Below are 56714 nucleotides of genomic sequence, written 5' to 3'. Positions count from 1 at the left end.
GCCCCTTTCTCAAGCCCGTCAAAACGAAGGTGGTTTGTCATGAACACAACAGATCTGACGTCGACGCGCAGCCTGATCGTCATCCCCTGCCTCAATGAGGCCGAACATATCGAAGCTCTGGTGGACAAGCTTCGTCCGTCACTGGCGCCACTTAATGCTGTCATCCTGATTGCCGACGGCGGCAGTACCGATGGCACCCGCGAAATCGCAGCGCGGCTGGCCCAAGGCGATCCGTCCGTCCTGGCGCTCGATAATCCCAAGCGCATCCAGAGCGCCGCAATCAATCTTGCGGTGGCCGAGTATGGCTCATCCTTCGACTTTCTGATCCGCATCGATGCGCATGGCACCTATCCTGATGATTATTGCCAGAAGCTCGTCGACGAAGTGATCGCAACCGGCGCCGACTCCGTCGTCGTTGCCATGGAGACAGTCGGCTTCACGCCGTTTCAGAAGGCGACGGCCTATGCCCAGAATTCCAAGCTCGGAAATGGCGGCGCCAAACACCGGCTCGGGGCCACAAGCCATTGGGCCGACCACGGCCATCATGCGCTGATGCGCATTGCAGCCTTCAAGGCGATCGGCGGTTACGACGAGAGCTTCAGTCACAACGAAGATGCCGAGTTCGACTATCGGTTCCGCAAGGCCGGCTATCGCATCTGGATGACCGACAGAACGAGCATGGTCTATTACCCCCGGGCAAAGATCGGGCCGCTGTTTCGGCAGTATTTCAGCTACGGCCGCGGGCGAGCCCGCAACGTGCTGAAGCATCGCGTCGCGCCAAGCCTGCGTCAATTGTTGCCGCTCGCCGTGGCACCGATCGCAATCGGCGCCCTGCTCGCCGTCATCAACTGGGTCGCCGCCGTGCCGGTCGTACTTTGGGCTGCAGCTTGCATCGGCTACGGGGCCTGGATGGCGCTCGGCCAGAAAAACCCCTACGGCCCGCTGGCAGCGGTTTCGGCCATGGTGATGCATTTCGCCTGGTCCGCCGGTTTCTGGCGCGAGCTGCTCGACCTTCGCAACAGGCGGGTCGCACCATGATCGAGGCAACGAAGAAAATGGCCGCCGGCCTTCGGGTCGACATCGCGGTCTGCACGTTTCGCCGGCGAGAGCTTGCCGAAACCCTGCGTTCGCTGGCTGCCATTACCGTGCCGGATGGGACGGCAATTCGGATCATCGTCGCCGACAACGATCTACAGCCAAGTGCCGAAGGTCTTGTCGACGCATTGAGGTCGGAAATTCCCTTCGGGATCGACTATGTGCATTGCCCGGCGAGCAACATCTCGATCGCCCGTAACGCCTGCCTTGATAACGCATCGGGCGACTACCTCGCCTTCGTCGATGACGACGAAACGGTTGCTCGCGAATGGCTGGTGCGTCTGCTGGAGACGGCCTCAGCCACCGGGGTCGAGGCGGTTCTCGGCCCGGTCCGAGCCGAATATGACCTTTCGGCGCCGTCCTGGATGCGCCGCGGTGACTTCCACTCGACGCGACCCGTCTGGGTCGGCGGCGAGATCATAACGGGCTACACCTGCAACGTCTTGCTCGATCGAAAAACGCCGGCACTTGCCGGCCGGCGTTTCAACCTCGCGCTCGGCCGAACCGGCGGTGAAGATACGGAATTCTTCACCCATATGCACAAGGCCGGCGGCCGTCTGGCCTATGCGTCGGATGCCCTGGTCTACGAAATAGTGCCGGAAAAGCGCGCCAGCTTCCAATGGTTGGCAAAACGACGCTTTCGCTCGGGTCAGACTCATGGACGCCTGCTCGCACAGGCCTCGGCAGGCAGCGGAAAAGCCGTCGAGATCGTTCGTGCCGCCGCCAAGTCCGGGTATTGCGCTGCCGCAAGCCTCATCCTGCTCGCCTCGGCAGTTGCGCGTTCTCGCTATGCCCTGCGTGCCGTCATGCATGCCGGCGTCGTCAGCGGCCTTTTCGGCGTTCGCGAGCTCGAGCAATACGGCACATCGGAAGTGGCGGCGCCATGACGACAACCAATCCAGATGTCAGCTTCGTCATCGCGGCCTTCAAGGCGGCTGATACGATCACGCGCGCAATCGACAGTGCGCTCGCCCAGGAAGATGTCTCGGTCGAAGTCATCGTCGTCGACGATGCGTCGCAGGACAATACGGCGGCTGTCGTCGAGGCTATCGCCGATCCGCGTATCCGGTTGATCCGACTTCCGGCCAACCGGGGGCCTGGCGGCGCGCGCAACGCCGGTCTCGACGCAGCCCGCGGCGAATGGGTCGCCATCCTCGATGCCGACGACACGGTTCGCCCCGGAAGACTTGCACGAATGATCGCACGGGCACGCCGCGAAAGCGCTGATATCGCCGTCGACAATCTGGAAGTCCTGAACCTTGATGGCCGGCGCGAACGGATGTTTGACGACACGACGCTTGAGAATACACCTGTTCTCACCCTTGCCGCCTTCATCGAATCCAACGTGCTTTTCCGGTCGACCTATAATTTCGGCTACATGAAGCCGATCTTCGAGCGCCGCTTTCTCGAAGAGATCCGCCTGCGCTTCAAGGAAGAGATCCGCATCGGCGAAGACTATATCCTGCTGGCCTCGGCCCTTGCCGAAGGCGGACGCTGTGTCGTCGATCCGTCCTCCGGCTATCGTTATCACATCCGCGAAGGCTCCATCTCGCGCGTGCTGGAACTGCGCCACATCGATGCGATGATCGCCGCTGACACAGATTTCCTCGGCACCCACGCCATCGACGCGAGCGCGATGGCCATGCAGCGCAAGCGCAGCCGCAGCCTTTACGAGGCGCGCGCCTTCTTGGCACTCGTTGAACACATCAAATCCAGATCGCTGGGCGGCGCCATCAGAGCCGCGCTCTCCAGCCCTCGCGCGCTCCGGCATCTCAGGATGCCGATCGCCGTGCGACTGCGCCGCCTGGTTGCGCCGCTGTCGCGCTTGAAGCCCGCCACAATGACGGTGGCGGCTGAACGATCCACCTCGGGCAAAAGCCCTCACACGAGAAAAGGATAATGCCATGGACCGTATCAGAACTGTCAGAAAAGCAGTTATTCCGGTTGCCGGCAACGGCACGCGTTTCCTTCCCGCGACCAAAGCTGTGCCGAAAGAGATGCTGACGATCGTCGATCGTCCGGTCGTGCAATATGCCGTCGATGAAGCCCGCGAGGCCGGCATCGAGCATATCGTCTTCGTCACCAGCCGTAACAAGCAGGCGATCGAAGACCACTTCGACGATACGCCCGAGCTGATTTCGTCGCTGACGCGCTCAGGCAAAAACGCCCAGATTTCCGAGCTCGAGGCCATGTTGCCCAAGGCCGGCTCCGTGAGCTTCACCCGGCAACAGGCGCCGCTCGGCCTCGGACATGCCGTGTGGTGCGCGCGCGACCTGATCGGCGACGAGCCTTTTGCACTGCTTCTGCCCGACATGCTCTCCTATGGCGCGCGCGGCTGCATGGCCGGCCTGATGGATCTCTATCGTCAAACCGGAGGCAATGTCGTCGGCGTCGAACAATGCGCGCCGGAGGATGCCTCCAAATACGGCATCGTCGGCAAGGGAACGTCCGTTTCGCATGGTTTCGCGGTCACCGAAATGGTCGAAAAGCCGAAAGCGGGAGAGGCGCCCTCGAATTTCTACCTCAACGGTCGCTACGTTCTCCAGCCTGAGATTTTCGGCATTCTCGCTCGACAGCAGCGCGGCGCCGGCAACGAAATTCAGCTGACAGACGGCATGCTGAAACTGTCCAAGGATCAGGCGTTCCACGCCCACCCCTATGATGGCAGAACCTTCGATTGCGGCTCCAAGCATGGGTTCATCGAGGCGAACGTCGCCTTTGCTCTTGCTCGTTCGGATATCGGCGATCTGGTCTACGAATCCGTCAGGGACATGGTTTTGTCTCACGAAGGCCGCATCCGCGCGGCATAAACCCGGTTTCCGGCGCCCCGAGATGTGGGGGCGCCGGCCGATAGCTATATGGAAACGGACAGAGCGACCCAATGAAACAAAGAAGTCTACCGTTCAGTAGCGTATTGCCCCGCGAAGCCGAGGAAACCGATGGCTTCATCGACCTTGACCGGCTTTTTTCGGTGGTGGTTCGTCGCGGCAAGACAGTCGGGCTGTTCGTTGCCCTGTTCGTCGTTCTCGGCGGTGTCTACCTGCTTTTCGCCACGCCGAACTATACCTCGATGACGCAGATCCTGCTCGACGAGAACCTCTCGAAATTCGCGGAAGAAGAGGCTTCGCCACAAAACAGCCAGCTGCTCGACACCCAACTTGCCAGCGCCGTCGAGATCCTCAAATCAGGCGAATTGGCTCTGCGCGTCGTCGACAAGATCAACCTTGCCGACAACGACACGATCGTCAATCCGCCACGCTCGGCTTTCGCTGTGGTCAAGGATTGGATGAAGTCGATCACCGGTGTGTTTACGGGCGGTTCTGCGGTTTCGGAAGAGGCCGCACGCAGCGGCCGGCGACAGAAGGCAGCCGCGCTTATCCAGCAGGGCCTCGCCGTCGAACGCGTCTCGCGAAGCTCGGTCGTTGCCCTTGCCTACCGTTCGAGCGATCCGCAGCTGGCAGCGCAGGTGGTACGCGCCTATGCCGATTCCTACCTGACCGACCAGTTGAACGCCAATTTCGAGGCGACCGAACGGGCATCCGTGTGGTTGCAGGAGCGCCTTGCCGACCTGAGGCAGCGATCCCAGGTCGCTTCGCTTGAGGTCGAGCAATACCGCACCGACAACGGGCTGACCTCGGCGCGGGGAGAACTGATGTCCGAGCAACAGCTCGCCGATCTCAACAGCCAGCTGATCATCGCCCAGGCCGACACGGCCTCCGCTTCGGCCCGCTACAAGCAGTTTCAGGCGATCGTCGAACAGGGCCCTGAAAAGGCCGTCGACAATGCGACGATCTCGTCGAAGGACGGCGACAATTCGGTGATCCGCGACCTCAGGACCCGCTATCTGACCGTCAGCAAACGCGAGCAGGAGGTGACCCAAAGCTTTAGCGCCGATCATCCCCAGGCGGTATCGCTGCGGGCGGAGAAGAACGATATCGGCCGCCAGATCTATCAGGAACTGCAGCAGCTGACCTCGAGCTATCGCAATGAATACGAGGTCGCGCGGTCGCGCGAAGCCTCGTTGCGCGAAAACATCGAGGGAACCACCGGCCGGAACTCCGACGCAAACCGCTCGCTCGTCCATCTGCGCGAACTCGAGCAGAAGGCCGCAGCTCTGAAGACGCTCTATGAATCCTATCTCGGCCGCTATGAGCAAGCCGCACAGCAGCGCTCCTTCCCGATTGCCAAGGCGCGGGTGATTTCCGCAGCCGGCGTACCCGTTTCGCCGTCAAGCCCGAAGAAGACGATGATCCTCGCCCTCTCCGCCGTGCTCGGCATGATGGCAGGTGGGGCGTTTGCGGCGTTTCAGGAATTCCGGGAGCGCACGTTCCGTCTCGAAGGCGACGTCCGTTCGATCCTCGGGCATCGGTCGCTCGGTTATGTCCCGCTGATCGGCCCGCGCCCGACGACAGCCACAGACCATATGCGTGCCCGGTTTGTGAAGGACAAGGGACCGCCCCAACCGGCACCGGAGCCGGTGCCCTTCGAACGCGTCAGCCGCATCGTGCTCGACGCGCCGCGCTCCTCCTTTACCGAGACGTTCCGCAACGCCAAGCTCGCCTGTGACCAGATGCTGCATGGAAATGCCTGCCGTGTGGTCGGCATCGTGTCGGCGGTTCCCGATGAAGGGAAATCGATCGTCGCTGCCAATTTTGCCGCCCTTCTCGCCGCCAGCGGCAAGCGGACGCTGCTGATCGATGCGGATATCCGCAGGCCCGGCCTCAGCAAGATGATCACGCCGGCGCCCAAGACCGGTCTTGTCGAGGCGCTAACCGGCGAGACATCCTGGCCGGCCGGCATCAAGATCGACCACAAGACGAAGCTTGCGATATTCCCGGTCGGTGGCGAAGCCACCAACCACTACCCGCATGACAGCCACGAGCTGCTCGCCTCGCCGGCCATGGAGGAATTGATCGCGAACGCGCGCAAGTCCTTCGACTATGTGATCGTCGACCTCGCAGCACTCGCCCCTGTCGTTGATGGCAAGGCGTTTTCGCCGCTTGCCGACGGTTTCCTCTTCGTGGCCGAATGGGGCCGCACACCGTCGCGGCTCGTGCGCGACCTGCTCCACGCCGAACCGCAGATCAACTCGAAGATCCTCGGCGTCATCCTCAACAAGACGGATATGCGGGAATTGGCGAAATACAGCGACTTCGGCGCCGCCGAACACTATCGCCACCGCTTCGAAAAATACTACGTCGACAACTCAGCGACCCGGCGCGAAGCGGAGCCGGTCTGAACCGTATAGGAGCCCAACTCGCTTGGGCTCCTGGAGCATTTCCAGGGCAAGTGCGTAGCGGTTTCCTGTCAAAAAAACAAAGAGATACAGCCGTTTGTGAAATTCCGGTTAAACCGGAAACGCTCGTGCCTTAATCCTTCCAGAACAGCGGCGTCAGGATGACCAGAACGGTCAGGATTTCCAGACGCCCGAGCAGCATCATGACCGACAGCAGATAAAGCGCCGGATCGGACAAGGTAGAGAAGTTTCCAGCCGGCCCGATGATCGGGCCGAGCCCGGCACCGACATTTGAAAGCGCCGTGGCGATCGCCGACGCCGACGTCAAAAGGTCATAGCCAAAGGCGCCCATGGCCATGCTGCCGAAGGCCCAGATCATCATATAGGCCGTGAAGAACAAAAAGACGGTCCGCTGCACGTCGATATCGACCAGTGCCTTGCCGTAGCGCACCGTGTGGATCGCGTTCGGGTAGATGAGCCTAAAGAGCCCTGCCCGAATGGAATTGAAGATGATGATGAAGCGATAGGCTTTCATGCCGCCAGCGGTCGAGCCCGAACACCCGCCCATGAAGGTCGCCGCAAAGGCGAGTGCGACGATGAAGTCGCCCCATAGCATGTAGTCATCGCTGGCAAAGCCTGTCGTTGACAGGATCGACGACACCGTGAAGAACGAATGCGCCAGCGCCTCGTGAAAATCGACGCCGTTTTCCAACCGCTGAAACAAGCTGGCTGCGATCGCGAGCACGGTGAGGTAAGACAGGAACACGATGATCTGCGGATCCTTCAGCGTGTCCAGCCGGCCGCGCACGATAAAGATGATCAGCACGGAAAACGGTAGGCTGCTGACCGTCATGAAGAAGGTAGCCACCCACAGGATCGGCAGGCTGTTAAAATAGCCGAGCGACGCGTCATGGGTCGAAAAGCCCCCGGTCGCAATCGTCGACATCGCGTTATTGATCGCATCGAAGCGATTCATTCCGAGATAGCCGTAGATGATCGCGCAGGTGACCGTCAGGACGATATAGATCAGGATAAAGGCACGCGTGAAGGTGACGATGCGCGCAAACGGCTTCTCGGTGGTATCGGACGATTCCATCTTGAAGAACGACAGTCCGCCGACGCGCAGATACGGCATGACGAACAGCCCGAGCGCGACGATGCCGATGCCGCCGAGCCAATGGAGCAGCGAACGCCAAACAAGAATACCGGGTGGCGCATTGTCCAGACCGGCAATGACAGTTGAGCCGGTGGTGGTGATGCCTGAGACAGACTCAAACAGCGCCTCGGCAAAATCGAGATTGACCGAGGATAGCCAGAATGGAATGGCACCGACAAACGAGACGACGAGCCACAACAGGTTGACGAGCAGAAAGCCCATTTTCCGGTTGAAGGCCGGTGGTCCGCCCTGCGTAGCCGCCACTGTGACCAGCGAAATGCTACCCATCAGACACGCCGAAACAGCGAAAACCTTCCAGTCCCGATGGCCGAAATAGAGATCGACCAGCGCGGGAATGAACATCGCGAGCGAAAGATAGAGGCCGACCTTTGCGGCAATGTTGATGGCAGACTGGTAAATGGTCGCGTTCAACGGTCAATGCCCCGGTCTTGGCGGTCCTGGTCCACTCGCCCGCGCGAGTCGCTGTTACCTGCCATCAACATCGGGATTAGCGGCCAGCGTCGACGAACGCAAGTTGGACATCCCTCTTAACGATCACAGCAGTTTTTCCTAGTGTCGACGATTGCTGTGGACCAGAACGCGATCACATCATCGTGCCGCGACAAGTCATCACCTTGACTTATTTCTGCGTGTATAGCCTCATCGAACCGACGCACCCGCAAACTTGAGCACTAAAATGACCCCCGCGCGTTTTACCCAATGCCTACTTGCCCTTCGCTGGACGCCTATCAATCTCGCGAGCGCGCTCCATTGCAATCTAGCGTGGATCGAGGCGATGGAGACCGGCGATGAGAAGGTACCCACCGAACTGGCAACTTGGCTCGAAACTCTGGCAACGACCCACGAGACACTGGGCATCCCCGTGGCCTATCGCGGCAAGGGGCTGGAGCCTGCGAGCAGCCGCGCAGCGCGGCGCTAGCAATCACTGGCACCGAGTTGGCTGCGGCGCAGAATTTCCGCGAGGGGATTGCGCGCGTTCTGTTTCAAGGAGCTTCGCGGCAGCAACATCGCCCGACGTTGTTCACAGCTCGAGCGGCTGGAACGTGGCGCATCGTCGGGGGCACGGTGCCAGCTTGGTAAGAGCGCTTCTGTCAATGCCGCAACACCTGCGTGATTTGATACGCTAGAAATGGTCGCGGCGTTGATACGCCGGATCATAGTCATGTGCCGCTCTCCGGCTCCCTTCGGCCCGATCTGGCAAGGGCGCACGCCTGCGGGCAACCTACGCCTTCGGTGTCGAAGACCGTCACTTGATCGGAGGATGCGCTTCTACTGTAGATCCGAATTTCGGCATCAATCCACTCTCATGTTCGCCTTTTCAAGTCGCAGGCATAGAAATTCTCCCGCCCGATGTTCTCGGACGTCGTGTTTCGTATGAGTGCGTCCTGGGGAAAGCAGGAGGCACGGTCAATGAACGACGGTTGATCATGCTCTGATGCGCGGGTTGGTTACCGCCGGACCTGATGCGTCGCGGAGCGTCCTCAGTCTAGTTGGCAGCGTCGGAATTAAACCGGCTGATAGTGGAAACGAGGGTTCTCCTGCCGTGACCGTGCCCCCAGCCTTGCCCAGGTGCACATGGCTTTCTGATCGGCTCTTCTCCTCCTCGCTGATCTAGACTTTGGCGGTGTTCAACGGGCGCGCGACCTGACATGCAATCGACCAGACGAAGCCCGACAGTTCGCGCGCAATCGCTGTGGTCACGGTCGTGGCTGGCTTTCCGGCCTTCGTGAGCTTGCGATAGCGGCCGCACAGCCGCACCTGCGCTTTCCACGCCGTATCGCGGATCGTTTTTGGAAGCTGCTCCTGGCGCAGCAATTGATCGCGGCTCACCCTTGCTGGAAACCGGTAGCTCCAGGCCGCCTCGATCAACATGCGGCGTGCGGTTCCGTTCCCCGCTTTCGTAATGCCGCCCTGGCGTCGGGTTGCGCCGCTCGAATGCTCCGATGGCACCAGTCCAAGATACGCCATCAATTGGCGTGGGTTTGTGAAGCGGCTGAGATCGCCCAATTCGGCAATCATCGTTGCTGCGGTCACCAGAGCCATGCCACGCAGCGATTGCAATGCATGGACGACCGGGGCCAATGACCAATCGCCCAACATGATCTCGATTTGCTTCGTCAGCCGATCCCGCCGGTCCGTAGCAGCCTCGATCGTCGCGATATGATCCTCAAGCACAATGTAGTGGGCCGGTTGCGCGAAGCGGAGGCCTGCCAGCCAACGGCGGTGCATCTGCGTCCAGGCTGGACGGCCATAATGGCAGCCATGGCGCAGGAGGAATCCACTGAGCTGCTGGCGCGCCTGTCGCAGGCTGCGCACGGCAGCCAGGCGTGCCCGCACCAGATCGCGCATCGCCTCATGGGCGGGATCGGGGATCCAGACGGCGCTCAGTTCACCAGCGCGATGAAGCCTTGCCAGATTGTTGGCATCTCGACGGTCTGTCTTGATGCGATCGCCCGGCTTTCGCGGGATCAAAGAGGGGGCGACAACCACGCAGTCATGACCTGCGGCAGACAGTTGGCGCTGAATGCCATAGCCGCAGGGTCCTGCTTCGTAGCAAAACTTCAGCGTCCGCCCTGGCTGTGAAAGCTTCGCCAGCATACGGGCCAAGGCCGTTGGCGTGTTTACGATCTGGCCAAACGCGCGCACGTCCCCACGTTTGCCGCCATCAGCGAGCGCGACCGAAATCGTTTCTTTGTGAACGTCCAATCCGACATATGTGATAGTGTCTGCCACGGCCCGTCTCCTATGCATGAGGCTCTGTGCGAGGATAACTCACGCAACCCTCGATACCTGCATATTGTGAGACGGGTCACCCGGTCCCAAGGCGAACATTTAGTCTATGTTACGGCTTCGTGCCTGGTTGATCGCGCGGCGCTGGCTCTCGACGCTTGCCTCCTCTGCTTCGTAGGCGCCGGTGGCGGGCAGAAGCCCGCGGATACGATGGCGCATCGCCTCAAACGCCGCCCATTGCGACTTCGGCACCATTTTAATCGCATGTCTGTCGCCGCGGGTGAGTGCTCCCGGTCCGAAACGTGCATCGAGCGCCTTGCGGACAGTCGCGAACTCCGCACGGATCTCCGGATTAAGCGCCCGAACCTTCCCCGCGAGATGCTTCGCATTCTTCGCCGTCTGTTCCGTTAAACGGCGGAGCTCACTCTCAGCTTCTTTGGTCAACCCTGGTATAGCGACACTCATGCGGTTTCGTTCATTCTTGACCGCCAACAGCTCCGCCTCGTAGGCGGCGGCGTAGGAGCATCCCATGGCGCGAATGGAGGCGGCAGCGATATTGACATACTGTATTGCTTCCCGACGCTCTCGTCCTGCTGCCAGGAGCCTCTCCAACACCCTGTCCGAGCCACGCAAGGCGCCATAGGCGGCGGGATCAGCGACAATGGCATGCACAATGCGTTCGGGGTCGATCTTCATTGTTACAAGGCTCTCGATCGTCGCAACCGCGGTGGCCGGATCGCGCCAGATCCGAACTGCGTCTCGCCCGAGTGCCGCTCTCTCCTGCCTGTAATGCTGGGCCTCCACCGCCCTGAGCCGCGCCTCATCCTCCACACTGACCTTGAATTCGGTTACAGCTGGCAACATTGGCAAGCGCGCGACCGAATACTGCGGAGCAAATGCTGCCGGTGCGATGAGTTGAGCGGGCTCGTGTTTTTCTATCATGCGCTGCTCCGCCGCAAACCGTCTAACGACCGAAAACAGCACAGTCAGTTCGGCCTGCCTTTCCTCCACCATGCTTTCCGGAAAACGCATCGCCGTATCGCGCTTAGCGAAGCCATCTGCCTTGTCGGAAAACGCAAGCCATCCGAACCGACGGGTCAGGGCATCGTCGATGGCCTTGACCTCCTGCACTACTGAGCGATCCTCCGTGGCGATCCGGAAAGCGGATCGATAAGCCTCATCTCCCCCTTTCTCCCAGGCCGTTTCGATCTCCAAAAGCCGCGCTCTTGCATTTTTGGAAAGTGCCGGAACAACGAAGCTCATATGCGATCTGCGCATTCGCTCGCGGTTGAGGAAGCGCTCTTCTTGGCTACGAAACTCCGTCGCCAGAGCTCGCGCCAAAAGCGCGAGCTCTGGCACAGCTGACAAGGTCGCCGCCCTCTCCTTCCTGGCCGCTTGACCGTCGACAAGGTTAGCGCCGCCACGCAGTTTCCCGAGTGCTTTCGGGAATCGAATAAGCCGGTCTGCGATCAGCTGCGGATCCTTGGCGGTATTCGAGGATTGTTCGTTCAACCCCGCAAGCGCGGCCGCCGGATCGCGGTAAATCCGCTTGAGCAAAGGCATGATGATCGCTTCCTGCTCCGCCCAGGCAGGTGATGCGAGGTGCGCAAGTCGAGCATCTTCCTCGAGTGTCCGCGAGAACGAAATCGTTGCCGGGAGTAATTCTGGATTCTCATCCGCACTGACCTTAGGAACCTGCCGCCTGGCTGCACTGCTGCTTGCCTCAATGCCTTCGGCATGCTCAGCCGCAATATCAAGCGCGGAGTTGGCGCGTTGCCATAGTCTAACCACTCGACCACGCTGATCGGAAAGCCAGCTCAGCGTACGATCCGCCTTCTCAACAAGACTCCAGCCAGACACTACCTCAATTCCGCGACGCTTCGCGAAGTCCTCTGCCAGTGATCGGTATGCATCCTCCGTCACGTAATCGAGCGTGGTCGTTTTTCCGCCCGAACGCGAGAGCCGTTTAACCAGCTGCGGAAATAAGTCCGGCAAACGGTTTTCCTTGGCAATCCGTCGTTGTCGGTCCTCTGCTTTTTCGATCAGACCCGCTCTCCAGATGTTGCGCTCGACAACACGCTCTTCGATGCGTCTTTTGCCAGTGTCTTCATCGTTGACTGGAACCTTGACCGTGACCTTCTCTGTTCCATCCTTTCGAAGCATTACGGTGTCGCCAACCTGCACCCCGCCATTCTTCAGCGCCTTCGGCAGACTGACGCCCCACAGACGATGGGTCATTCCATCTTCAATACGAAGATCGGCATAGGGACTTGGACCAACATCGTCGCGCGGTCGAAACGTCGCAATTCCTGTTTCGACAAGCTCGCCGCTAACCCCGTCGGTGTAGTCGGCACGCGGCGCTCTGTCGCGTTCCCGCCTCCGCTGGAAATCCTCCGCAGCGACATAAAGATCGACGCGATCGCGGTGGCGGGTCATCGCGACATACGTCAGATGCTGGTCCATCATGCCGGTCGCCAGCACGAAGGCGCGATGAAAAGTCGAACCCTGACTTTTGTGGATGGTCGCGGCGTACCCATGATCGACATTGCGATAGGTATCCTCGGCAAAAACGACATCGCGTCCATTGTCGAGCCGCACCGTGAGCAGCGCCGTCCCGCTTCCGGCTGCCGTCGAGCAAACCGTCCCGAGCATGCCGTTCTTCACGTGCTGAACAGTAAGGTTCTTGGCATGCGGCGCGACGAACCGGGCATTTTCGAGAAAGATGATCCGATCACCAACCGCGAACTCCCGCATACCGCGCTCGGTCAGGAACGGCCGGCTGTCCGACAACAATCCATCCGTCGAAAGCACATTGCGAATAGAACGGTTCAACACCTTCACGTCGTCATTGGTATGCGCAAGTACAGTCAGTTCGTCGCCACGAAGTTTGCGACCTTCCGCCCTGGCGTTCACTACCAATTCGCGATGTGCAGCTGTCCAGTCTACGACGATGCGCTCGATGGCAGCCTGACGGGTCTCGGCGCTAACGATATGCCCGCGTTCGCCATAAGCGGCAAGCGCCGCTTTCACATCGCCGCGGGCAAATTGCTTGGAGGCCGTACGCGCCCATTCCTCTTTCTGCCGCCGGACACCGGCCAGCTCTGCAAAGTTGATGCGCTCGACAATCGCTCGGAAAGCCGCACCGGCCTGAATCGGCTGAAGCTGCATCGGATCACCAATGAGCACCGCCTTTGCGCCCGCGACCTCGATACGCTTCAACAAACGCCCCATTTGTTGTGACGACACCATTCCGGCCTCGTCTACGACCAGCACATCCCCTTTTCCGAGAAGATCGTTACCTCGCTCCCAGGCACGTTCCCAGGAGGCGATGGTGCGGGCGAGAATACCGGAACTTTCCTCCAATCCCTCAGCAGCCTTGCCGGCCAGTGCCGCACCGACGACACGCCGCCCCTCATTTTCCCAAACAGTACGGGCGGCACTCAACAATGTCGATTTACCGGCGCCGGCCACACCGACGACCGCGGCAATTGCGCCACCGGCGGTAACATGCCGGACGGCATCGATTTGCTCTGTTGCGAGCCGAACACCACCGGCAGACATTTCAGATTCAATTGATGTAACGGCAGCGTCAACGCGGGACTTAGAGACACCGAAGCCTTTCATCTTCGACAACTTAATTGCCAAGCGTGCCATTTCATATTCGGTTCGGACCAGAGCGCGCGTCGTGAACACCGCCGGACACTCTACTTTGCAGGTTTCACTGTTTAGCCGTTGCGGCTGCAGCATCACCAGATCGTCCGATGCCATCAGTCTGGCGCGTATATTGGCAAAGACGATCGGATCGTCGATATAACGATGCAGCGCGCGGGCGATATCCCTCTCGTTAAAGGTCGATCGCTCGATGGCGAGTTGCTTGAGCAACAAGGTCGGATCATCCGTGAGCCGGTCGGCAATCTCATAGCGCTTGGCCAATGCAGTCGGTGAAAAATAGGATTCGATGCCTTTACGAACAAGCGCAGCACGATCCGGACCGAAATGCCGTTGCTCCAGTCCGCGAAGTCCTTGTTCATCGTAGGAACGACCATCAAGGCGGAAGTCATGACCGGCAAGCGCCAGATGGCGGCTTGCCGTTTCCGCCCAGGCAACCTTCCACTCCTTCATCGCTTCCTTGTCGCCTGCCCACAGCCGATAAACGATTTTCCCCTCAGGTCGGTCGGGCGTTTTGACGCGTACCGGTTGGCCGTCTTCACCGACGATCGCGACTTTCTTCGGCCCGAACCCCTCCTCGGTCAAAGGGCGCAGCGTTGCCATAATATGAACATGCGGATTGCCGTCCTTGTCGTGATAAACCCAATCGGCGACCATTCCCCGCGACGTGAGGTTTTCCCGCACGAAGTCGCGCACAAGTTCGATGTTCTCCTTGCGGTTTAATTCCACCGGAAGCGCGAGAATGATCTCGCGGGCAAGCTGCGCATCGCAGCGCGTCTCGAAACGGTCGACCGCGTTCCAAAGCACTTTACTGGCACCAGCGACCGTCCGCCCATCTATGGCCGCCTTCAGCCATGCGGGTGTTTCGGCGGGCAAAGCAAGTTCTTCATGCGCCAGTTCCGCAGCATCGCCATAGTAGCGGAATTCCTTGCCGATCTGTTCGTCCATCATCTTGGTGCGATGACGATAGGCAGCTGCAGAGATGATACTGCGTCCGGCACTCCGGCTGATCACCTGAGCCCTCACAAACATGATAGCCAATTCAGGTCAATCTCCCCTCCCAAGCGCGTCGCAACTGCGACGTATATTGCGCCATCCGCCTACTTAGTAGGACTTCATGATTCATCTTTGGCTCGGAGTTTCATTTTCCAATACCTCATTTCCGACGATTTGACTAGGACATTTAAGATAGTATAATCGAATCTCGCTGGAGACAGAGGAAGGACGAAAAGTGCGCTCAAAAACAACCATTTCGGAAATCGATGCTCAAATCGAAGCACTGCGGGCGAAACGCAAGAACCTGCTGTTTAAAGCCAACGAGCGTTTCGCCCGGATGGCGCAGAAAGCCGGTCTCGCCGAACTCGATATTCCCGATAGCGAGCTCGACGCCATTTTCGCAGAGATCGTCACACGATTTCGCGAAAGGGTCCGGGGCGCCGCTGGTCCATCCGCTTAGGCGGCTTGACCAGCGGATTGTATTTCTCGAACGGAAGCGGCAACACAGAATGACGCAAGAGCGCAAGCGCGATACCCACGAGAAAGTCATCCTCGGCGGATTGGTCATCAAGGCAGGCTTAAGGAACGCCGATCGGGCGTTTCTGCTCGGAGCGCTGATCGAGGCGAGCCGGGTTCCAGTCGGGGCGGTGGAGCATGATCGGCTATGCGCCCTCGGTGCGAAGGCCTTTCGGGCGGAGGCCCGCGCACTGATCAAACTATAGACAGAGAGTGCGGGATGGCGGCGAAACGACGACTCAGCCCGATGGTCCTGCTGGCACTCGTGCCAATAGCAGTGAGCCTCGCGACTTTGCTTATCACAGCTTACAAGTGGCCGACGATGGCGACTATGGTTGCGCCCGAGTATGCCTATTGGTTCATGCGTGCGTCCCCGATTCCCAATCTTTTCTTTGGACCGATTTCGGGGCTCATTACTGTGGCAATCTTGCCTCTGCACCGGCGCAGACCGATCGCGCTTGTCAGTGTCATCACGTTTCTCTGCATTGGCGGATTTTACGCAGTACGGGAACACGCCCGCCTGTCCCCCTTCGTTCAGTCTGGAGTGGTCACCTGGGCAGGGGCGTTTTCCTATCTCGATCTCTACGCAGCCGCAGGCGCAATCGGCGGCTTTGCCATCGTGGCGCTCTCCGCCCGTATGTCCATAATCATCGGTGGAACGGTCAAACGAGCCCGGCGGGCCACCTTCGGCGACGCCGATTGGCTGTCTATGTCTGCCGCCGCCACACAGTTTCCGGCGGATGGTGAAATCGTCATTGGCGAGCGCTACCGGGTCGATCTCGAGACGATCCACCGTGTCCCCTTTCGGCCTGACGACCGGTCAACCTGGGGGAAAGGCGGCAAGGCACCGCTGCTCACCTATAGGCAAGATTTCGATTCCACTCATATGCTGTTTTTCGCTGGTTCAGGCGGATACAAGACCACGAGCAATGTTATTCCGACAGCGTTGCGCTATACCGGACCACTGATCTGCCTCGATCCCTCGACCGAAGTAGCGCCGATGGTTGTTGCCCATCGGCGAACGAAGCTCAAACGAAACTGCATCGTACTTGGCCCATCCAATCCCGCTTGGGGCTTCAACGTCCTCGACTGGATTGAAACCTCGAAATCCAAGGAAGAGGACATCGTCGCGGTTGCTCACATGCTTCTGTCGGAAAGCTCTCGGATCGAAACATCGACGGGGTCATATTTCCAGAACCAGGCGCACAATCTTCTGACAGGTTTGCTGGCGCACATCGTGCTCTCTGCGGAGTATGCCGGCCGTCGCGATCTTCGCAGTCTGCGCCAGATTGTTTCCGAGCCCGAACCCTCAGTCCTGGCGATGTTGCGCGACATTCAGGAAACATCGCAATCGGCCTTTGTCCGCGAGACGCTGGGCGTCTTCACCAATATGACGGAACAGACTTTCAGTGGCGTCTATTCTACCGCGTCGAAGGATACACAATGGCTATCGCTCGACGACTATGCCGCGCTCGTCTGCGGGACGGCATTCAAATCGGGTGATATCGTCAAGGGCGCGATTGACGTTTTCCTGAACATTCCCGCCTCGATCCTGCGCAGCTATCCGGGCATTGCCCGCGTCATCGTCGGTTCACTGATCAATGCCATGATCCAGGCCGACGGGGCCTTCGACCGCCGCGCACTCTTCATGCTCGATGAGATCGATCTGCTCGGCTTCATGCGCGTGCTCGAGGATGCCCGCGACTACGGCCGGAAATACGGCATCACGCTGATGTTGATGTATCAATCGGTCGGCCAGCTCGAAAAGCACTTCGGCCGTGATGGCGCGACCTCATGGATCGATGGATGCGCCTTTGCATCCTATGCGGCAATCAAGGCGCTCGACACGGCCCGGAACGTTTCCGCTCAATGTGGCGAAATGACCGTTGAGGTCGAGGGCCGGTCCCGCAATATCGGCGGGAGCAGCTCTGACAAAGCTTCAAGGCGGTCAGAGAGTGTCAGCCTTCAGCGCAGACCGCTGATTATGCCGCACGAAATCATCCAGTCGATGCGCAAGGACGAGCAGATCATCATTGTCCAGGGCCACAGTCCGTTGCGTTGCGGACGTGCGATTTATTTCCGGAGAAAGGACATGAATGCGGCGGTCGAACCCAACCGGTTCGTCAAGACAGCGGCGACCTAAGCGATCACATCCTGTCACCGCTCGGCAATACGTCCAGAAGATTGCTGTCGAAGCAAGATGACGCACGGCCACTATTTTGGAGGTGGGTCATCGGTGTTGCGACGGACGAGTTCCTGCCGTGCCGCTTCCAGTTCGGCTTCGATCTGGTGGCGCTCCTCGGCGTCCGGGCAATATTGCAATTCGGCGCGCAGTTCCTCGATGTGCTGTTCGATGGTCATCGTCATCTCCTTGAATTTGTGAAAGATGACGCCGTCGGTCATGAGGGGTCGGAAGGGGTCAAGGCTCGCGTCACGCGACCGGCGGAGCCGGCGCGCGGAGGAGCCGATTTTGCCGCTTGCGGCAAAATTGGAGGGGGCCGCGCGGCCTTGAAGCATTCAGACCCCTCATGGCATCCTGACGTTTCTGAGCAGACAGGGTGGGTTGGGTATGCCACCCAGAATATACGGGCAGCTGGCTGCCTCGCTTCTAACAAGATCCGGTTAGAGCGCCACGCGCAGTATTTCGCCAATGATGACAAACAAATCGAGACCGTAGCCTGCCGACTACGGTCCCTCTTGGCTATATACTCAGCTAGGCGACGATCCGGCTGGCTGCAGTAGCGACTTTGGCATAGGCCGAAATTGACCGGTCCGCTTTAAAGGTGAGGTCCCTTTCGACGCGCAGGCCAAGGCGACCGCGAACGGATTGGATCTCCGAGAGAAGAACGGAACCGAGTTCGGGAAACCCGACGCCGAGGTCGCAGAGCCCGAAGAGCAAATCGGGGTCCTCCGGGTCGGCAGCGGCGATCAACCATGTGGCGGCCGCGTCGGGCGTAAACAGTTTGACGAGCGGAAGCGGATCGAAGTCTGGATCGCGTTGGAAGCGTCGACCGTTGGTGATTAGGGCCGCGCGGATTTCCTCGGTGATGAGGCGCATTGGTATTCTCCAAGATGAAGGGGTTGGACGGAGCGGCCCCGCGATCACCGCGGGGCCGGCGTGTGCGACGCTCAGGCTGGATCATTCCACAGGATGACCTTGCGGTTCGCCTCGCCGCCCGGCGCCGGTGCGACATTGCCGAAGATCACACCGATCTCCGGCGCTTCAAGCTTGACCGAGAGGTATTCCTCGCCAGTGCGCTGCGAGTTCCGGTACCAGCCGGCGCCGATCTCGAAGCCGGTGCGGCGGTGGATGATGCGATAGTCAGGGGCGCCTTCGCTTACCTTCTGGCCATTCGGAATGAGGGCGATCGGGGCGTGACCTTGATGGTCGCGAAGAGACCTTCGAGGGTGCCGTCGGTCTTTTCGGTAAGGGTTGCGATCGTGGTGGCCATGGTGCTGTCTCCTTCGGTTGCTCGGGAACCATTCCCGATGGCGCCCGAAGAAGGGGCCGAGCCGCAAGTGTCACCGCAGCGAAGCGGAGGGAAACCCCTTGCGGGTTGACGCTGGACGCGGCCGGTCCCTTAGAAAGGCGACATCGAGAACGGGAATGGTTTCCGACGCGAGCGATCGAGGAGACGCGTGGTTCGTGCGCGCCATCGCACACGGGCGTTCAAAAACCGGCAGCGCGGGTTTCATGGGGCTGGAACCTCATGAGCAACGCTATCGCCCGCAAATAGTGCAGGGTTGGGAGGCCGCTGCGCGTTCGTCATTAACCGAGACAGCCGACGGACTGGCTCGCAGGATCCGCGAAGGTCCGCGAGCTGCCGAAGATCATGCGGATCTCGGATGCTGTCCGGTTTGACCGAGAGGTATAGTTCGCCGGTATGCCGTAACGGTAGCCGCGGCCTCCACGAATACCCGATCGACAAGCGGAGACAGCTTGTACGTCGGCACAGATAAATGGCCTAGCGTGTCAATCGTCGATCCGAAATCCGACCTTCACAACCACCTGATAGCACGCCACCGCCCCATCCTTGATCTGTCCCCGGATTTGATCCACCTCGAACCATTCGAGATTTCTCATTGTTTTAGAGGCCCGCATAATCGCCGTCTCGATTGCCTCGGTCACCGAGACTTTCGAACTACCGATAAGTTCTACCTTCTTGTAGACATGGTCGCTCACGTTATCCTCCCGTATAGGTTCAGGCTACGCTTGGCTTCAAAAGGGGCTCGAGGGCACCGCTCGACGGGGTTGCTGCTCAATAGAGCGGGCATCGTCACACCGACAACGCTGCGCCAAGGGACTGCTTGCATGCACAGCGAACCCAACGATCCGGCAATACCGGGTTGCTGTCAAACAATGTAGAGGCAAAGGCCACCGCGAGCCGGAGATCAATCGACCCGGTTGACCTGGTGTGCCTGGGCCGCGCAATCCTTAGAGAACTTGCGGCGCCCCTCGTCATGAGGGGCTTGGTGAGACGGATGATAGCACCCCGGGCGCTGTGGCGGAGGACACTATGCCGAGCGACTTAGCCATATCTCTGTCACCCGGAACTTGCCCTCCACCCGTTTGCATTGAATGACCACATCGACCATCATCTTCAAGAGGTTGCGGATATCGTCGCGGGCGAGATCCTGCCCGCCGTCGGATTCCTTAACGAGGAGGGTCAGCTGCTCAAACGCGAGGGCCGCCGAGTCAGCGTGCACAGTGGTGATGGACCCTGGATGTCCGGAGTTGATATTTCGGATGTAGTAGAAAGCCGTGCCGTCGCGCAGTTCCTGCAGCAGGACACGATCGGGACGCATCCGCAGGCTTGACTCCAGCAGCTCCTTGGGACCGATATTCGCAAGGCCCTGTTCCCCCTTCGAATAGAACAGTCGAACGTGGTTTGGTTGCGGTATGACCAGCTCGGCTGTGTCCTCGATTGTGATAATGCGCTCGAACGTCGGAATGTGCTGGATCAGCGCCTTCGACAGCGTGGTTTTACCCGAGCCGGTCGCCCCGGAAATAATGATGTTCTTCCGGGCGACAACCGATTGCTCCAGGAACGCCGCATAGTTTCCGGCTTTGTAAAGCTTAGACAGCCTTGTGTCCGGACTGTCGGCCCGATCGCCCGCCGCGGCGGTCACGGTAAATAGTCCTGCTGCGTCGAGGCCCCCTAACGACAGGGACACCGATGAGGGTTTGCGAATGGTGATGCTAACCGTGCCTTTTGTTGTTGCCGGCGGGATAACGATCTGAATACGCTCGTCGTCCGGAAGAGTTGCCGAAAGGATCGGCCTCGCCTCGTCGATCGCCTGATGCGAATGACTGGCAACGGCGCGGGCAAGACGCATCAACCTGTCAAAGGTCAGTTCCGCAACGTCAAAGCGCGACCAGCCAGCGGACCCTTCAGCCAGGACTTCGCCCGGCCGGTTGATGACCACCTCATAGAGTGTGGGGTTTTGCAGCAACCCCGCGATCGGCTGGAGAAGCTGGCGCACGACAGGCGCGTCGCACGTTCCCGTCATGCGCTCATCCTCATTTCGTTACCACGCGCGCGCGTTTGCTGAAGTCGCCGAGGACAGAACGATTGAGAAGAGTGTTGCGTGGTTCGGTCACCCGCAATTCGTAGATCCGGGAAAAATCGAGATCACGTGCCACGAAAATCGACACGAGCTCGCCCTGATGCTTGCTGAGCGTCGGGACAATATTAATCGATTGCTCGACCGCGATCGCTGCCGCTTGCCTGCCGGCGCTCGTCGTACCCTCCGCGTCGACGTCCTGATCCTGTAATTGCCTTCCGCCAAAGCTCGCCACATCACCAACGATCGACAGGAGCAAAGCACTGCCGAAGCGCTCCCACCAATGACTGTCGACATGACCGTCAAAACCGGCGCGACCGAGCGCATCGGTTGCGGGTGAAGCAAGCGCAATGATGACACCGGTTGGCGTTTTCGCACGGTTCCAGAGGACGAAGAGCCGCTTCTGGCCGCGCCGCAGACCGCCGCGGTATTCGCCGACAATCTGCGTGCCCTTCTCCATCAGCACCACACGGCCGTTATCCGAAAACACGTCGCGATTGATGACACAGCTGGCGAAGCCAGGCTGGTCAGAAGACAGAGCCGTTTCGAGCACGCACGGGATCGAAGTCCCCATCGCGACGATATAGTTCCGGTTGCCGAGATGTCCGGCTCGCGAACCTTCGAGCCGTGTCGGCTTCAGCATCCGGTCGAAACGCTGATCTTCGTTTTCGCCTCCCTCGCCGCCAAGCGCGCCATTAATGGGCAGATAGGTCGAAGCTTGATCCGGCGGTGTTTGCGTGTATTCGGAACGGCGATCGATCACTTGGCCTGCGCTGAAGGCCATGACTGGGGCTCGCCGCGCAGAGTCCAGAAGCTCGTCCTTTTCGGGTTCGGTGGGCGCTTCGGCGACAACCGGCGTTGGCAATTTGACTTCGGGCAATGGCTCCACCGTCTTGGGCTCCTCTTTTGCCGGCTCGAAGTCCGTCGCTTGCCGGATGACCACCCGCTCCTCACGATTGGCATTCGGGTCAAGGGTCTGCGAACGCATCGACCACAGCCCGAAGCCGATGAAGGCGAGGATAGCTGCGACAACGGCGCCGCGTCTGAGAGCCGGGTTGCTGTCGAACCCTTGGGGAAGCTGGGCATGTCCGCGTTCGCCGGGTATCGTCGTTGGAACATCGTCTGTCATTGTGCGTCTCTTTGGGCTGTGTCCTCATCTGCTGCCTTGACGACCCTCTCCACCGATGGAGAGGTCGTATGTGTCCCGGGGTTGTCGGCGCCAAGAGGGTGGCCCTCGTTGAAGACGCAGATCACATCCGCTCCACGACGCAGGATGAACTTGCGGCTGATGGCATGAACGAGCACGAGACCACCGGAGATGGATTTTGAGACGAGACTTTCGGTTCCGTCGGAGTTCTCAAGGTAGATTGCCGGGATCTCCCGATTGTCGCCGAAGACAAAAGTTGTAAGCTTGCCGTTGTCGTAAACGGCCTGCGGTTCGATCGCGGCAGATCCTTGCACCGAATATTGCCAGTTGCGCGGGCCATATTGCTCATGGAGCGCCAAAGCGTCATTTGCAGCATCGGCTTTCTCCGCTTGGCCACGGGCCTGCGCTTCCAGGCGCCGGCGCTGCGCCTCGTCAGTGGGATAGCGGTACTTCACATAGAAGTAGGTATCTTGTCCGGCAGCAACGGAGCCGTCGCGCACTGTAAGCTCCATCTGGTAGCTGCGCTTTGAGCCATCTCGTCTTGTCGTGACTATGGAGATGTTGGTGATCGGCTGGTTTTCGCGCGGTTTTAGGAACAGAATATTGCCGGCTGGCGCCACCTCCCAAGCTACCGAATTGCCAAGCGCCACATGCGCGATCTCCTCATTGGGCGCAAACTCCACCTGAACCGACGAGCGCAGCGTGCCGACGATGCGGGTGATGTTGTACGGCTGGTAGTTGACGAAACGAACACGGTTGTCCTGCCCGGCGCCGCTCGGAATATCGAGGGCCAAGGCTGGATGAAACACCGTTGTGACGGCGACAAGGGCGGCAAAGACTGGCAATGAAATTGTCTTCAATTGATCGCCTCCGGATCTGCCCGATAATCACTGACGACGAAGCCAAGCGGATTGACCAGCCGGTCGGTCGAGGAGACCGGGGCATTGACATAGGAATAAGTGAGCGTCGCCACCCAATGAGTTGTGCGCACATCGTCTGCCCGGGTGATGGTGCTGAGAAAGCGCACCGACACGACGTTTGCGTTGATCAGGGAGATCGACTTGATCGTGACTTTCACCGTCGAACCGCGCCCGTAAACATTTTGTGGGGAGTGGGGATTGCTGCCGCGGTAAAGGGTGGCAAAGCGCATCTGCTCGGGTTGCGCCGACAGGAGTGAGACGGTCTCGAAATTCTCCTTGGCCTCCGACCAAACATAGCCTTCGCGCGCCCTGACATAGCGCGCAGCAAAATACTTCGTCACCGCTTCGTCGTAGCTTCCAGCCCCCGAGGTCAGGGCCGATACCACGTCGACAATACCGGTCGAATTGTCGACACGCACGACGAATGGCACGGCCGTCTTTAATGGCGCGAGCGCAGCGACGGCAAAGACGGCGGCGCAGGCAACGAAACTTGCAACAATCGCAATAGTCCAGGCAATTCGTGCCGAACGTTCGACGCTTATCAAGCGATCCTGATCGAAACGGCGCGCCCTGTCGAAATAGGCCTTCAAACCATCCGGGGTGATCATTGGCGCCCCAGCGCCTCGGCGCATTTGCGATAGGACGCGCGTTCGTCAAACTCCTCGAAGGCCGCCGGAACAGGCTGTTCACGCAGGTAACCGAGCGGTTTTGCAGAATGCTGTTTGCCGCCCTCCCATTGCCACATTGAACGGTTGAGCGGGCGTTTGGCGTATCCGTCGCATTTCGGGAGATGAGACGTCATCGTGTTGCATCCGCTGACCAGGGCCAACAATAGGAGGCAGAAGACAGTTCGCGGCATATCGACCGGTATCCTTTGTTCATCCGTAAAGGGGTCGCAGCGCCGTTGAGGCACCTTGCTGGAAGAGCATCGGCAGGTCACGACGTGTCGTGTGCCGACAAGCGGCGAACGGCGGCGCGCATACCGCGTCGCGCGATGCGCTGGACAGCGACTGCTCCGGAGGTGAGCGTACTCTCATGCGCATCGCGTGCCGCAGAGTAGCCATAGGTGAGCGACGCACCACCGGCAGCAAGGGATGCTGCGATACCGGGGAGCTGATAAAAGACATAGAGGCTTGCGATCCCAATGGCTCCGATCGCTATCGGCCGCATCAAGACGTCCTCGTAGGCTTCGACGGTGGTGAACGACGTGTCGAGCGTCGTGATCAGCAGCGAGCCGACCGCAACGACCAGGACCTGTAAGATAACGAAATTAACCAGTTGGCCGATCCAGGCTTCGGTGAAGCGCCGCGTGCTCTGAAACATCGCCAGTGCAATGAAAATGGGACCGAGTGCCAGAATGATGGCGAGTGCGACGCGGGCATAGAGGGAGACGATATAGCCGATAGCAGCGACGACGAATGTAATGACGACCATCAAGAGGCCACCGAACGCGGTCGCGATGTCGAGCGGCCAAGAGCTTCTGTTCCAGATTTGGTTGGCCGACGCCTGCCCCTTGTCGAGCAGTGCATCAAATGTCGACGCACTCGGTACGGTGCCGGTGTTGAGCGCCGTGGAGATTTCCTGCGGCAGACTGGTGAAGAATAGATCAGTTACAAACGCCCGATAGTCGGCAGCATCGCGCACGAGCATCACCAAAATGCCGAGCTTGATCGCGCGGTAGGCAAACTCCAGCACAGGCGTTTCGATGGACCCTCTGAGAACCAGATAGCCATAGAGGACGACATAGAGCACGAGGGCCGCCGTCAACGGCCCCGCCACCCACGTGCTGATGTTGGATGTTCCGGAAGAAATGAAACTCTCAAGTGGAGCCTTGAATTGATTGTCGAGGAAAGCAAAGACCTGGTACATCCGCCTTAGCCCCCAAACGCCTTGTTCGTTCGCTCGAGCCGAGCCTTGCCACGGACCGCCTCGGCCAAGCGGTTCAATTCGGTGAGAACCTCACCGTGCGAGCAGGCGGCGGGCAACAGCAGACGGGTCGGCATCGACGTTGTCATTTGAGTGCGGCTCCCATTGCGTCCATCCGTTTGCGCCAGTCTTCGGCCTGGCGTTGCAGATCAACCTGAACCTGCGCTTGCTGGATCATCTGCAGTGCCTGCATGCGCAGGGTGTCCGTCTCGAGAAAGGCGGTTTCGGCAAGCAGCCGGGCCTGAAGGTCTGCTATGTCCTTGGCGTCTCCGGCCGCGGCAATCCGTTTGCGCAACTCGTCGATGCCATCGATGCGCTTGGTTGCCGCGTCATAGATCTGCTGCCCGAGGCTCATCTGACCGGCGTTGCGGTTCTGCATACGAGCAAGTTCTGAGGCGTAGAAATCGTTGGCGCTGGTTTTATAGATGCTGTTGTCATCGAGGAACCTCGTGGCGGAATCGCCAAAGGCGCCGGCGCCTGAGCCCTTCAGCAGCCCTTGGACGGCTGAGAAATCGTCGGGTAGTGCGTTGCGGATCGCCGGATCGTTCAAGATGGTTGCGATATCAGCCATATCGGTCAGCTTGTTCAGGGAGCCGTAAAGCTGCTGCGCCTGATCAAGCTGCGCCTTCATCGTATCCAGTTGCTTGGTCAACTGGGCAATGCTCTCTATGTGTTTGGCGATTGCAGCGTTATCGACAACCGGGATCCCCTGCCCTGAGGTCCCTGTTGCATAAAGCACTGCGGCTGCAGCGATCATCGCTGTCATCTTCCTGATCATCAGCTTTTACTCCTCATTTGCTGGAACAGTGGCAACCAGGCGGACGGATCGTCTCCTACGTCCGCACGGATACGATCCCCCAGTTCGACATTGGCGGTGCGCCCGGACAACACGGCGAGTTCATCGTCGAAGCCTGCGAGATTGAGTTCGGCGACAACACTGTTGTGGCCCTGCTTGACGATAAACCGCCTCGCATCGTTGGAGAGTGCACACGATATCAGTTCGAACTCACGCTCCGTCAGCTTGAAACCATCGACATAATCGGCATGACTTCCACGCGCATTCGGCATGAATAGCTGTGTCGGGCATTGTTCGATGATCGTATGTGCAATCGGTGAACCGATAGCGTCGCGTGGGCTTTGCGTGGCAAACAGCATCAATCCGTTCTGCTTGCGGATCGTCTTCAGCTTATTTTGGGCAAGATCGCGGAAGGCCTCGTCGGCAAGCGCCTTCCAGAATTCGTCGATGACGATGATGATCCGGCGACCGTCGATCAACTGCTCGACCCGATAAAACAGATAGGCCATCAGTGGCGTGCGGATTTCCTCATTGTCGAGAAAATGCGTCATGTCATAACCGAGGAACTTGGCCCCGATGCCTATGTCGTCGGCCTCATTGTCGAAAACCCAGCCAAGCGGCCCACCTTTTTCCCAGCGACGCAGGCGCGCCGCTATGCCCTCGGGATCGGTGTTGTCAAGGAAAGCACGCAGCGCCCCTATGGTGCGCTCATCGCGCGAAAGGTCAGCAATTCCCTCGATGGCGCCGGCAATATCGCGGACTTCGGTAACGGAAAGCTCACGCGCCTTCGAGCCGACAAGCTTCGCGATCCATTGGGACAGAAAGACCTTGTTCTGCGGCGTGAGCTCAAGACCCTTAAGTGGTGCGCATCCGGTTGGCGCACCATTTCGCAGCGGCAGATAAATCCCGCCTGCGGCGCGCACGAACAGATCGGCGCCGCGGTCCTTATCGAAGAAGACAATATGCGGATCATGCTTCTGCAACTGGGAGAGCATGAAATTGACGACGACGGTTTTGCCCGATCCTGTCGGTCCGCAGACGAAAGTATTGCCGAGATCGCCATGATGGAAGTTGAAATAGAACGGCGATCCGGACGCGGTTTTCAGGAGAGCGACGGCGGGGCCCCATTCGTTACCGTGCTCCTGACCGCGGGGATAGGAATGGAACGGCGAAAGAGCGGCGAAATTTTTGGACGTGATTGCGCCAGAGCGGGCCCGATAGCGAAAATTGCCCGGAAGCTGCGCCCACCAGGCTGCTTCGAGCCCGAGATCCTCACGGGCAACGACTGCACCCCCAATGGTGAGGTGCGCGCGCGACTTTGCCAGATTGTCATTGAGCTCGGTCACCGATGGCGCAAAGACTGCGAGCGTCAGATGATGTTCGCCCAGGGCGAACCGGTTTGATTCCAGATCGTCGAGGGCGTCTGCAAGCTCGTGCAGTTGTGAACTTGCCCTGTCGCCAGCGCTGACCATCTGGTTCTGCTTGCGCCCCATTATCACCTTGGCGTCGGCCTTGCTGACAAAGGCGAATGACTGAGTGAGGATGAGCTCGAACGGTGCCGTCAGCAGGTCATCAAGCATGCCAGTGCGGGTGCGCGCCGGGTACTCCTTGAACCCGAACATGCCGGCGAAACGGCTCGCGGCTTCATGTCGTATCTCGGCGGTTTCCCGGCCAATGATGACCCGGTCGGAGTAAATCGCTGAAGAAATGCGCCCTTGCGTAAGCGGGATCGGTTCTCGCCTGCCGCCGACCAGTTGATGGAGCACCTCACTCGGCTCGGAAAAGACAATGCCGTCGCGCTCATAGATCGATAAAATGCGCGGCGCGAAGCGCGCCAAGCCGGCTGAGACGTCGGTCGTCACGTCGACCAGATGTTTGAGGGCCTGGCGATCAAGTTCGAAGCCAGTGGCCCGTGCGGTCTTTAGCCTGGTCAGCAACGTTGCAATCTTGCGGGCAGGATGGCGGGCCGGATGCCACACCAGCGTCAGATAGAGATCGTTGCGAAAGAGATCCTCGCCAACCATCCTGTCGCGGTATTTTTGATTGAGGCTGGCGGAGAAGGCATTGGCATAAATGCCGTGCGGATAGTCATTGTCGCGCCGACGGATGACATGTGCCCATAGCGCCAACCGCTCATCGGCGATGTTGCGATAAAGCGTGTTGAGATCGCGGTGAAACGCATTGATATCGAGGGGATCAGCTGTTTCAAAAGCGATGCCTTCAAGGGCGATGACCGTCATCAAAGCGCGAGAGTCGAGGCCAATGACGGTCTCATCGATATGACGAACGTAGGGAATAAAGGTTTCCGGTTCCAGTTCGCGGGCTTTGAACTTAGCAAGACTAGTCAAGGTCTAGATCCTCCCGGCCAAAACATGATCAAGGCGCAAGGGAGTGACAGTCGAGCCTCCCCACAGAACCGCGTTGCGCGCCCTGCCTCGCGTTTCAATGCAGGCAACGAGGACGCGAAACATATTATGGTCGTGCTTGACGAGTGCTTTGAAAGCGAGATGGAAAACCACGCCAACCAGGGCATAGACAATCGAGCCGGCGACGATGAACAGGATCGTCGTCAGCATCACGTTGATCGCCATCGCCTCCATCGTCACCCCGGCAACCATGATGGGACGCGTGCAAGCAAGTAATAGCGTGTCTTCCTCAACAGCAGCAGCGCGCGACATGAGCATCATCCGACGATCGTGTTGACCAGTTCGGTGGCGCCGAAGATGCCGCCGATACCGATGATCCAAAATCCTGCCTTGCGCAGATCCATGTAACCGAACATCCAGGAGATGCAGATGACTATGATGGCGATGACCGCGAGCAGGCGCGCGATATTGCCGGTCAGCATATCGACGATGTTCTGAAGCACGTTTTCAATGCCAGCGGCCTGGGCGAAGGCTGGTTCCATCATCGCCAAGGTCGTCGCTGCAGTGATCAATATCGACGCAGCAACAGGCTTTAAATGCGATCGTAAGGCCATTCGAAACTCCCTTTATTGTTTGGAAAAAACGACAACCGAAGAGCCCGCTTTCGAAGCGAATACATCCCAGTCATCCTGACCGCCGCGGGACAACGGCTGAACCTCTTGTGCCTTTGCGGCTTCGCCGAGCGGGACGCCTTCATTCGGCATTGGGTCAATGTCGCCGCTACCCATTGCTCGGTGCGGCGACCGTGCCTGCCGCGTGACATCTTCCAGTTCCAGCTCGGACAGGCGTGGCTTCAACCGCTCCTTTTCTTTTTCGACACGGCGGTCGTATCCGACGATCTCACCGATCTTTGCATCGCCTCGACCGAAGTAGGCGCGCAGCGTGACGGCTTCGAGCTCTGTGCCTTCGAACCCCGCGCGGTCCGCAGCGATCCGGTATTGCGTCAGAAGGTGCGCCGTGGCCTTGAGGTTCTCGCACGGGTCAAAGCCATCGACGATGCTCATTCCCATGCTCGCAAGGTCAGACGGGCTTATGCCCCCGAGCCCGAGATCCACGCTATGGCCCTCGGCAATGAGCCTGGTCGCAATATCGGCGGCTTCGACGATATTGCGCGGCGGAGCGCCGAGCGGATGATCACTGTTGATACGGATCGCCAACGGCGCAATGCCGCTTTCAATGCTGACGACAGCCGCGAGGATCTCGCTTGAGATCGTCGGTGCGCAGGTCTCAGCCAATTCGACGAATAGGACGGGCATCGGATCAAAACCACACACGTTGGGGCGCCACCCCATCAATCGTTAGGTCGACGAAGCGGGGGTGTTGGCGCACATGCGGCGGTTTCAGCCGGTACGCTACGCAGACGCGTCGTCCTTGTGCCCATTCCCATTGACCCGCCTGTCGCCCGTCCAGCCACCGCCTCGTACAACTGTCGTTGCCTGTTGGGACCGGCCGCAACGAAATGCATGTCGCTTCGCGGCCGCGGTCTCCGCTGCGCTGGCTCAGCCGATACCCAGCTTCGCAGTAATAGGGCTCATACCCCGGACGAGACGCTCGAAAACCGATACCGCTACAGACGGGGAAGGACCGCCCCTTCGCCAAATGTTTCCAAAGCTTGTGGATTGACGGCCGGCATTCCGCAAACTCGGTTGGGCCGCCAGGGTTCGACAGGCAAAGAAGGACTTCACATGCCCAATTATCCGCATAGGATTTAGTCTCGTACACGGCATATATTGCAATCGACAAAGAGCCGGATAGGACGATCTTAGAGATGCTGAAAACCATGCGAAAACCTCGCGGAGCAACTAGAGAGACCATGGGGGAGCGATTTGTCAGATCGCCTGCGTGTCACAAAAATGACAGTTAAATCCATGCCAACGTCATTTGACGCCCGCTGGCAGAGCATTACGTTTTCGTCGCTCGCAATGAGCGAGATCATGGACAATCCGGTAGAGGGAGAGACCCCGCAGGCTCGCCTCAAGCAGCTGGGAATGCTGAGCCTGCTTTATACCTTGCACCTGGCCAACATCCCGCTGACGCTGACAAACATCACGGAAAAGACAGGATTGACGCGGGGCGGAGCGGCAGAGCCGATCGACCAGCTGGTTGCTCGCGGCCTTTTGAGGGAAGGCTGGGCGAAGAACGCGCTCGGACGGGGCAAGGCCCGCGAATTCGAGATATCGGATACGCTCTTTGCAAGACTGAAGCAGGCCAGCTCGCCTTGAGCGCCAATAGACTTTTATTGATCATAGCCGGTTCACTCCATTGGGTTGAGGCGGAAGCGGCGGCCTCACTGGCGTGAGAAAGCCCATGTTTCGCGCATGTCGCTACACTGGAATTGAAGGTCGCCCTTGTTCACGATGGTGCGGAAATTGCAGGCGATCGAACTTGGCGGCATGCCACAGCAGCAAGGTCGGAAGCGTCGGGTGGATGGAACTAAGCTCCACGGCCAGAACGTCTTCGATCGCGATACGCGTGAGGAGGTCACTTGCCTCCACAAACAGAAACAATCGTTTGCCGCGCGCCCACATTGTGATCCTCCCACCAGCGACAGATTTAATGAGATCGCCTTCGTCCGTCTGGAGCAGTTGGCCAAGTGCCGGACGTTCTGCCAGGCGTCTGACGACATATGCGGCGCCTGGAACCTCAATGCACAGCTCACTGGCGGTCGTGGGTAAGCCGAATTTAGCGTTGGAAGTCAGCATTTGCTCCACCCCCGCTTGCTCGAACTCTTCGAGGACGGCTACGATCGCTTCGCCGATTGCCTTGATATCATCCTCGCTGTGTCCCGCTGTCGGACATATGCGCAATCCGGCGCGGCCTTTTTGAACGGTCGGAAAGAAAATTGCCGATGTGTAGAATCCTCTATTCAGCAAAGTTCTCGCCGCCGCGATTGCTCTTAATTCGTCACCGATCTCGACTGTTCGTATCGGCAGAGAGGAGCCGCGCTGCTGGGTTGGAACGAGGCAGTCAAAAAGAGCAATGCGTGACTGCAGCTCAAGCTGGAGATTTTGGAGTTCCGGCGTGCGATGCAAGGCTTGGGATGCGAGTGCAGCGCCGATCGCCGCTACATTCAAAGACGCAGAAAATGCATGAGCAACCCCGAACCTTCGAAAAAGCTGCTCCTGATGGTCGTTGCCGAGCATCAGCAACCCGCCTGAGGCGCCAAAACCCTTGCCCAGAGATGCTGCAATAATCGTGCGGTCACCGAGCGAACCGTCAATCTGCGACCGGGCATAGCCTTCGCCGTTACCTCCGAAGATGGAGATGCCGTGGGCGTCATCGACATAGAGGAACAAGCCGTAACGATCTTGCAACTGGCGCAGATGTTCGAGCTTGACACAACCTCCCATGGAATAGACGCCGTCGCAAATGTAGGCAACTGCAGGATATTTTTTACAAAGTGCCTCGAGCGCCTCGATGTCATTGTGCTCAATCGTTTCGACCTTGGTTTCACCAGCGAGCGTTCCCTTGTGATAGGCAAGCGTCGCATGGGCGAGGCGGTCAAAAACCATCACGGGCTTGGTGCCACCTGTCAGGTGACCGGAAGCGATCAACGGAAGCGCGCTCATGTTTGCCGCCAGCACAGTGCTGAACGCAATCACGCGCGCATCGAACAACTCTGACAGGGCCATCTCGAGTTCGCCGATGATCGCGAAATTGAGGCGGGTTCGCGCGCAAGACCAATGCAAGGCGCCGTAATTGATCAGCGCTTCGATTGCGCCATCGATAATCTTCGGATGATTATCGAGCCCCAGATAGGAGCAGCGCACGAAATCAACGACACGGCGCTCGCCTTCATGCGGTAGAACGACAGCCCGACCGACTGAAGGGCGCGCATAGAGCGCCATGAGCCCATGGAAATGCGCAGCATCGAAGTGGCTTCGCGAATGGCGGATGAGACTATCGGTATTCCGGCGGCTCCTGCTTGCGCCGTTCGGACCGGTCTTGGTGTTTATCGACATTTCGTGCCTCCAGAATATGAATTGACTGGAGACTGACCGTTGTAACGATCCTATTCAACGAAGCATTTCACAAATATTTTTGAATCTTCTGTAAAATATAAAAACAATTACTCAAATAACAATCCACACATTACTGAATTATACAATACTTAATTCACAATATACAGAATGATAAAATTCAACGTTCACTCATAGGCGACTTGATCTCCACCGCGTAGCCGGACGCTCTGACTGTACGAATGAGATTGCTGCCGGTCAGGCGTCGCAGCGAACGACGCAGGTGGCCGATGTGCACATCGACGGTGCGCGACTGAACATAGAGGTTTGGCGGCCAGGCGACCTCGATCAATTGTTGACGGGTGAAGACATTGCCGGGAGCCTCGAGAAGCCGGCTCAACAACTTGAACTCGATTGGTCCGAGTTGCAGCTCGCGCCCTTCATATATCACCAGCCGCCGCCCCACATGAATTGTCAATCCTCCAAACGCCAATGTATCCGCCAGCGTGTTGGTCAACGGCGGTTCTGTTGCCGTCGGCCGTGCGGCGAGTTTTGAAAGAGAATGAAGATAATTCAATAGCCTAATGGGCAACACGGGCCGAACGAAGTTTTCATCCACGCCTGCCTTCAATAGATCCAGATAATGCCGCTCGTCGCCGGCTGCAACGAGAGCGATCGTTGGGATTGCGGCGGTGACCTCGTTAGACCTGATCGTCGCGCATGTCCTTAAAGTCGATGCCGCGTCTGTGCCTGTATCTAGGATAATCACCTCAGGCTTCATCGCCGCAGCTTTCTCGACGACCTCTTCCTCACTGGCCAGCACGGTTCGAAAGCCATCGACGTTCAGGATGTGCGTGAGCAGGAGGTAGATGTCTACGTTGCGCGGGCAGATAAGGATCAAAGGCTTCATCGCGCAGCCTCCGCGACTGTTGCTCGCTGACGTTTCATCGGTTGCCTCATGTTTTTTGATGTCACAAACTAACTTCCTATCAGATCCATAAACTCGCCGTACCCCTCAAATTTTACGATGCATTTCGCAATATGTTTGGATTTTGCAATAAGTTTCCCAATTATTGATGCAACAAAAGATTGTCAAAGCCTGAGCGTTACCGCTATCTTAGGGCTATCGATAGCCGACGAGGACAAGCGCTGGCTCACGGATTCGGAGTTCCAACGTCCGGCAACATCAACATCACCTGCCGGACAGCAGGGAGATTGAGCTTGTCCAAAATTCTCGTTAAATCGTCCGGCATCAGCGATACGGCCGGTAAGGACGGCATCTGGAAAAATTTCAGAGCCGAGGAGGCGGTCACCGCCGCTATCGATCTTTATGGGCCGCAGGCCGCGACAGCGGCCGCTTATTGCGCACTGGACGCCTGGACTGAGGCGCGTAGTGATGACTACAAATTCTGGTTTGGAGTATTTTCAACGCTGAAAGATCGCAAGACGACTTAGTGTGAGTGGAAAGTGTTTGCTGGAAGGTGAAGGGAGGCAGAGCCTTTGCCTTCACCGCTATTAGACCAATGCCGCCCAAGCTTGTCGTGCATTGGCTTCCCACATTGAAAACCCCAAGCTGCGCTCCATGTACCTAAGTGAAAGCCACACTTAGGAGGGGTCTGCATGAACCGGAATACCGTAATTGGCCTAGTCGTCGCTGTTGTGATCATCATCTTGGCGGTGATGTTCCTAATGCCAGGGACGAACGACACCGCGACAGAAACGGCAACTCCGCCGGCAACCACTACGGAACCGTCAACAGCGCCGTCTACAACTACTCCGTCCACCACGACTCCATCCACTACGGAGCCGACTACGACCGCACCATCAACAACTCCGTCCACTACCGAGCCATCGACAACGACGCCGTCGACGGAGCCATCGACTACCCAACCGTCAACCACCCAGCCGTCGACGACAACACCGGCGCAATAACAAAGGCGGCCGCTCGATCCTGTAAACAGGAGAGCGGCCGCTCAATCGCCGTTTTGCGAGAGGAGGCGCGCCGCCACAACTGGGATAGCCCAAAGTGGCTATGTTTTAGTTTATTTCCCGCTACATTAGACTTTAGTAGGGTGGTCGAATGTAAATCGCCGGGAGGTCGACATGGAGCGTATAGAAACCGAGAAACTTGCTGCTGAGGCAGCAACGAAAGTCTGGTCAGTGACCGATTTCTGCAAAAAACACCGCCTCTGCTACGAGGAGGAGAAGAGGCTTAGGTACCTATTCGGTCACTTTGCTACTGCCCGCGAGTTGCTACACAACGCAAAGCGCACGCCGAAATGGCGGACCTGAGCAGATGTCGAAGCAGGAAGCAGTATTTATCGAGGTTTAGTCTGCCCTGATGAACAGAGCTCCTACGAGGCCGATCACAACAACGCACTGCAAAATATACATCGGCCATTCTTCTGACATCGCGCATCCTCCTGCAAGGAGGATCTATGCCGATTGCAACAGACTTAAAGGGTTGGTTCGACGGTGACGATGAGAAGAGGATCGGGCGTCTGTCGACCGGTTCTAGGATTCTCACTTCGTCGGCTTTTTTCTCGAGCAAGGCGAGCGAGCCGCACAACGACGCGCGGGGTCGGTGCATTGACGTGCCGCAGTACTGTGCGCGCTAGCCCGCTAGAAATTAATGTAGATTGTGACGCCCGATCGACGCTGGTAGCGATAATGGTCGCGGTAGCCGTCGTAGTACCCGTAATGGCGCGGGTAGCACCTGCCGTAGTAACCGCAGGAACGCCAAGCGTGGCGCCTATCCCAGCGGCGATCCCACCGACGATCCGCGCGCCATTGACGATGACGCCAGTGGCTGACCTGTTCGACAGTGCTGGTCTGCACTTGTTCGGGTTTTGGCACGAAAATCGGAGCGGCGCTTAGCGGTAAGGCGAAAGACGCAGCTAAGCCAATCGCTGCGAGGGCGGATAAGAGCTTTTTCATCGCAAACTCCTCCTAACTGGCTATCACACTGAACTAGTTGGCCTGAACCGCGATGAACGGCTGCGCGTGCTACGATCAATGGGGAGAAGCTGCATAATTGTGGCGTCAAAATCGCCCTGTGCCCGCAAGGAGCGAGGGACTTGGCGCCAGAGGAGGATGTCGCCGCCGCAGTTGTTCTCTATGGCCGCAGACCGCGACAACCGCCGCTCATTGCGCCCTGGATGCCTGAACTGAGGTGCGTGGCGATAACTCCAAGTTCTGGTTTGGCGTATTCTCAACGCTGAGACATCTCAAGGTGTGCACTGGGACGCCATGCAAGGTGCGCATCGTGGACGCTCGACGGAGTCGAATTCTGTGTTCAGTCCTTCTCCGCAGTAAAATCTCGACCAAAACAACAGACCCTTTTGATGGGTTGGAAAAAGCCGAAAGCTCTATTAATATATCCCTTAAAGGGGATTATTAAATGCGTTTGACTGTCGAAGCATTCTGGAGGAGCGACTGGCGCGAATGCGGCACAATTGAGATCCTCGACGCCCAGCTTGGTTATCGGGGGCCGTCGATCGTTGAGTATGACATCGACTATTTCGCCAATTTCGCCGCCGCAGATTATAGTGCCAACGGTGAGGTAGGCGACGCCAGAGCCATGTCTGTCAGGTTCCCTGTAGACCTTGAGAGTCGATATCTGGCGACTTGGCCTCCTTTCCTACTAGACCTCATGCCACAGGGGCACGCGCGACGTAAGCTCGCGGAGCACCTTGGGCTGCGTGTGGATGACCGTGAATCCGACCTCCCACTCCTTCTGAGAGCAGCGGGCAGCCCGGTGGGCAACGTCCGCATCAAGCAGGCAGCGGAGGCTGAACGGGAACGACTTAAGAACGTGACGCGCACTGGGGTCACTGAAGACGACATCTTCAATCGCAGCGAAAAATTCATCGAAGTCGTCGACCGGTTCGGCATGATCGCCTCAGGATCGAGCGGCCTGCAAGGCGAATGGCCGAAGGTCGCTCTAACACAAGCGGTCGATGGTCTCTATTATCCAGACGCGTTTGTGAAGGACGACGAAGCCACCCGACACGTAATCGTAAAACTACTCAGGAGCAGCAACGAACGCGATCGGCTGATCCTGGAGGCGGAATCCGGCTATTCGCGCGTTGCCAAAGAGCTCGGCCTGCGGGTTCATGAAGTCTCGGCCTATGAGCAAGGGGTGTTGATGATCCCGCGCTTTGATCGGGAGATCCAAGGAGGGCTGCTATGCCGCTTCGGCCAGGAAAGCATGGTTTCTAGCATTGGCGTCGCGCAGTTCGGACACAACGCCGACCACGAAGACTATGTGAATGTCTTGAAGCGCCATTCGGACCAACCATTTATCGATATCGTGGAATACGCGAAACGCGATCTCACCAATAGAGCGATGGGCAATCCTGACAACCATGGACGGAACACCGCTCTGCGCAAGACCCCTGGTGGAGGCATCACTCTTGCGCCGCTGTTCGATTTCGCGCCGATGCGTCTTGCGATCGAAGGCATCGCCAGATCGACGAGATGGGGAGTGATGCGCGACACACACCGCGACAGCGATCCTGATTGGTGGCAGGTCTGCCGTGCAGTTTTCATGGAGGACGAGAGAGCAGCGGCCGCGCTTCTTGAGGAGATGGCGACGTTTGCAGAGCGACTTGCCAACGCACCGAAAATATCGCTGGCAATGGGAGTGCCCGCGGAAGTCGTGGATTTCGCAATGTCAGGGTGCGCCGAGCTTGTTGGAAAGGTGCTGGACGCAGCCGCTTCAGCGCCGGGGGTGTGAGAATATGCCTCGATGGAAGAAACCCACCAAGGAAGAAACGAGGGAATTGAGACGGCGCCTGGCTGAAAGAGCGGCGGCTGGGGATCTGCGACTTCCCCAGGCTGTTTCTGAGATCCGAAGGGCACTTGGTTTGAACCAAAAACAATTTTCGGAACTGACTGGCATCACGCGCAGACAAGTCGCTGAGATTGAAACCGGGAAAGCAAATCCGACTGTCGACACGGTTGCCAAGATCGGGCGGCTCTTTGGATTCACGTTGGGGTTCGTCCCGAAATCACGCCTGGATTCGCCGGCCGAAGATCACAAATAGGAAGAGTTCTGCAAAGCCATTAAATCCGCTCAGTCAATGCGATGGCAGGTAAAGCGCGTACCCGACAGAGCGAACGGTTCGAATGACATCAGCCCCCGCCCGCTTCATTGCTCGTCTTATATGTCCAATGTGAATATCAACGGTTCGCGGTTCGACCTCTGCATCGGGTGGCCAAGCAGCGGCAATTAGGTCATCGCGGGTATGGACAACGTCGGGAGCCCGCATCAGGCACAGCAACAGACGAAACTGGAGTGCCGACAGAAGGACCGGGTGGCCGTCTCGCTCGACGCGAAGCCGACCGAGGTTCATTTCGATGTCGGCGTAACGCAATATCGTTGGTGTTTGCGTGCTGGATTGCGCCGCCACATCGGCGCGCAAACCGCGCAGAAATGCAAGCAACCGCTCCGGATTGAACGGACGGTGTATGATGCAGTCCACGGTTGACGCGGCCAGGTGATGACCGTCGCCGCCGTTCGCCGTATTCACGAGAGACACAACCTTTGCCTCAGGCTTTGTGTTGGCCCTGATGCGGGCGCAGACGGCAGATGCATTCATGTCGGGATCAGAGCAGTCGACAATGACCGCTAGCGGTGGGGCAAGATGAACACGGCTCAGCAGCTCGGTCAAACGGTTGGTGTTTTCGGCCGAGAAACCTTCAAGCGTGAGGATGTGTTTAAGAAGCAGGTAAAGCTCCGCGTCTTCGGTATGGATAACTATTCGCCCGTTCATCTATCCTCCTTTGCGGAAAACGCTCAACTTCAGCCTCACGCTGGCGCGTACTCGCCGCCATTGACATCCAAGATTGCCCCGTTGACGAAGGCGGCTTCATCGCCGGCGAGAAAGCCTATGGCAGCGGCAACTTCGTTCGGGACGCCCATTCGGCCAGCGGGAATGCGCGCAATAGCCGCCTGATTGGTTGGGGCGCTGATAGCACCGGCCATGGCGGTCGCAATTCTGCCCGGAGCAACGACGTTGGCTGTGACGCCGTGGGCGCCATAAGGCCAGACAAGCGAACGCGCGAGACCAGCCATTGCTGCCTTAGAGGTTACGTAAGCGCTACCGGCGATGCGGGGAAGCGTTCGCCCGGCGATCGAACCAACGAATACGATGCGTCCGAATCCATGCCGGACCATGCCTGGCAACACCGCCTGGCAGCACAACATTGCACCGGTTAGATTGACCGAAAGAACTGAGTTCCACTCTTTAAGGTCGACCTCATCGAAGGGGGACGGACCGTCGACACCCTTCGGCGAGACCCCGGCATTGCAAACGAGAACACCAGCACTTCCCCAGCTTTGCTCGAGCTCACGAAAGAATGCGGTGATCTGAGGTGGTTGCACGAGATCAACGGTGCGCGCGAACAGGCGCTCAGCACCAAATTCACGGGTAAGATCGTCCTTGGCGTTTCGCACATGCCCTTCGTTTTGACCGAAGATCGCAACCCGGTGGCCGCGTGCGAGAAGGTATTGGGCTGTTGCCAGCCCAATACCTGTCGTGCCGCCGGTCACCACGGCGATCCTTTCCGTTTGGCGATTTGTCATGCTGCCGCATCCATATTGGCAAAGAGAGAAAGAGGAGGATGTGCTTCCGGGTCTGTCATGACCTCAATCAACATTGGTCCCTCAGCATTGATGCTGCTTTTGAGCAGATCGGCCAGATCACAAGGATCTTCAACGCGGACCGCGGGGCAGCCGCAAGCCTTGGCGATCTGCACATGGTCGACGTCGGCGAAATGGCATGCCGTCGTGTATCTGCCGAATTTCACGGTCTCCGCATCCCTTTGGAAACCAAGGATGCCGTTGTTCAAAACGATGATGAGAACGGGAAGTTGCATGCGCACCATGGTTTCGAGCTCCGCCCAACTATGGGCGAAGCCGCCATCGCCAACGAGAGCAACGACAGGGCTTTGTGGACGGGCAGCCTTAGCCCCGATCGCGAGCGGCACACCCCAACCAAGTCCTGCGAGACCGCGAGGCGTGATAAACCGCATGACGCCTGGTGCACGCAACTGCCCGACAACCCACATCGAGGAATAGGAGGCATCGGCGACGACCATCATGTCAGCGGTCAGTAGGGACTGAAGCTCGGCCATCACTCTTTCCGGACGGATGGGCCCGGAAGTCGCGGTTGCAACGTCTAAACGATCACTTTCGAACGCGGTCCAGAAGCCTTTGATGCGCTCCTCCAATCGCGCACGATCATTATTGCGACGCGTAAGGTCGACGCGACCAAGTGCTTCCCGAAGGGCCGAAAGTGTTTCCGCGGCGTCGCCAACGAGGCGGATTGCCTCATAATTCCGTCCGATCTCTGCCGGATCGACGTCGATATGTACGATTGTCGCAGAGGTTGGAATTTGGCGCCAGTTGTCCGTTCCATTTTGATTGGTTCGCGTACCGACCAGAAGGACAAGATCAGCTTCTTCAATCAAAGGCAGCGAGTGACGTCCGAGCGAGCGTGGGCCGGTCAATGATCCAAGGACACCGGCAGACAATGGATGAAACTCATCGACCACCCCCTTGCCCATATTGGTGGTTATCACCGGCAGGCTTGCTTCATGCTGCAAAGCTGTCAGCTCTTCTGCGGCGCCTGAGCCATGCACGCCGCCACCTGCAACGATGATAGGCGCCTTCGCCGATGCAATTCGCCGTGCCACCTCATCGAGGGCTTCTTCAGAGGGACGCGTGCGATCAAGTGGCCATCGGCCGAGGCATTTTGATCTCGGAAGGGTGGCCGGCTGAGCCGGCGCGCGCAACAGATCGGCAGGTAGGAGCAAGACTGCTGGCCCCGGGCGGCCGGATGCAGCTGCGGTAAAGGCGGCGTCGATATAGTCGTCAATCCGGTCTGGGACTTGAACGCGCCGGACCCATTTGGCGCAGGATTGAAAGAGCGCGATCTGGTCGAAATCCTGGAATGCGTTTCTGTCTGTTTGGTCGCGTTCGACATCCTGAACGAGCGCAACGATCGGAACACTCGCCTTTAAGGCTTCCGCAAGAGGCGGGACAAGAAGTGTCGCGGCAGGACCGTTCTGGGCGGCAACCACAGCGACTTTGCCTGATATGCGGGCATATCCGTCGGCCATCGCCCCGCCCATGTTTTCTTGCCTATAGGCGATCTGTTTGATGCCAGCCGCCTCCGCTGCGAGAATAACTGCCGAGGGAAGGCTCTGGGCGAAGATGACTTCCACCTGGTGGCGGCAAAGGATGTGGGCAATGCGCTCGGCGACAGTTTCAGTTGCGGCATTGGTCATGATTGCGCCCTCTCGTTGGCGGCGTGAACACTCAGGAAATCATCGAAGGCAGCGAGGATGAGGTCGATGTCGCTGTTGGTCATTGGTGTCGAAAGGCTGGCTGCGGCGCCATGGGGAAGGAGGATGCCGCGTTGAAGGAAATGCCGTGCAAGTCCCCTCATCACGAGGCCTTCCGCATCGCTCAGCAAAGCTTCTCGAAACTCGGTTGGTGCATTGGTTTTGGGGTGTATTCGAAACAGCGAAGCTGCGCCGGTGACAGAGAATGGCGCGTCAATGCGGCTGATGCTGCTTCGAAGGCCGTCACGCAGCCGTTCTCCAAGCGCCTCCAGGTGATTGAAGCTATCATGTGTCATTGCTTCCATGGCGACGCGACCGGCGACCATGGAGACGGGATTGGCGGAAAATGTGCCGCCCTGCAGCAGCAGAGGCTTGTTCACCTGTGTACCGAAAACCCGCATGATCTCTTCACGTCCACCGATCGCGCCGATCGGGAACCCACCACCGATGATTTTGCCGGCCGTGACGAGATCGGGGGTGAGCCCGTAGCGCGGCGAGGCTCCTGCGTAGCCCTGCCTGAGATTGAGAACCTCATCGGCGATGATGAGGATGCCATGCTTGCGTGCAGCCGAACTCAGTGCCTCGATGAAGGTGGCATTGGGATGAAGAAGACCGGCGCGGCTGGGCATCGGATCGATCAACAGGCAGGCGACACGGTCACGCAAGGCGTGTAGGCGTTGCTCAAGTCCGTCCACGTCGTTGAAGCGAATGAGATGGACGTCATCGGCGACACTTGCAGGAGTGCCATGGTAGGCAGGTATTGCCCGTGAGATTGCTGCCCGATCGTCTGGGTTTGAGGCCACCGCCTGCCCGGCCTCGGCCCAATCATAAGCGCCGTGATAGGCACCTTCGACCCTGACAATTCCAGGTCGGCCCGTGAATGCGCGGGCGGCTTTGATTGCGAACATCACCGCTTCGGTGCCGCTGTTGACGAAGCGCACTTGTTCGATGGCCGGGATACGATCAACAAGCAACTCGGCAAGCCCGATCTCGTGTTGCGTCGGGTTGGCAAAGCACGTTCCCGTCCGCATAAGATCGCTTGCAGCCTGACGGACCGGCTCGAAGCCGTGTCCATGAATAAGGGTCGTAAAGTTATTGTTGAGGTCGAGGAGACGATTGCCATCGACGTCAACCAGATAGGCGCCCTCCCCGTACGCGACGTAAAACGGGATAGGATCTTTCTCCACCGTGGCGCGGGTCACACCACCGGGGAAAACCGGCACTGCGCGACGGAATAGACGTGTCGATTTAGTCCGTGCAGGCGAGGCCTGCGCGGCATGAATTCCTTGAACTGACATGGCTTGGGCTTTCTGAGCAACAAATTCGGCTCGTCGTTTGTACGAGCTTTACACTTTTGTTGCAACAAAAAACCCAACAGTCAAGTCCATGCAACAAATTCTCTATTGCGCGGAGCCAATCGCCCTTTCGCGACAGGCTCGCCTCAGACGCCGATAGCCGTCGCGAATATCATTCTCCATTGCAGCCCGGACGGCTGCACCATCGCGCTCCTCGAGCGCCTCCATCGCAACCTCATGGTTGTGAACACCAAACCGCTCCTTTGCAAATTCCGGGTAGAGATCGTGCAGGGAGGGGCCGATCCGTAACCAAAGGGTTTCGATCATCGAAACAAGGTGCGGCAATTTTGCCAGCCGGAAGATCGCGAAATGGAACTCCTTGTTGTGCCACAGGGCATCTGCGTACCGCTCAGCGTCAAGTGCTGAATTAATTTGTTTTTGCAAAGACCTAAGGGCCTGCACGTCCTGCGGGACAACATGTTCGGCGGCCTGCTGCGCAGCCAATCCCTCGAGCGCCAACCGAATAAGCGTGATCTCCTGCAGGGCTTTTGCATCAAGGACAGGCACGACGACCGTCTTTGGGCCGGCATAGACGAGCGCCGCTTCGCTTGCGAGCCGATTGATGGCGTCACGCGCAGGAGTAGTACTGACATCCAAGTCCTGGGCAACCGCCCTCACCGTCAACTTATGCCCCGGACGGTAGACGCCACGGATAATCCGCTCCTTCATCTGGCGATACGCCGCATCGCCAAGGTTCTCCGCCGCACGATCAATATTGGCCAACTCGCTCACAGGGACCGCCATTCAAACCTCTCACTCAGTTGACAATGCAAATTTTTGATGCAACAAAAATGAAATATGAAAGTTCTGCAAAGCTTTTGTCGCATCAACGAGTCCTAGCAGCTTTCTTGATTATCGTCACGGGTGCCGCCTGCCAGGTTGGCGCGGATTTTTACATCGCCGTTGATTTGCCCTGGCTGCGCCTGCGGGTCGCCCGATGGGATTGTTGGTACGGGGCCGCCGTCAAACGGGCCCTTGAGAGGTTAGACGCCACAGAGCGTCACCGGAACAGTTGAAAGGAAAGTCAGAATTGATTGGTCAATATTTATCGCTTGTTGGGCTCGAAAAGCACTTTGGCAGTGTTAGGGCCGTCACGAGCCTGTCGCTTGAAATCAGTGCCGGTGAGTTTGTTTCGCTTGTCGGTCCTTCCGGTTCCGGCAAGACAACCGCGCTGAACATGATCGCGGGATTTGAGGGACCGAGCGCCGGCAAGATCGTCATTGGAGGACGAGATGTAACGCATGTTGCTCCCAACCGGCGTGGCATCGGCATGGTGTTTCAAAAGTACGCTCTTTTTCCGCATCTGACGGTGCATCAAAACATCGCATTTCCGTTGCGGATGCGGGGCCGATCGAACAAGACGCGGATTGCCACACGGGTCGAGGAGATGCTCGAACTCGTGCAGCTCTCAAGTTATGGGGAGCGCTACCCCCAACAATTGTCCGGCGGCCAACAGCAGCGCGTTGCATTAGCCCGAGCGCTGGCATTCGAGCCGCCTGTTCTGTTGATGGATGAACCATTGGGTGCGCTGGACAAGAAGCTGCGAGAGGCGATGCAGTTCGAAATCAAGCGCCTGCAAGAGCGGCTGGGCGCTACGGTTGTCTATGTGACGCATGATCAGGACGAGGCCCTGACCATGTCAGACCGCGTTGCGGTTATGGCCGGCGGCGAGTTGATGCAATTCGGTCCTCCCACAGAACTCTATCGGCATCCGAATTCCGCATTTGTTGCCGATTTTATCGGTCGCATGAACTTCATCGAAGGCAGTTGCCTCGAGAACGCAGGTGGCACGGCCGTGGTGCGTCTTTCCGACGACACTGTTCTTTCCATTCGTTCACAAGGTCCGCGAAATGTCGGCCCATCGGCCGGGCAAACAGTAAAGCTTGCGATACGCCCGGAGCGGGTTCGGGTTGCCAGGTGTGGTGAAGGTGGTGCGGGCTGCCTTGCGGCTGTCGTGGAGACCTGTGTCTTTGTGGGCTCTGTCCATATTGTCATGGTACGGCTGGAAAGCCGCCCGGACGTTGTGTTGCAGATACAGCTGCCGGCCGATGGAGGATTGCCATTTCACGAGCGAGATCAGGTTGACCTTCTGCTCGATGATGGAGCCATTCACTTGTTTCCAGAAACGGAAAGGCATGCGGCATGAGCGGCCTTTCCGAAGTTTCGCAGGCCATGGCCGCACGCCAGCCACGATCGACTGAGGCATCCGCACGGTTTTATTCGCGTAGCGTTTCGGTCTGCTTGGTGACGCCACTTGTCGCCGCACTGGTCCTCGGGTTCGTCTATCCCGTCACCCGGCTGGTTGCGCTGAGTTTTGAGGGCGGAAGCCTTGATCACTATCGGCGGCTTGTTGCCGAGCCGCTCTATCTCGGCGTGTTGGCGAGCACGGTGAAGGTTGCATTCGTTGTGACGATTGCAAGCCTGCTTCTCGGCTTTCCCGTCGCCTATCTGATGGCGCGGTTGCGACATGGCGTTGCCATGGTGGTTGCGGCCTGCGTCTTCATACCCTTGTGGACATCGGTTCTGGTCAGGTCCTACGCGTGGGTGGTTCTTCTCCAGCGCAATGGCATCGTGAATACACTTTTGGCGGATGTCGGTATCACCGACGGACCGCTGAAGCTGATCTACACGCAGGGCGCGGTCATTGTGGCAATGACGCATGTGTTGATGCCGTTCATGATCCTGCCAATCTATTCGACATTGCGGACCTTGCCGCCCGACTATGTCAGGGCAGCGCGCAATCTTGGTGCTGGAGCGTTTCGCGCATTCATCAGTGTCACCTTGCCGCTTAGCCTGCCGGGTGTCTTTGCGGGCAGCGTCCTGTGCTTTGTCCTTGCCCTGGGCTTTTACATCACGCCGGCGTTGGTCGGCGGCCCGGGATCTATGCTGATGGCAACGTTGATCGGACAGCAGACGACTGTTCTGCTCGACTGGCCGTTCGCCGCAGCGCTTTCGTCGGTGCTTTTAACCGTGACGCTCATCTTCGTCTTCCTGTTTCGAAAGACGCTCTCGCTCAGCAAGGGATTGCACAGTGTCCATTGATCTCGCACGTTCGCCAAATCGTCTGTCCCTGGTTCGCGACCATTACGCCGCGTCAGCCTTCCACGTCTTTGCCAAGACCGTCGGCATGATCACTCTGGCTGTCGTGATCGGTTGCGTCCTTTTCTTCTTGCTGCTGCCAACGCTCATCGTCATCCCCATGTCACTCAGCGAAAAGGACTATATTGAGTTTCCTCCGAGCGGGTTGAGCCTCAAATGGTACCGTGCCTATTTCAGTGACCCGGACTGGATGGCGGCAACCTGGTTCAGCCTCAAGATCGCGCTTGCTACGACTGCGACGGCCACGATTACTGGCACGATGGCCGCGCTGGCGATCGTGAGAGGGCGCCTCCCCTTCAGATCGGCGCTTCAGGCTCTTGCGCTTGGGCCGATGATCGTGCCGCACATTGTCCTTGGGGTCGCACTATATCTGGTGTTCTCGCCGCTGCAGCTTACGGGCAACTTCTTCGGCTTTCTCATCGCCCATACCGTGCTTGCCACACCTTACGTGATGATCACGGTGACGGCGGCGCTGCAACGTTTCGACCCCGCGCTGGAACTGGCAGCATTGAACTGCGGGGCCAACAGGCTTCAGGCCTTCGTCCTTGTGGTCTTGCCCAATATTGCACCGGGTGTGGCGGCAGGGGCTGTGTTCGCTTTTCTGGCTTCGTTCGATGAAGCGACGGTCGCGTTCTTCATCTCGGATATTGGCGGCAAGTCGATCGGACGAAAGATGTTCGAAGATATCGACTTCAACCTCACGCCGGTCATCGCCGCGGTCTCGACAGTGCTGGTGGCCATTTCCCTCATGTTGATGGGCGCCATTCATTTGGCCAATGCCCAAAAGCGAAACTGATCACAGCGACGCTTTCCATTTCCCTGCTAATCCTACAAAGGAAAACAGCCATGATTTCGATTCCGCTGCGTTGGACTAGAATACACCGGATTGCCTGCGTCTTGCCTCTGCTAACCTGGTCCTCCGTATCGCTTGCAGCAGAGCAGGTGGTCATCGCTTCGACGGGCGGTGCCTACGACCGCGCGCTGAAGGAGGCCTGGTTCGATCCCTTCACGAAGTCGACCGGGATAAGGGTCGTAACTGTCGTTGCGACAAACGCGGAAATGCGCGCCAAGGTCGCGGCAATGGTGAAAACTGGAAATGTCACCTGGGATCTCTATCTCGATGGTGAAATCCAGGCGGCATCCAAGGCACACAAGGCGGTCACCGAAGACCTGACGGATTTCTGCAAACAGTTCGCCGGACGGAGGGATCTCGGTGCCAACGCCTGTGCGGCCGGCGGTGCGCTTTTGCAATCGACAGCCACATTGCTCGCCTATCGAACTGGCGAAGGAAATCCGACGCCGCAGACCTGGGCCGATATGTGGGACAGCAAGACGTTTCCGGGTGAGCGTGCTTTTCCGAACTTCGATGATCCATGGCGTGTGATGGCAGCGGCATTGCTTGCCGATGGTGTCAGCCGTGAGGAGCTGTTTCCGCTTGACGTCGAGCGCGCGTTAAGAAAACTCGACGAGATCCGGCCCGCAGTTTCGGTGTGGTGGAAGACCGGCGACCAGAGTGTGCAAGGGTTTCGCAATGGCGACTATTCAGTTGGACAGATATGGCTGACGCGCGCAAAGGCGATGCAGAACGAAGGGTTGCCGATCGCCTGGTCCTACAAGGCATCGTTTTTGGTTGGAGACCGAATTGCGCTTGTCAGGGGTGCTGGCAACCGTGAGAACGCGCTGAAGCTGATGGCTTTTTGGCTGAATTCGCCGGAGGCGCAGGCAAAGGCGTGCCAATTGCTGTCGTGTACGCCGCCAAGCACCGAGGCGATCGCCTTGATGTCGGAAGACGTGCGCAAGACGATGCCGCATGCAGACGAGGTAAGGGATTATATGGTTGTCCCCGATTCAGAGTGGATCAACGCCAATGCGGCGCAACTGCTGCAACGCTGGAACGAGTGGCTTCGCTAGCAGCGCAAAGCCGCAGACATGAAACAGACAGCTCGGGTCTCTCAAGCAGATCTGAGCCGTCCGTTCGGCGTGTCGTTGATCTCTCAACGCTTGGTGACACCTCAGGGCTAAGGCCGTGCTTTTCGCCATCCAGCGGCCCGCGCTTCGGCCTCACTGCAGAACCACCGTTCTCCGTAATGCGAATTGATCACGGTCTCTGAATAAAGCGCCTGACCTGGCACGTGGTAGATCCGCTCGCCGGTATTGATGCTGACATTGCCTTTGATAGTGCAACCGGGATCGAGCATCGAAGCAGCTTCGAGGGGTCTGAAATCCACTCCTCGATCGACGTCACGCCTGCGATGCCTGCGGCGCCTACAAGGACAAGCAGGGCCGGCGCATCTCGTAGCAGTGATCTCCGTCGCTGTGGAACTCTGCCATGCTGATGGCGCATGTCTCCCCCGTGCCATCAAATTCCTAAAGTTAGAGTTGTATAATATATTAGCGATCGATCAAAAAGCAACCGCCCCAAGTAGGGACATTGACTCTTGCGATCGCGAGAACATATTAGGAACATCACAGCGGGAAAGCAGGCAGCATGAGTGACGAAATCGGCGCCACAAAGAGAGTAGAAAGCGGCCTGGTCGAGCACCTTTGCGAGCATTCCGGCTGCACGAAGTGGCGCGCATTCGGCTATGTCCACGGCAGTGTAGCGCCCAATCGGTATTACTTCGAACACCGGATTGAATAGCCACCGGCCAAGAAGTTCTAATTTCACCGGCGATGCGGCCGCCAACCTAAAACCTACAAGACGAACGCTCCGGGAAGGCCCCCCGGACAAGGAGAAACCATGTCCGCCGCTCAGCAAACCACCCAGACCGACGATGTCGATCAGACGCCTGACGAACTCGCCGCGGCCCTCGCATGGCACAATGGCGATGCCGAGGCCACCATCCGGACCCTATTGGCCGACTGCAGGCATTTGCGCGAACAGCTCGCACTGGCCGAAATTTCGATGAGCTTGGGCTTTACGCGCGGGTGGCGCCCGAGCCGCGATCCGGCCGCCGCAGTTATAGAAAGCGCAAGCGCTTCAGGCTGACGACCATGCCGGAACAGAATGGCTTAACCCGTCGGCAGCGCATGCATACCCTGACAAAGGCCGAGGAGACCGGCCAGATCGTCAGGATCGACTGCATGTATTGCCGCATCACGCATCGCTACCGCTGTCGCGATCTCCTGCAGCTTTGCGGTGATGTGCCGATTGACGAGATCGCTCCGCACTTTCGCTGCGAGAAATGCAATCACAAGGATTATTTACGGGCAGTTTTCGAGTTGCCACGGGGAGCCGACACTGGGAAGCTCCGCATCCGGAAGCTGGTCAGGATCAAGACGGTTCGCAAGCCAGTATGGAAAGACGACTTTTTCTGAGGGGCAATGACGATGTGCAATCTCTACAATTTGACCACGAACCAGCAGGCGATCCGCGATTTCGTATCGGTCACGCATGACCTGGTCGGCAACCTCGAGCCGTCCGTTGACATCTACCCCGATCGCTTCGCGCCGATCATTCGCAACAACCAGGATCGCCGCGAACTGGCGATGGTGCGCTGGGGTATGCCGTCCTCAAGCCAGGCGCTTTTCGAGGGCGCGAAGAAGCGCGCCGACAAGCTCCGCGCCAAAGGGAAAGAGGTCGACTTCGAGGAACTGGTGAAGATGGAGCCCGATGGCGGGACCACCAATGTTCGCAACACATCCAGTAAGCACTGGAAGCGTTGGCTGGGAGTGGAAAACCGCTGCGTCGTCCCCGTAACCCGCTTTGCCGAACCGGATCCAGCAAGCAAGGTCGAGGGCGGCCGCACACCAAACGCGTGGTTCGCAAGCACTGCCGACGACCCATTGATGTTCTTCGCCGGCATCTGGGTAAAGGATTGGACCAGCGTTCGCAAGATCAAGGAAGGGCTCGTCACGCTGGACCTGTACGCATTCCTGACGACGGAACCGAATGGTGTCGTTGCGCCAATCCATCAAAAGGCGATGCCGGTGCTTCTGACGACGAAGAACGAGGTCGCGACATGGCTTGCGGCTCCGTGGGAAGAAGCGCGCGCACTGCAGCGCGCCCTACCCGACGACAAGCTGAAGATCGTACAGGTGGCAGACATGCAAGCGCTTGCCAATGCAGGTTGACACCTTTCCTTGTCCACTATGAAGGTCTGGAAACCATAAACCCACCACAGCCGACAGGAGGGACGGAGGCCAACAAGGAGCTGCCGCGACCAGCCAACTCGCATCGGGCGATGTAGGATCCTGCATGCAGCGGCGGACAGCACAACCTAGGACTTAAGTCCGATCCATGCAGACAAAGGTCCTAGTTGCATTGCCGAATCTAAATGGTCCTGCCATTGCTGGTTGAGCGCCAACCGCACCATTGGCGCTAATGATCCCAGAGCGACGCCCCAGCCCCAAGCAACGCAGCGCTCTGGGATCACCTGGCCCGGGGCACCCTACCCCGAAATCTCGCAGAAGATCCGCCGTGAGACCGTGATCGCCCTCCGCAAGTGCATTTCGCGCTCGATGAATGCCAACACCAAGATGTTCGAGCTTAGCGTCGGTTCGCTCCTCTAACTTGGGCAGATCGGCGCGCAGGATCTCTTCGGACTTTGCCTCGGTGATCACCATGTTCGGCGTCATCGCAGGCGCGCCGGGCGCGCTTGTATGGCCGTAGCCAGTGGTCCAGATCCCGCCTACGTCTCGAAGGCTTTCGTCTTCAGGCCTTCCCACTGCTTGACGAGCGCAAGGCCCGCCGCGTTGATGCGTCGTGTCATGGTGCTAACCTCTTTTATTTTCAGGGAAACATGCGATAGTTGATAGGCGGCAAGGCCAGGTCAGGAGAGACCGTTATGGACCTTGAAAGGATCGGCAGATCCCGATTGAAAATGCGGCTCCCAGTGCTGCGAGCGATGATCGAAGCGCAACGGAGCCCGGCCTTTCGTGCGTTATGTGAAGAATACGCACTCGCCGCCATGGCCCGAGATGACTTGATCGTTGCGCTCCGTCATGACCACGTCGATCTCGACGGTTTGAACGCCGTCCTCGCTGAAATCGAAAGAGATGTCGATCGACTGCTGCGAACATCTAACGTAAGGCAGATCTGGAAATAGCATATGGACCTTGAGAAAATCGGCCGCTCTCGATTGAAGATCAAATTACCAGAGCGCCGGCAGCAATTGTCGGAGGTCCGAAGCCCTGCTTTGCGAGAACTGTGCCGAGCATATGCGAAAGCGGCGATGTTCCGTGATCGACTACGCCGATCATCCGGCGCCGATAGCACGCTCCTGAACGAATATGAGGCAATCTGCGACGAGATCGAAAAGGATGTGGATCGGTTACTTCGCATTGTCACAACAAGAATGGCCGCACGTCAGCACAGCCGCGCCGGCGGACACGTTCTTGTCCATGGTGCTTTTCCTCTTTGTTAAATGGCATGGCCGATCATCACCGCAGCGGCATGAAACCGTTGGAGCGGGCAGATGGGCTATGATTGGGATAGCGCGCGCGCCGAATGAAGGTTTGCGCGATACGGTGCTGCTGTCGTTCGCAGCGTGCAATGCCGACCTTCTTTGTCCTCGGCGGACACGTCGCCGCAGACACCTTCGATAGAGACGTAGAAATTGCGGGCGGTGGATCCGCGACAACGATCAGGAAGTGGCCGACGACTTTCGAACGGCTGTTAAAGTTGAAACACGATGAAGTCACCGCATACGCCTGTGTGCGGGGCGTCGTCTACGAAGACGGCACCAAAGAAGAGTTTAAGTGGGCGACTCGACTCTTCGACAAGTTGTGACATGATCCCCTAAGGAACTGGGGGAAAAATCTTGCATATCCACATTACGAAGCGGCTCGCTGCGGCCGCTGCGATGGCGCTCGCGTTGGCGAGTTGTACGACCACACAAGCAGACTTTCGCAAGGATCCAGCGCGCGTGAGCAAAGCGGCTCTCTGTCGAACCTTCATCACCAACACCGACCTGAATTTTTCACAAGATCTCACCTATGAACTAGTGCGACGTGGCATTAGCCCCATCGAGTGCAACCAAATGGTTCAGCAACAAAATCAGGCGGCCGCAGCACTCGTCGCGGTGGCGATTGTTGGGACCGCTGTGGCGGTCTGTGCGAACAACGACTGTGGTGGAGGCGGATACACGCCCTACTATAGGGGCAACTGCCAGTATAGCTGGCAATACGATGCCGCGGGGAACAAGTGCGGTAGGCGAAGCGCCTATTCTCGCCCAGGCGGATATTAGAAACTCGACATTAGTCAACGCGCATGTTTCACTTTGATGGAAGGTGACGCACACGAATGGAGGCTGGCATTTTCTGGTTGGTCTTATTGGTCGCAGCAGGTGCTGCTGTTTATCTATTTCAGAAGTCGAGACCTTCTATAGCTCACAAAAAACCGCAGCCTATTCTGCAGGAGTGGGGCGCCTCCGAGAAGGGAAACCCGAYGGTGGATGGAAATTCACCATCGGTGACCCGAACGATCGACGCGAACCGTATTTTTCCGAACCGTATGAGACTGTCGACATAGCGAAGACTGAAGCTCTACGGCACATTAACCGTCTACCCTCGCTACACCAATCGTTACCTGAGCAGCGGCGTGAAAAGCGCCGCCAAAAAGAAGAGGAGCAGCGCGAGGAGTTTGTTTCCAATGAACCGGAAATCATCGCCGCATTGGCGGCTTCCGCTGACGCGGCGGCCAACGTCACCGAACTCCGGAAAATTGAACGCAAAGCCGAAACCCAGCTTCGACACGTTGACCGTGTTGTGGGTTCTATCGCCATCTATGGCTCCGACGAGGCAATTGAGAAGGCGTTGATTGTCCAGAAGGAAGCGCGTGAGTTGTTGGAAAATATCCGCATGCGCGTCGCCGAACTGAAAGAGAAACCCAGGAATAACAAGGCGGGGCCGTCCGCCAGTTAGTTTGCAGTCTCTCTTGCTCTGATGGCCTCAGTCTCCCTCTCGATCTCAGCGCAGAGCTTTGCGTCCATCGCCTTGAGGATCGCCAGCTCCTCGCGAGAGACCATATTTCCCGTGGTTTGGCACCAAGCCATGAACTCAAGGTTCGAAACCGGTACTGGCCCAGAGAGCCCCGGCGGCTGCGACTGCCGGAGTTTCCAGAACCATTCCCAAATGAAGGCACCGTAGTCCGGCACGGCGGCTTCGGGGTTCTCTGTCTCGTGGGCCTCGTTCCGTCCGCGTCTGGTCTCCCATCCTTGTCGCGAACGCTGTCATCCCGAGCGACGACATTGAGCGACCGCCTCGGCTAGTGGGTTCTCCATATTTAGTTCTTCCTTTTTGAGAGCTTGGGCATATTTATGCCTTCATTGCAGAGAGGCTCTTTTCTCAAGGATCTGGGCTCATGACCGCCGCTATCAGCATCCTCTTCACAGTCCTTTTCGTCGCCGTAGTGCTCTATCTCGTCCAGAAGCTTCCGATTGATTCGACGATGAAGCAGATGGCTCAGATCGTCATTCTGATCATCGGCGTGGTTTCGCTGCTCAACTCTCTGGGCGTCATCTGATCGGCATCCAGGCAAGGACTCGAGCTACACAACCAACGCGCCCGGCCAAACCGGTACGAGGAACGGCCAGAGCAGCCCCTCGATCGTGCGCAACAGGTCTTGCGAGTGCGAGCACCCTCCTCGATGTCTGTCGACGACGACGTGGCGTATTCGACAGATCGCATCGGCAACTGCTTGGCGCTGAAATGCGTTAGCTCGTCGAAGCAGGTCAGTGGTATCTGCGAGCCCTGCCAGTTCAGAACCGTCTTGTCGTGCTCAAGGTGAGCGAGCGATACCGAGGCGCCAGCCGGGAAGTTCCACTGCTGAAGTCGGGCACACCACCGAACCAAGCCAACACGCGGCGATGCCGAGGCCCTGAAGCGAGTTCCTGGTGACGCTGGCGCCGTACCGGACGACGGCGAGTGCGAAGGATGCGACAATCGCCGCGACCGCCGCGAAGATGTCGGCGATCACCAACAAGCGGTGGAATCCCTAATAGTGTGCGAAGTGCAGGCGCATGCTGGTTCCTTTCCGCTGGGGGATTACTCGGCGGGCGTGAAGTTGAGGTAATAAGACTTGCCCGGCTCGTACTGGTTTGCAGCGTCTGGATTGTCGACGTTCATCCGATGCTCACCCCAAGGGGTCGCCTTCGTAAAGCGCCCGTCCTCGGACTGGATGTCTTCGGAATAGACGGAGTGAAGGAACACAGTTGTGCCTTCCTTGCCGCTACACATGAATTTTGCGCGTACTCGTGCCGTCGTCGGCCTTCTCCTTCGTTATACTGGATACCGCCGGGCACGGATCTGGTTGCGGCGACAGGGTTCGAACCTGCGACACACTCCAGCTTATGAGGCTGGCGAGCTACCGGGCTGCTCTACGCCGACGTATGGAAATCGCTGGTTGAACGGTTAGAGTGCAAATCTGCACAACAGTTCGGGGTTTCCAATGACTGATTCAAAACCGATGATTTTAGACCAGGTCTTGGCCGATTTGATCGGTGACGAAATTGCTAACCGTCATGCAAACGAACTTCGCGCCGTGCTCTCAACTGGTAACGAGATCACTATGCACGGGAAGTTCACCATCGGTCGGGACTTCATCATTTACAGAACTGCGAAGGATGTTAACGGCAGATGGGCGATGACGCCCTTTTCGCACATCGTGCAGTTGATTATTTGACGCGCCCGCAAGCAAGAACGTGGTACACTTCCCACGTTGCCATGCGGCGACAGGACACTTCAAACCCGCCCGTACCGCACGGACCGCGACGCCTCGATTAAGGCGCTTGCGCGTCTCCTTGCCAGAAATACTCGACCTGACACGGCGACGAATGCTGAACCTGCATTCACAGCGCTCCAACTATGGAGGAAAGCGCCATGTCAAATCGTCTTGTTTTCTCTCTGTTCGTCGTCTCGATGAGCATCCTGCTGGTCTGGGCATTTAGACCTGCTACGCCAATGTTCACAGGGTCGTCGCAGACAATTCAGTCTGATACCCAAACTCAGTGACGCAAATGAAGGCGATCACCCAACCGAAGAGACTGCGGTCAGTGGGTGGTCGCGTTCTGCCACGAATTTCTCACATTCTGAGCCTGAAATGAGTGATGAACAAATCCGGCCTCATCTTCATCGTGCTGCTGTGCATCCTCGTTGGGATCGTACTTAGCCTCATGGCGTTCAAAGAGGATTTCGGATCAGAGACAGCCCCGACACCACCAATCACCCGCTGAACTGGAAACAGTCGAGCCGCCATATTCCATAGGCGGCAATCATCGGGTGTCCGCTCCTTAGCGCTTGTCGTAACTGTTGAGGCTATGCCTCGAAAATCTGATAGTTCGCGCAGACACTTCGAGATATTTGTAAGCGCGATTTTCCCCGCACATTGACGCGGACGATTAGACGGATCGCCTTGGCGTTGGGAACGGCATCTGGTCAGGCGGTGGCAGTTTTTGCGAAGTTGAAGGGCAACAGGTCGTCGATATCAGCATCGCCCGCACGTTGAGGCAATTCGGTAAGGACGTAGCGCAACCACGTTAATGGCTCGACGCCGCAGGCGCGGCAGGTCAGTACGAGGCTGTAGATGACGGCGCTGGCCTTGGCTCCGTCGGTGGTATCGCTGAACAGCCAACTCTTTCTGCCGGTTGCAAAAACTCTGATGTCGCGCTCCAAGAGGTTGTTGTCGATCGGCATCCTGCCATCGTCTGTGTAGCGCGTCAGATAATCCCACTGGTTCAGGGTGTAGGACACAGCATCGCCCAGCTTGGTGTCCGGTAAGACCTTCGGCGCGATTTCGTCGAGCCATACCTTGAGAGCGGTCAGGACGGGTATGCTGTGTTGCTGTCGGAATCGGCGAACGCTGTCGGCCTTCGTTTCGCCGGCATCATGCTTCTTGTCTCGCGCTTGCCTTTCAACCCGATAGAGTTGTTCGAAGAACCGGAGAGCCTGCTCGGGCGGACCGCCACCTTTCTTTCTGGCTTTGAGGGCATCGACGAAGCGCCGCCTCGAATGGGCCATGCATCCGATATGTGTCGCGCCATCCAGCGTGCGCCAGGCGGTGTAGCCATCGCTCATCAATATGCCGCGGTAATCGCCGAGGAAGGTCTGGGGGTGAACCTGTCCGCGGCCCGGCTGATAATCGAGAAGCACGATCGGCTCGTCACTCTCCTCACCGCTCCGATAGGCCCACATATACGATGTGCTGGTGGCCTCTTTGTCCTTTTCCTTCAGGACCTGAACGGTCGTCTCGTCGCCATGGATGAGGGGTTGCGACCTGAGCCGCAGTTTCAGCGCGTCATAGATGCGATGCAGATGCTTTTCGCTCGAGCCGATCACCCAGTGACCCAGAGCGCCTCGACTGACAGGAACGCCGGCGCGCTCGAAGGTCTGCGCCAGACGGTAGAGCGGTGTGCCGTCGACGTATTTGTGAACGAGTGCGAAGGCCAGCGTCGAGGCCGTGGCGATGCTGCCCGGCAGGGGCTGCGTCGGCATCGGTGCGATCACGACAGGCGTGTTGATCCCGGTGCGGTCGCAGTGACGGCATGCATATTTGAACCGCACATTCTGCAGGACCTTCGCCTTCACCTCGATATGAAGTTGCTCGGTAACGGTCTCGCCCATGCGATGCATCCGGCCGGCGCAGCAAGGGCACACCTTCTGATCGTCGGGAAGGTCATACTCGACGCGCTCGCGCGGCAGGTTTTCCGGCAGCGGTCTGCGGCCGCGCTTCTTTCCTGTCGTGCCTTCGACCGCCGGTAACCCTGTGTCCGGCAGGTCGACGACATCGCCATCCTCGCCGTCGGCGTCATCCTCATCGGCAACCTGTTCGGCTTCATTGAAGATGCGATCAACGTGCTTTTCGCTCTTCGGCGCAAAACGATGCAGTCGTGCAAGCGCCAGCTCTTCCTCGAGTTTGACGACGCGCTGCGAGAGCGCTTCCTTCTCGGCTTTCAGCGCGGCGATTTCGGCAGCATGTGCCGCCAACTGCGCCTTCAACTCTGCAACATCAGGTTCGCCGGTTCGATTCATCGTAGTTTTGAATCTGAACCGCCCCGCCGCGTCAACCGCTCAACTCGCGGCCGTTAGCCAGCCACCGTGTATTGCCGCACCGGATGACGGACCATCGCATCGATATCAATGCCGTCAAGAACCCAGTGGAGCTGCTCGGTCGTCAGCGTGACGACCGGCACCTCACGGCGCGGCCATCGGAACTTGTCCTCGGTCAGCCGCTTCAGGACCAGCACAAAGCCCGATCGGTCGAAGAACAGGAGCTTCATCCGGTCGCGACGGCGGTTGCAGAACGCAAAAACTGCAGGAGCAAATGGATCGAGTTCCATCGTCTCCTGAACCAGGACCGCAAGGCTGTTGATGCCAGCCCGAAAGTCAATCGGTTCACGATGCAGGTAGACCTTGAGGTCAGCGCCTAGCCTGAACATGACCCAACGCTCCGATTATTGCCGCTAACGCGTCCACATCATTGCATTCCACCGTCACGCTCACACCGTTCGGCAGTGACGCGCTCACCTTGGCTGGAAAGGATAGCGGGCCCATCCTCTCAGGGGCAGACCGCTGCTCTTCACCATCCGTGGCAGGCATCTCCAACGCAAACTTGCTGTTGGCCGCGGTGATCTGAACCGGAATAAACGCCGATGTCGAAGACGGCGGGAATGGACGGGCCTGGGTATGTTTCTTTATCCATTTCCAAACGAGGTTCGCGTTGACCCCATGTTGGAGCGCAAGTTTCGATACTGATGCGCCAGGTTCAAGGCAGGCCGCGATAAGTCGGTCTTTCGATGCCGGTTTCGATGCCG

59 protein-coding genes, 1 tRNA gene and 2 pseudogenes (1 of these 62 cut by a window edge) are annotated in these 56714 nt (G+C 58.3%); 30 read left to right on the top strand and 32 right to left on the bottom strand.

The window, feature by feature from the left end; all coding sequences use genetic code 11:
* The 6 genes from ASD00_RS09915 to ASD00_RS09890 form a co-directional block, all read left to right on the top strand.
* Positions 1-43, top strand: partial view of a glycosyl transferase family 1 gene (locus ASD00_RS09915; protein WP_025428866.1) — the final stretch only. Its footprint begins 1160 nt before the window's first position; the window shows 43 of its 1203 coding nt (coding positions 1161-1203); the start codon falls outside the window, past its left edge; the stop codon is at positions 41-43.
* The gene (locus ASD00_RS09910; RefSeq protein WP_025428867.1) at positions 40-1038 is read left to right on the top strand and encodes a glycosyltransferase family 2 protein; all 999 of its coding nucleotides are present in this window, start codon (positions 40-42) and stop codon (positions 1036-1038) included. Before ASD00_RS09915 ends, ASD00_RS09910 begins: the two co-directional genes overlap by 4 nt.
* 17 nt (positions 1039-1055) lie before the next feature.
* Positions 1056-1982 carry a glycosyltransferase family 2 protein gene (locus ASD00_RS09905; RefSeq protein ID WP_025428868.1) on the top strand — a complete coding sequence of 309 codons (927 nt, stop codon included), beginning with the start codon at positions 1056-1058 and terminating at the stop codon, positions 1980-1982.
* Positions 1979-2995 (top strand): glycosyltransferase family 2 protein, encoded by a 1017-nt coding sequence (locus tag ASD00_RS09900; RefSeq protein WP_057206352.1) that lies wholly within the window; start codon positions 1979-1981, stop codon positions 2993-2995. The genes ASD00_RS09905 and ASD00_RS09900 overlap by 4 nt, the downstream gene beginning before the upstream one ends.
* Before the next feature lie 4 nt (positions 2996-2999).
* Positions 3000-3905: a UTP--glucose-1-phosphate uridylyltransferase gene (locus ASD00_RS09895; RefSeq protein WP_025428870.1), complete on the top strand. Its 906-nt coding sequence runs from the start codon at positions 3000-3002 to the stop codon at positions 3903-3905.
* 71 nt (positions 3906-3976) lie between these two features.
* Positions 3977-6334 (top strand): Wzz/FepE/Etk N-terminal domain-containing protein, encoded by a 2358-nt coding sequence (locus tag ASD00_RS09890; RefSeq protein WP_025428871.1) that lies wholly within the window; start codon positions 3977-3979, stop codon positions 6332-6334.
* A 130-nt stretch (positions 6335-6464) separates the two neighbouring features.
* Here the strand turns inward: ASD00_RS09890 and ASD00_RS09885 are convergent, their stop codons facing one another.
* On the bottom strand, positions 6465-7919 hold the full coding sequence (locus tag ASD00_RS09885) for a TrkH family potassium uptake protein (protein ID WP_025428872.1): 1455 nt from the start codon (positions 7917-7919) through the stop codon (positions 6465-6467).
* A 265-nt stretch (positions 7920-8184) separates the two neighbouring features.
* On the opposite strand from ASD00_RS09885, the gene ASD00_RS09880 reads away from it, so the two are divergent.
* Complete coding sequence (locus ASD00_RS09880; protein WP_057206350.1) at positions 8185-8427, top strand: hypothetical protein; 243 nt, start codon at positions 8185-8187, stop codon at positions 8425-8427.
* A 692-nt stretch (positions 8428-9119) separates the two neighbouring features.
* Here the strand turns inward: ASD00_RS09880 and ASD00_RS09875 are convergent.
* Both ASD00_RS09875 and traA read right to left on the bottom strand, forming a co-directional pair.
* Complete coding sequence (locus ASD00_RS09875) at positions 9120-10241, bottom strand: IS110 family transposase (RefSeq protein ID WP_057206348.1); 1122 nt, start codon at positions 10239-10241, stop codon at positions 9120-9122.
* Between the two features lie 99 nt (positions 10242-10340).
* Positions 10341-14948 carry a Ti-type conjugative transfer relaxase TraA gene (gene traA, locus ASD00_RS09870; protein WP_057206346.1) on the bottom strand — a complete coding sequence of 1536 codons (4608 nt, stop codon included), beginning with the start codon at positions 14946-14948 and terminating at the stop codon, positions 10341-10343.
* A 190-nt stretch (positions 14949-15138) separates the two neighbouring features.
* On the opposite strand from traA, the gene ASD00_RS09865 reads away from it, so the two are divergent.
* From ASD00_RS09865 to traG, 3 genes are read left to right on the top strand one after another with little or no spacing between them, the layout of a single operon-like run.
* On the top strand, positions 15139-15363 hold the full coding sequence (locus ASD00_RS09865) for a TraC family protein (RefSeq protein ID WP_057206344.1): 225 nt from the start codon (positions 15139-15141) through the stop codon (positions 15361-15363).
* A 49-nt stretch (positions 15364-15412) separates the two neighbouring features.
* Positions 15413-15625, top strand: coding sequence for a conjugal transfer protein TraD (locus ASD00_RS09860; RefSeq protein WP_057206342.1), 213 nt, complete (start codon positions 15413-15415; stop codon positions 15623-15625).
* Between the two features lie 14 nt (positions 15626-15639).
* On the top strand, positions 15640-17562 hold the full coding sequence (gene traG, locus ASD00_RS09855; RefSeq protein ID WP_057206340.1) for a Ti-type conjugative transfer system protein TraG: 1923 nt from the start codon (positions 15640-15642) through the stop codon (positions 17560-17562).
* Positions 17563-17633: 71 nt separating this feature from the next.
* Here the strand turns inward: traG and ASD00_RS40910 are convergent, their stop codons facing one another.
* The 15 genes and pseudogenes from ASD00_RS40910 to ASD00_RS42465 all read right to left on the bottom strand — a co-directional run bounded on the left by ASD00_RS40910 (position 17634) and on the right by ASD00_RS42465 (position 29203).
* Positions 17634-17780, bottom strand: coding sequence for a hypothetical protein (locus tag ASD00_RS40910; protein WP_164474988.1), 147 nt, complete (start codon positions 17778-17780; stop codon positions 17634-17636).
* Positions 17781-18132: 352 nt separating this feature from the next.
* Positions 18133-18483: a DUF2958 domain-containing protein gene (locus tag ASD00_RS09845; RefSeq protein ID WP_200951449.1), complete on the bottom strand. Its 351-nt coding sequence runs from the start codon at positions 18481-18483 to the stop codon at positions 18133-18135.
* A 65-nt stretch (positions 18484-18548) separates the two neighbouring features.
* Positions 18549-18871: pseudogene (locus ASD00_RS09840) on the bottom strand (DUF736 family protein).
* A 521-nt stretch (positions 18872-19392) separates the two neighbouring features.
* Positions 19393-19602, bottom strand: coding sequence for a dodecin (locus tag ASD00_RS09835; RefSeq protein ID WP_057206335.1), 210 nt, complete (start codon positions 19600-19602; stop codon positions 19393-19395).
* 332 nt (positions 19603-19934) lie between these two features.
* Positions 19935-20930: a P-type DNA transfer ATPase VirB11 gene (gene virB11, locus ASD00_RS09830; RefSeq protein ID WP_057206333.1), complete on the bottom strand. Its 996-nt coding sequence runs from the start codon at positions 20928-20930 to the stop codon at positions 19935-19937.
* Positions 20931-20940: 10 nt separating this feature from the next.
* A complete protein-coding gene (gene virB10, locus ASD00_RS09825) occupies positions 20941-22113 on the bottom strand; it encodes a type IV secretion system protein VirB10 (RefSeq protein ID WP_057206331.1) in 1173 nt (390 codons plus the stop codon).
* Positions 22110-22976 (bottom strand): P-type conjugative transfer protein VirB9, encoded by an 867-nt coding sequence (gene virB9 / locus ASD00_RS09820; protein WP_244496033.1) that lies wholly within the window; start codon positions 22974-22976, stop codon positions 22110-22112. Before virB9 ends, virB10 begins: the two co-directional genes overlap by 4 nt.
* An 11-nt stretch (positions 22977-22987) precedes the next feature.
* Positions 22988-23659, bottom strand: coding sequence for a virB8 family protein (locus tag ASD00_RS09815; protein ID WP_057206329.1), 672 nt, complete (start codon positions 23657-23659; stop codon positions 22988-22990).
* On the bottom strand, positions 23656-23853 hold the full coding sequence (locus ASD00_RS38605; protein ID WP_309141690.1) for a hypothetical protein: 198 nt from the start codon (positions 23851-23853) through the stop codon (positions 23656-23658). Before ASD00_RS38605 ends, ASD00_RS09815 begins: the two co-directional genes overlap by 4 nt.
* A gap of 134 nt (positions 23854-23987) precedes the next feature.
* On the bottom strand, positions 23988-24920 hold the full coding sequence (locus ASD00_RS09810) for a type IV secretion system protein (protein ID WP_057206327.1): 933 nt from the start codon (positions 24918-24920) through the stop codon (positions 23988-23990).
* A gap of 142 nt (positions 24921-25062) precedes the next feature.
* Positions 25063-25755: a P-type DNA transfer protein VirB5 gene (virB5, locus tag ASD00_RS09805; protein ID WP_082523513.1), complete on the bottom strand. Its 693-nt coding sequence runs from the start codon at positions 25753-25755 to the stop codon at positions 25063-25065.
* On the bottom strand, positions 25755-28121 hold the full coding sequence (locus ASD00_RS09800; protein ID WP_057206325.1) for a VirB4 family type IV secretion system protein: 2367 nt from the start codon (positions 28119-28121) through the stop codon (positions 25755-25757). The genes virB5 and ASD00_RS09800 overlap by 1 nt, the downstream gene beginning before the upstream one ends.
* Before the next feature lie 3 nt (positions 28122-28124).
* Positions 28125-28451 carry a type IV secretion system protein VirB3 gene (locus tag ASD00_RS09795; RefSeq protein ID WP_057206435.1) on the bottom strand — a complete coding sequence of 109 codons (327 nt, stop codon included), beginning with the start codon at positions 28449-28451 and terminating at the stop codon, positions 28125-28127.
* A 5-nt stretch (positions 28452-28456) separates the two neighbouring features.
* Entirely contained in the window at positions 28457-28753 is a 297-nt protein-coding gene (locus ASD00_RS09790) for a TrbC/VirB2 family protein (protein ID WP_057206323.1), read from the bottom strand.
* Positions 28754-28765: 12 nt separating this feature from the next.
* Positions 28766-29203: a hypothetical protein gene (locus ASD00_RS42465; protein ID WP_337797717.1), complete on the bottom strand. Its 438-nt coding sequence runs from the start codon at positions 29201-29203 to the stop codon at positions 28766-28768.
* Between the two features lie 54 nt (positions 29204-29257).
* Here ASD00_RS42465 and ASD00_RS42460 point away from each other — a divergent pair, with 54 nt between their 5' ends.
* Positions 29258-29407, top strand: coding sequence for a hypothetical protein (locus ASD00_RS42460; protein ID WP_337797716.1), 150 nt, complete (start codon positions 29258-29260; stop codon positions 29405-29407).
* A 660-nt stretch (positions 29408-30067) separates the two neighbouring features.
* Positions 30068-30421 carry a MarR family transcriptional regulator gene (locus ASD00_RS09780; protein WP_057206320.1) on the top strand — a complete coding sequence of 118 codons (354 nt, stop codon included), beginning with the start codon at positions 30068-30070 and terminating at the stop codon, positions 30419-30421.
* Between the two features lie 504 nt (positions 30422-30925).
* On the opposite strand, the pseudogene ASD00_RS09775 reads toward ASD00_RS09780, so the two are convergent.
* Together ASD00_RS09775 and ASD00_RS09770 are read right to left on the bottom strand one after the other, a co-directional pair.
* Positions 30926-32161 (bottom strand): annotated as a pseudogene (locus tag ASD00_RS09775) (aminotransferase class I/II-fold pyridoxal phosphate-dependent enzyme); the annotation flags it as partial.
* A gap of 178 nt (positions 32162-32339) precedes the next feature.
* The gene (locus ASD00_RS09770; protein ID WP_057206318.1) at positions 32340-33068 is read right to left on the bottom strand and encodes a response regulator transcription factor; all 729 of its coding nucleotides are present in this window, start codon (positions 33066-33068) and stop codon (positions 32340-32342) included.
* Between the two features lie 311 nt (positions 33069-33379).
* On the opposite strand from ASD00_RS09770, the gene ASD00_RS09765 reads away from it, so the two are divergent.
* Both ASD00_RS09765 and ASD00_RS41585 read left to right on the top strand, forming a co-directional pair.
* On the top strand, positions 33380-33613 hold the full coding sequence (locus ASD00_RS09765) for a hypothetical protein (RefSeq protein ID WP_057206315.1): 234 nt from the start codon (positions 33380-33382) through the stop codon (positions 33611-33613).
* 648 nt (positions 33614-34261) lie between these two features.
* The gene (locus ASD00_RS41585) at positions 34262-34450 is read left to right on the top strand and encodes a hypothetical protein (RefSeq protein ID WP_057206313.1); all 189 of its coding nucleotides are present in this window, start codon (positions 34262-34264) and stop codon (positions 34448-34450) included.
* Between the two features lie 330 nt (positions 34451-34780).
* Here ASD00_RS41585 and ASD00_RS41580 read toward each other — a convergent pair whose 3' ends face one another.
* Entirely contained in the window at positions 34781-35095 is a 315-nt protein-coding gene (locus tag ASD00_RS41580) for a hypothetical protein (protein ID WP_082523508.1), read from the bottom strand.
* 463 nt (positions 35096-35558) lie between these two features.
* Here ASD00_RS41580 and ASD00_RS09750 point away from each other — a divergent pair, with 463 nt between their 5' ends.
* Together ASD00_RS09750 and ASD00_RS09745 are read left to right on the top strand one after the other, a co-directional pair.
* Positions 35559-36896 (top strand): HipA domain-containing protein, encoded by a 1338-nt coding sequence (locus ASD00_RS09750; protein WP_057206308.1) that lies wholly within the window; start codon positions 35559-35561, stop codon positions 36894-36896.
* A 4-nt stretch (positions 36897-36900) separates the two neighbouring features.
* On the top strand, positions 36901-37206 hold the full coding sequence (locus ASD00_RS09745) for a helix-turn-helix transcriptional regulator (RefSeq protein ID WP_025428883.1): 306 nt from the start codon (positions 36901-36903) through the stop codon (positions 37204-37206).
* A gap of 33 nt (positions 37207-37239) precedes the next feature.
* Here the strand turns inward: ASD00_RS09745 and ASD00_RS09740 are convergent, their stop codons facing one another.
* The 5 genes from ASD00_RS09740 to ASD00_RS09720 form a co-directional block, all read right to left on the bottom strand.
* Positions 37240-37935 (bottom strand): response regulator transcription factor, encoded by a 696-nt coding sequence (locus ASD00_RS09740; protein ID WP_057206306.1) that lies wholly within the window; start codon positions 37933-37935, stop codon positions 37240-37242.
* Positions 37936-37970: 35 nt separating this feature from the next.
* Positions 37971-38747 (bottom strand): 3-oxoacyl-ACP reductase FabG, encoded by a 777-nt coding sequence (fabG, locus tag ASD00_RS09735; protein ID WP_057206305.1) that lies wholly within the window; start codon positions 38745-38747, stop codon positions 37971-37973.
* A complete protein-coding gene (locus ASD00_RS09730) occupies positions 38744-40453 on the bottom strand; it encodes an acetolactate synthase catalytic subunit (RefSeq protein WP_057206303.1) in 1710 nt (569 codons plus the stop codon). The genes fabG and ASD00_RS09730 overlap by 4 nt, the downstream gene beginning before the upstream one ends.
* Positions 40450-41808 carry an aspartate aminotransferase family protein gene (locus tag ASD00_RS09725; RefSeq protein WP_057206301.1) on the bottom strand — a complete coding sequence of 453 codons (1359 nt, stop codon included), beginning with the start codon at positions 41806-41808 and terminating at the stop codon, positions 40450-40452. Before ASD00_RS09725 ends, ASD00_RS09730 begins: the two co-directional genes overlap by 4 nt.
* Positions 41809-41910: 102 nt before the next feature.
* The gene (locus ASD00_RS09720; protein WP_057206299.1) at positions 41911-42609 is read right to left on the bottom strand and encodes a GntR family transcriptional regulator; all 699 of its coding nucleotides are present in this window, start codon (positions 42607-42609) and stop codon (positions 41911-41913) included.
* 286 nt (positions 42610-42895) lie between these two features.
* Here ASD00_RS09720 and ASD00_RS09710 point away from each other — a divergent pair, with 286 nt between their 5' ends.
* The 13 genes from ASD00_RS09710 to ASD00_RS40890 all read left to right on the top strand — a co-directional run bounded on the left by ASD00_RS09710 (position 42896) and on the right by ASD00_RS40890 (position 52429).
* On the top strand, positions 42896-44011 hold the full coding sequence (locus ASD00_RS09710) for an ABC transporter ATP-binding protein (RefSeq protein ID WP_057206296.1): 1116 nt from the start codon (positions 42896-42898) through the stop codon (positions 44009-44011).
* 26 nt (positions 44012-44037) lie between these two features.
* Complete coding sequence (locus ASD00_RS09705) at positions 44038-44907, top strand: ABC transporter permease (RefSeq protein WP_225906398.1); 870 nt, start codon at positions 44038-44040, stop codon at positions 44905-44907.
* Positions 44908-44992: 85 nt separating this feature from the next.
* Positions 44993-45760 carry an ABC transporter permease gene (locus ASD00_RS09700; RefSeq protein WP_057206433.1) on the top strand — a complete coding sequence of 256 codons (768 nt, stop codon included), beginning with the start codon at positions 44993-44995 and terminating at the stop codon, positions 45758-45760.
* Positions 45761-45810: 50 nt separating this feature from the next.
* Positions 45811-46875, top strand: a complete 1065-nt coding sequence (locus ASD00_RS09695; RefSeq protein ID WP_057206292.1) for an ABC transporter substrate-binding protein — start codon at positions 45811-45813, stop codon at positions 46873-46875.
* A gap of 577 nt (positions 46876-47452) precedes the next feature.
* On the top strand, positions 47453-47605 hold the full coding sequence (locus ASD00_RS40900; protein WP_164474987.1) for a hypothetical protein: 153 nt from the start codon (positions 47453-47455) through the stop codon (positions 47603-47605).
* A gap of 99 nt (positions 47606-47704) precedes the next feature.
* Positions 47705-47953 (top strand): hypothetical protein, encoded by a 249-nt coding sequence (locus tag ASD00_RS09690; protein ID WP_057206290.1) that lies wholly within the window; start codon positions 47705-47707, stop codon positions 47951-47953.
* A gap of 5 nt (positions 47954-47958) precedes the next feature.
* Positions 47959-48282: a hypothetical protein gene (locus ASD00_RS09685; protein ID WP_063963246.1), complete on the top strand. Its 324-nt coding sequence runs from the start codon at positions 47959-47961 to the stop codon at positions 48280-48282.
* 12 nt (positions 48283-48294) lie between these two features.
* Positions 48295-49038 (top strand): SOS response-associated peptidase, encoded by a 744-nt coding sequence (locus ASD00_RS09680; protein ID WP_057206431.1) that lies wholly within the window; start codon positions 48295-48297, stop codon positions 49036-49038.
* Positions 49039-49751: 713 nt separating this feature from the next.
* The gene (locus tag ASD00_RS39890; protein WP_146160916.1) at positions 49752-50012 is read left to right on the top strand and encodes a hypothetical protein; all 261 of its coding nucleotides are present in this window, start codon (positions 49752-49754) and stop codon (positions 50010-50012) included.
* A gap of 3 nt (positions 50013-50015) precedes the next feature.
* Entirely contained in the window at positions 50016-50330 is a 315-nt protein-coding gene (locus ASD00_RS09675; protein ID WP_057206286.1) for a hypothetical protein, read from the top strand.
* Between the two features lie 128 nt (positions 50331-50458).
* Positions 50459-50695 (top strand): hypothetical protein, encoded by a 237-nt coding sequence (locus ASD00_RS09670; RefSeq protein WP_200951448.1) that lies wholly within the window; start codon positions 50459-50461, stop codon positions 50693-50695.
* 500 nt (positions 50696-51195) lie between these two features.
* Positions 51196-51828 carry a hypothetical protein gene (locus tag ASD00_RS38580; RefSeq protein ID WP_244496032.1) on the top strand — a complete coding sequence of 211 codons (633 nt, stop codon included), beginning with the start codon at positions 51196-51198 and terminating at the stop codon, positions 51826-51828.
* Between the two features lie 439 nt (positions 51829-52267).
* A complete protein-coding gene (locus ASD00_RS40890; protein WP_107027934.1) occupies positions 52268-52429 on the top strand; it encodes a Thivi_2564 family membrane protein in 162 nt (53 codons plus the stop codon).
* Positions 52430-52684: 255 nt separating this feature from the next.
* On the opposite strand, the gene ASD00_RS39880 is transcribed toward ASD00_RS40890, so the two are convergent.
* From ASD00_RS39880 to ASD00_RS09645, 3 genes are all read right to left on the bottom strand, one after another.
* Complete coding sequence (locus tag ASD00_RS39880; protein WP_057206281.1) at positions 52685-52888, bottom strand: hypothetical protein; 204 nt, start codon at positions 52886-52888, stop codon at positions 52685-52687.
* A gap of 62 nt (positions 52889-52950) precedes the next feature.
* On the bottom strand, positions 52951-53115 hold the full coding sequence (locus tag ASD00_RS09650; protein WP_225906394.1) for a hypothetical protein: 165 nt from the start codon (positions 53113-53115) through the stop codon (positions 52951-52953).
* A 97-nt stretch (positions 53116-53212) separates the two neighbouring features.
* Positions 53213-53293 (bottom strand) — tRNA-Met (locus tag ASD00_RS09645).
* Between the two features lie 60 nt (positions 53294-53353).
* Here ASD00_RS09645 and ASD00_RS09640 point away from each other — a divergent pair.
* A complete protein-coding gene (locus ASD00_RS09640; RefSeq protein ID WP_057206277.1) occupies positions 53354-53587 on the top strand; it encodes a hypothetical protein in 234 nt (77 codons plus the stop codon).
* A 752-nt stretch (positions 53588-54339) separates the two neighbouring features.
* Here ASD00_RS09640 and ASD00_RS09635 read toward each other — a convergent pair.
* From ASD00_RS09635 to ASD00_RS38570, 3 genes are all read right to left on the bottom strand, one after another.
* Positions 54340-55932, bottom strand: a complete 1593-nt coding sequence (locus ASD00_RS09635; protein ID WP_057206276.1) for an IS66 family transposase — start codon at positions 55930-55932, stop codon at positions 54340-54342.
* Between the two features lie 53 nt (positions 55933-55985).
* Positions 55986-56339: an IS66 family insertion sequence element accessory protein TnpB gene (gene tnpB, locus ASD00_RS09630; RefSeq protein ID WP_057206274.1), complete on the bottom strand. Its 354-nt coding sequence runs from the start codon at positions 56337-56339 to the stop codon at positions 55986-55988.
* A partial coding sequence (locus ASD00_RS38570; RefSeq protein ID WP_082523505.1) for a transposase occupies positions 56320-56714 on the bottom strand: 395 nt, incomplete at its 5' end. The genes ASD00_RS38570 and tnpB, both read right to left, overlap by 20 nt.

The organism is Ensifer sp. Root31 (assembly GCF_001424825.1).
Lineage (GTDB): Bacteria > Pseudomonadota > Alphaproteobacteria > Rhizobiales > Rhizobiaceae > Ensifer > Ensifer canadensis.
Note: the sequence above shows the minus strand (reverse complement) of the source record. Positions and strands in the feature narration are given on the sequence as shown.

Bases quoted from the DNA above. Each gene is read 5' to 3' on its own strand.
- ASD00_RS09860 (WP_057206342.1), top strand. From the start codon at position 15,413: ATGACGCAAGAGCGCAAGCGCGATACCCACGAGAAAGTCATCCTCGGC.
- ASD00_RS42460 (WP_337797716.1), top strand. From the start codon at position 29,258: ATGGCCCTCGGCAATGAGCCTGGTCGCAATATCGGCGGCTTCGACGAT.
- ASD00_RS09910 (WP_025428867.1), top strand. From the start codon at position 40: ATGAACACAACAGATCTGACGTCGACGCGCAGCCTGATCGTCATCCCC.
- ASD00_RS09720 (WP_057206299.1), bottom strand. From the start codon at position 42,609: ATGGCGGTCCCTGTGAGCGAGTTGGCCAATATTGATCGTGCGGCGGAG.
- traG (WP_057206340.1), top strand. From the start codon at position 15,640: ATGGCGGCGAAACGACGACTCAGCCCGATGGTCCTGCTGGCACTCGTG.
- ASD00_RS40890 (WP_107027934.1), top strand. From the start codon at position 52,268: ATGACCGCCGCTATCAGCATCCTCTTCACAGTCCTTTTCGTCGCCGTA.
- ASD00_RS09685 (WP_063963246.1), top strand. From the start codon at position 47,959: ATGCCGGAACAGAATGGCTTAACCCGTCGGCAGCGCATGCATACCCTG.
- ASD00_RS09905 (WP_025428868.1), top strand. From the start codon at position 1,056: ATGGCCGCCGGCCTTCGGGTCGACATCGCGGTCTGCACGTTTCGCCGG.
- ASD00_RS09675 (WP_057206286.1), top strand. From the start codon at position 50,016: ATGGACCTTGAGAAAATCGGCCGCTCTCGATTGAAGATCAAATTACCA.
- ASD00_RS38605 (WP_309141690.1), bottom strand. From the start codon at position 23,853: ATGACGTCTCATCTCCCGAAATGCGACGGATACGCCAAACGCCCGCTC.
- ASD00_RS09680 (WP_057206431.1), top strand. From the start codon at position 48,295: ATGTGCAATCTCTACAATTTGACCACGAACCAGCAGGCGATCCGCGAT.
- ASD00_RS09695 (WP_057206292.1), top strand. From the start codon at position 45,811: ATGATTTCGATTCCGCTGCGTTGGACTAGAATACACCGGATTGCCTGC.
- ASD00_RS09745 (WP_025428883.1), top strand. From the start codon at position 36,901: ATGCCTCGATGGAAGAAACCCACCAAGGAAGAAACGAGGGAATTGAGA.
- ASD00_RS09880 (WP_057206350.1), top strand. From the start codon at position 8,185: ATGACCCCCGCGCGTTTTACCCAATGCCTACTTGCCCTTCGCTGGACG.
- ASD00_RS39890 (WP_146160916.1), top strand. From the start codon at position 49,752: ATGGACCTTGAAAGGATCGGCAGATCCCGATTGAAAATGCGGCTCCCA.
- virB11 (WP_057206333.1), bottom strand. From the start codon at position 20,930: ATGACGGGAACGTGCGACGCGCCTGTCGTGCGCCAGCTTCTCCAGCCG.
- ASD00_RS09815 (WP_057206329.1), bottom strand. From the start codon at position 23,659: ATGATCACCCCGGATGGTTTGAAGGCCTATTTCGACAGGGCGCGCCGT.
- ASD00_RS09670 (WP_200951448.1), top strand. From the start codon at position 50,459: ATGCCGACCTTCTTTGTCCTCGGCGGACACGTCGCCGCAGACACCTTC.
- ASD00_RS09705 (WP_225906398.1), top strand. From the start codon at position 44,038: ATGGCCGCACGCCAGCCACGATCGACTGAGGCATCCGCACGGTTTTAT.
- ASD00_RS09725 (WP_057206301.1), bottom strand. From the start codon at position 41,808: ATGTCAGTTCAAGGAATTCATGCCGCGCAGGCCTCGCCTGCACGGACT.
- ASD00_RS09750 (WP_057206308.1), top strand. From the start codon at position 35,559: ATGCGTTTGACTGTCGAAGCATTCTGGAGGAGCGACTGGCGCGAATGC.
- fabG (WP_057206305.1), bottom strand. From the start codon at position 38,747: ATGACAAATCGCCAAACGGAAAGGATCGCCGTGGTGACCGGCGGCACG.
- ASD00_RS09730 (WP_057206303.1), bottom strand. From the start codon at position 40,453: ATGACCAATGCCGCAACTGAAACTGTCGCCGAGCGCATTGCCCACATC.
- ASD00_RS40910 (WP_164474988.1), bottom strand. From the start codon at position 17,780: ATGACCATCGAACAGCACATCGAGGAACTGCGCGCCGAATTGCAATAT.
- ASD00_RS41580 (WP_082523508.1), bottom strand. From the start codon at position 35,095: ATGAAAAAGCTCTTATCCGCCCTCGCAGCGATTGGCTTAGCTGCGTCT.
- ASD00_RS09740 (WP_057206306.1), bottom strand. From the start codon at position 37,935: ATGAACGGGCGAATAGTTATCCATACCGAAGACGCGGAGCTTTACCTG.
- ASD00_RS09895 (WP_025428870.1), top strand. From the start codon at position 3,000: ATGGACCGTATCAGAACTGTCAGAAAAGCAGTTATTCCGGTTGCCGGC.
- virB10 (WP_057206331.1), bottom strand. From the start codon at position 22,113: ATGACAGACGATGTTCCAACGACGATACCCGGCGAACGCGGACATGCC.
- ASD00_RS09690 (WP_057206290.1), top strand. From the start codon at position 47,705: ATGTCCGCCGCTCAGCAAACCACCCAGACCGACGATGTCGATCAGACG.
- virB5 (WP_082523513.1), bottom strand. From the start codon at position 25,755: ATGATCAGGAAGATGACAGCGATGATCGCTGCAGCCGCAGTGCTTTAT.
- tnpB (WP_057206274.1), bottom strand. From the start codon at position 56,339: ATGTTCAGGCTAGGCGCTGACCTCAAGGTCTACCTGCATCGTGAACCG.
- ASD00_RS09890 (WP_025428871.1), top strand. From the start codon at position 3,977: ATGAAACAAAGAAGTCTACCGTTCAGTAGCGTATTGCCCCGCGAAGCC.
- ASD00_RS40900 (WP_164474987.1), top strand. From the start codon at position 47,453: ATGAGTGACGAAATCGGCGCCACAAAGAGAGTAGAAAGCGGCCTGGTC.
- ASD00_RS09635 (WP_057206276.1), bottom strand. From the start codon at position 55,932: ATGAATCGAACCGGCGAACCTGATGTTGCAGAGTTGAAGGCGCAGTTG.
- ASD00_RS41585 (WP_057206313.1), top strand. From the start codon at position 34,262: ATGGAGCGTATAGAAACCGAGAAACTTGCTGCTGAGGCAGCAACGAAA.
- ASD00_RS09790 (WP_057206323.1), bottom strand. From the start codon at position 28,753: ATGGCCTTACGATCGCATTTAAAGCCTGTTGCTGCGTCGATATTGATC.
- ASD00_RS09900 (WP_057206352.1), top strand. From the start codon at position 1,979: ATGACGACAACCAATCCAGATGTCAGCTTCGTCATCGCGGCCTTCAAG.
- ASD00_RS09700 (WP_057206433.1), top strand. From the start codon at position 44,993: ATGATCACTCTGGCTGTCGTGATCGGTTGCGTCCTTTTCTTCTTGCTG.
- ASD00_RS09810 (WP_057206327.1), bottom strand. From the start codon at position 24,920: ATGTACCAGGTCTTTGCTTTCCTCGACAATCAATTCAAGGCTCCACTT.
- ASD00_RS09770 (WP_057206318.1), bottom strand. From the start codon at position 33,068: ATGAAGCCTTTGATCCTTATCTGCCCGCGCAACGTAGACATCTACCTC.
- ASD00_RS09795 (WP_057206435.1), bottom strand. From the start codon at position 28,451: ATGTCGCGCGCTGCTGCTGTTGAGGAAGACACGCTATTACTTGCTTGC.
- ASD00_RS09780 (WP_057206320.1), top strand. From the start codon at position 30,068: ATGCCAACGTCATTTGACGCCCGCTGGCAGAGCATTACGTTTTCGTCG.
- ASD00_RS09640 (WP_057206277.1), top strand. From the start codon at position 53,354: ATGACTGATTCAAAACCGATGATTTTAGACCAGGTCTTGGCCGATTTG.
- ASD00_RS42465 (WP_337797717.1), bottom strand. From the start codon at position 29,203: ATGAGCATCGTCGATGGCTTTGACCCGTGCGAGAACCTCAAGGCCACG.